Annotated in this window: 56 protein-coding genes and 3 tRNA genes (1 of these 59 only partly in view); 32 read left to right on the top strand and 27 right to left on the bottom strand. The window is 33.6% G+C overall.

Annotation, left to right across the window (positions count from 1 at the left end):
* On the top strand, window positions 1-292 hold the 3' end of the coding sequence (locus DMB71_RS15585; RefSeq protein ID WP_111367634.1) for a hypothetical protein. It extends 425 nt beyond the left edge of the window; only the last 292 of its 717 coding nucleotides appear in the window; its start codon lies beyond the left edge, outside the window; its stop codon occupies window positions 290-292.
* A 10-nt stretch (window positions 293-302) separates the two neighbouring features.
* The gene (locus DMB71_RS15580) at window positions 303-1,022 is read left to right on the top strand and encodes a hypothetical protein (RefSeq protein ID WP_111367632.1); all 720 of its coding nucleotides are present in this window, start codon (window positions 303-305) and stop codon (window positions 1,020-1,022) included.
* 35 nt (window positions 1,023-1,057) lie between these two features.
* Here DMB71_RS15580 and DMB71_RS15575 read toward each other — a convergent pair whose 3' ends face one another.
* Window positions 1,058-1,534, bottom strand: a complete 477-nt coding sequence (locus tag DMB71_RS15575) for a TspO/MBR family protein (RefSeq protein ID WP_111367630.1) — start codon at window positions 1,532-1,534, stop codon at window positions 1,058-1,060.
* Window positions 1,535-1,644: 110 nt separating this feature from the next.
* Here DMB71_RS15575 and DMB71_RS15570 point away from each other — a divergent pair, with 110 nt between their 5' ends.
* The 7 genes from DMB71_RS15570 to DMB71_RS15540 all read left to right on the top strand — a co-directional run bounded on the left by DMB71_RS15570 (window position 1,645) and on the right by DMB71_RS15540 (window position 7,043).
* Window positions 1,645-2,727 carry a diphosphomevalonate/mevalonate 3,5-bisphosphate decarboxylase family protein gene (locus DMB71_RS15570; RefSeq protein WP_111368048.1) on the top strand — a complete coding sequence of 361 codons (1,083 nt, stop codon included), beginning with the start codon at window positions 1,645-1,647 and terminating at the stop codon, window positions 2,725-2,727.
* A gap of 31 nt (window positions 2,728-2,758) precedes the next feature.
* Window positions 2,759-2,977 (top strand): hypothetical protein, encoded by a 219-nt coding sequence (locus DMB71_RS15565; RefSeq protein WP_111367628.1) that lies wholly within the window; start codon window positions 2,759-2,761, stop codon window positions 2,975-2,977.
* Entirely contained in the window at window positions 2,977-3,282 is a 306-nt protein-coding gene (locus DMB71_RS15560) for a type II toxin-antitoxin system RelE/ParE family toxin (RefSeq protein WP_111367626.1), read from the top strand. Before DMB71_RS15565 ends, DMB71_RS15560 begins: the two co-directional genes overlap by 1 nt.
* A gap of 3 nt (window positions 3,283-3,285) precedes the next feature.
* The gene (locus tag DMB71_RS15555) at window positions 3,286-4,224 is read left to right on the top strand and encodes a mevalonate kinase family protein (protein ID WP_111367624.1); all 939 of its coding nucleotides are present in this window, start codon (window positions 3,286-3,288) and stop codon (window positions 4,222-4,224) included.
* A 74-nt stretch (window positions 4,225-4,298) separates the two neighbouring features.
* Window positions 4,299-4,889, top strand: a complete 591-nt coding sequence (locus DMB71_RS15550) for a DUF502 domain-containing protein (protein ID WP_111367622.1) — start codon at window positions 4,299-4,301, stop codon at window positions 4,887-4,889.
* Window positions 4,890-4,949: 60 nt separating this feature from the next.
* Window positions 4,950-5,906 (top strand): geranylgeranylglycerol-phosphate geranylgeranyltransferase, encoded by a 957-nt coding sequence (locus DMB71_RS15545; protein WP_111367620.1) that lies wholly within the window; start codon window positions 4,950-4,952, stop codon window positions 5,904-5,906.
* 228 nt (window positions 5,907-6,134) lie between these two features.
* Entirely contained in the window at window positions 6,135-7,043 is a 909-nt protein-coding gene (locus DMB71_RS15540) for a pseudouridine synthase (RefSeq protein WP_111367618.1), read from the top strand.
* A gap of 64 nt (window positions 7,044-7,107) precedes the next feature.
* Here the strand turns inward: DMB71_RS15540 and DMB71_RS15535 are convergent, their stop codons facing one another.
* Complete coding sequence (locus DMB71_RS15535) at window positions 7,108-7,710, bottom strand: DUF937 domain-containing protein (RefSeq protein WP_008466405.1); 603 nt, start codon at window positions 7,708-7,710, stop codon at window positions 7,108-7,110.
* Between the two features lie 284 nt (window positions 7,711-7,994).
* Window positions 7,995-8,495 (bottom strand): DUF456 domain-containing protein, encoded by a 501-nt coding sequence (locus DMB71_RS15530; protein WP_111367616.1) that lies wholly within the window; start codon window positions 8,493-8,495, stop codon window positions 7,995-7,997.
* Window positions 8,496-8,649: 154 nt separating this feature from the next.
* Between DMB71_RS15530 and DMB71_RS15525 the strand changes: the two genes are divergently transcribed.
* Entirely contained in the window at window positions 8,650-9,135 is a 486-nt protein-coding gene (locus tag DMB71_RS15525) for a hypothetical protein (protein WP_111367614.1), read from the top strand.
* A gap of 94 nt (window positions 9,136-9,229) precedes the next feature.
* Here the strand turns inward: DMB71_RS15525 and DMB71_RS15520 are convergent, their stop codons facing one another.
* Window positions 9,230-10,333 (bottom strand): glycosyltransferase family 2 protein, encoded by a 1,104-nt coding sequence (locus DMB71_RS15520; protein WP_111367612.1) that lies wholly within the window; start codon window positions 10,331-10,333, stop codon window positions 9,230-9,232.
* Entirely contained in the window at window positions 10,330-11,274 is a 945-nt protein-coding gene (locus tag DMB71_RS15515; protein WP_111367610.1) for a lysylphosphatidylglycerol synthase transmembrane domain-containing protein, read from the bottom strand. The genes DMB71_RS15520 and DMB71_RS15515 overlap by 4 nt, the downstream gene beginning before the upstream one ends.
* A gap of 83 nt (window positions 11,275-11,357) precedes the next feature.
* Here DMB71_RS15515 and ruvC point away from each other — a divergent pair, with 83 nt between their 5' ends.
* The 8 genes from ruvC to DMB71_RS15475 all read left to right on the top strand — a co-directional run bounded on the left by ruvC (window position 11,358) and on the right by DMB71_RS15475 (window position 17,021).
* Complete coding sequence (ruvC, locus tag DMB71_RS15510) at window positions 11,358-11,912, top strand: crossover junction endodeoxyribonuclease RuvC (protein WP_008466394.1); 555 nt, start codon at window positions 11,358-11,360, stop codon at window positions 11,910-11,912.
* 63 nt (window positions 11,913-11,975) lie between these two features.
* Complete coding sequence (gene hemW / locus DMB71_RS15505; protein WP_111367608.1) at window positions 11,976-13,115, top strand: radical SAM family heme chaperone HemW; 1,140 nt, start codon at window positions 11,976-11,978, stop codon at window positions 13,113-13,115.
* Window positions 13,116-13,129: 14 nt separating this feature from the next.
* The gene (locus DMB71_RS15500) at window positions 13,130-14,095 is read left to right on the top strand and encodes a D-2-hydroxyacid dehydrogenase family protein (protein WP_111367606.1); all 966 of its coding nucleotides are present in this window, start codon (window positions 13,130-13,132) and stop codon (window positions 14,093-14,095) included.
* A gap of 27 nt (window positions 14,096-14,122) precedes the next feature.
* The gene (locus DMB71_RS15495; protein ID WP_111367604.1) at window positions 14,123-14,905 is read left to right on the top strand and encodes a cyclase family protein; all 783 of its coding nucleotides are present in this window, start codon (window positions 14,123-14,125) and stop codon (window positions 14,903-14,905) included.
* A 202-nt stretch (window positions 14,906-15,107) separates the two neighbouring features.
* Window positions 15,108-15,506, top strand: a complete 399-nt coding sequence (locus DMB71_RS15490; RefSeq protein ID WP_111367602.1) for a GNAT family N-acetyltransferase — start codon at window positions 15,108-15,110, stop codon at window positions 15,504-15,506.
* Entirely contained in the window at window positions 15,507-15,857 is a 351-nt protein-coding gene (locus DMB71_RS15485) for a DUF4260 domain-containing protein (RefSeq protein WP_111367600.1), read from the top strand.
* A 6-nt stretch (window positions 15,858-15,863) separates the two neighbouring features.
* A complete protein-coding gene (locus tag DMB71_RS15480) occupies window positions 15,864-16,235 on the top strand; it encodes an MmcQ/YjbR family DNA-binding protein (RefSeq protein ID WP_111367598.1) in 372 nt (123 codons plus the stop codon).
* Window positions 16,236-16,307: 72 nt separating this feature from the next.
* Window positions 16,308-17,021 carry a PH domain-containing protein gene (locus DMB71_RS15475; RefSeq protein WP_111367596.1) on the top strand — a complete coding sequence of 238 codons (714 nt, stop codon included), beginning with the start codon at window positions 16,308-16,310 and terminating at the stop codon, window positions 17,019-17,021.
* Window positions 17,022-17,164: 143 nt separating this feature from the next.
* Here the strand turns inward: DMB71_RS15475 and DMB71_RS15470 are convergent, their stop codons facing one another.
* Entirely contained in the window at window positions 17,165-18,265 is a 1,101-nt protein-coding gene (locus tag DMB71_RS15470; protein ID WP_111367594.1) for a DUF4407 domain-containing protein, read from the bottom strand.
* A 239-nt stretch (window positions 18,266-18,504) separates the two neighbouring features.
* On the opposite strand from DMB71_RS15470, the gene DMB71_RS15465 reads away from it, so the two are divergent.
* Both DMB71_RS15465 and DMB71_RS15460 read left to right on the top strand, forming a co-directional pair.
* Window positions 18,505-21,315 carry a TonB-dependent receptor gene (locus DMB71_RS15465; RefSeq protein ID WP_111367592.1) on the top strand — a complete coding sequence of 937 codons (2,811 nt, stop codon included), beginning with the start codon at window positions 18,505-18,507 and terminating at the stop codon, window positions 21,313-21,315.
* Between the two features lie 75 nt (window positions 21,316-21,390).
* Window positions 21,391-22,449 carry a phytase gene (locus DMB71_RS15460; protein WP_111367590.1) on the top strand — a complete coding sequence of 353 codons (1,059 nt, stop codon included), beginning with the start codon at window positions 21,391-21,393 and terminating at the stop codon, window positions 22,447-22,449.
* A gap of 101 nt (window positions 22,450-22,550) precedes the next feature.
* Here DMB71_RS15460 and DMB71_RS15455 read toward each other — a convergent pair whose 3' ends face one another.
* From DMB71_RS15455 to DMB71_RS15445, 3 genes are read right to left on the bottom strand one after another with little or no spacing between them, the layout of a single operon-like run.
* Window positions 22,551-25,211 carry a TonB-dependent receptor gene (locus DMB71_RS15455; RefSeq protein ID WP_239452989.1) on the bottom strand — a complete coding sequence of 887 codons (2,661 nt, stop codon included), beginning with the start codon at window positions 25,209-25,211 and terminating at the stop codon, window positions 22,551-22,553.
* A 53-nt stretch (window positions 25,212-25,264) separates the two neighbouring features.
* On the bottom strand, window positions 25,265-26,002 hold the full coding sequence (locus DMB71_RS15450; RefSeq protein ID WP_111367586.1) for a GLPGLI family protein: 738 nt from the start codon (window positions 26,000-26,002) through the stop codon (window positions 25,265-25,267).
* Between the two features lie 56 nt (window positions 26,003-26,058).
* Window positions 26,059-26,280 (bottom strand): hypothetical protein, encoded by a 222-nt coding sequence (locus DMB71_RS15445; protein WP_111367584.1) that lies wholly within the window; start codon window positions 26,278-26,280, stop codon window positions 26,059-26,061.
* A gap of 130 nt (window positions 26,281-26,410) precedes the next feature.
* Between DMB71_RS15445 and DMB71_RS15440 the strand changes: the two genes are divergently transcribed.
* Window positions 26,411-26,716 (top strand): helix-turn-helix domain-containing protein, encoded by a 306-nt coding sequence (locus tag DMB71_RS15440; RefSeq protein ID WP_111367582.1) that lies wholly within the window; start codon window positions 26,411-26,413, stop codon window positions 26,714-26,716.
* A 57-nt stretch (window positions 26,717-26,773) separates the two neighbouring features.
* Here DMB71_RS15440 and pckA read toward each other — a convergent pair whose 3' ends face one another.
* Both pckA and DMB71_RS15430 read right to left on the bottom strand, forming a co-directional pair.
* Window positions 26,774-28,378 (bottom strand): phosphoenolpyruvate carboxykinase (ATP), encoded by a 1,605-nt coding sequence (pckA, locus tag DMB71_RS15435; protein WP_111367580.1) that lies wholly within the window; start codon window positions 28,376-28,378, stop codon window positions 26,774-26,776.
* A gap of 300 nt (window positions 28,379-28,678) precedes the next feature.
* Window positions 28,679-29,065 (bottom strand): DUF423 domain-containing protein, encoded by a 387-nt coding sequence (locus tag DMB71_RS15430; RefSeq protein WP_111367578.1) that lies wholly within the window; start codon window positions 29,063-29,065, stop codon window positions 28,679-28,681.
* A 186-nt stretch (window positions 29,066-29,251) separates the two neighbouring features.
* Here DMB71_RS15430 and DMB71_RS15425 point away from each other — a divergent pair, with 186 nt between their 5' ends.
* Window positions 29,252-30,616, top strand: a complete 1,365-nt coding sequence (locus tag DMB71_RS15425) for a saccharopine dehydrogenase family protein (RefSeq protein ID WP_111367576.1) — start codon at window positions 29,252-29,254, stop codon at window positions 30,614-30,616.
* 106 nt (window positions 30,617-30,722) lie between these two features.
* Here DMB71_RS15425 and DMB71_RS15420 read toward each other — a convergent pair whose 3' ends face one another.
* A complete protein-coding gene (locus DMB71_RS15420; RefSeq protein WP_111367574.1) occupies window positions 30,723-31,685 on the bottom strand; it encodes a DUF6624 domain-containing protein in 963 nt (320 codons plus the stop codon).
* 257 nt (window positions 31,686-31,942) lie between these two features.
* The gene (locus DMB71_RS15415; protein WP_008466344.1) at window positions 31,943-33,331 is read right to left on the bottom strand and encodes a dipeptidase; all 1,389 of its coding nucleotides are present in this window, start codon (window positions 33,329-33,331) and stop codon (window positions 31,943-31,945) included.
* Between the two features lie 110 nt (window positions 33,332-33,441).
* Here DMB71_RS15415 and DMB71_RS15410 point away from each other — a divergent pair.
* Window positions 33,442-33,523, top strand: a tRNA-Leu gene (locus tag DMB71_RS15410).
* A 46-nt stretch (window positions 33,524-33,569) separates the two neighbouring features.
* On the opposite strand, the gene DMB71_RS15405 is transcribed toward DMB71_RS15410, so the two are convergent.
* On the bottom strand, window positions 33,570-34,025 hold the full coding sequence (locus DMB71_RS15405; RefSeq protein ID WP_111367572.1) for a hypothetical protein: 456 nt from the start codon (window positions 34,023-34,025) through the stop codon (window positions 33,570-33,572).
* Between the two features lie 439 nt (window positions 34,026-34,464).
* Between DMB71_RS15405 and DMB71_RS15400 the strand changes: the two genes are divergently transcribed.
* Entirely contained in the window at window positions 34,465-35,310 is an 846-nt protein-coding gene (locus tag DMB71_RS15400) for a class I SAM-dependent methyltransferase (RefSeq protein ID WP_111367570.1), read from the top strand.
* Window positions 35,311-35,452: 142 nt separating this feature from the next.
* On the opposite strand, the gene DMB71_RS15395 is transcribed toward DMB71_RS15400, so the two are convergent.
* The 11 genes from DMB71_RS15395 to trxA form a co-directional block, all read right to left on the bottom strand.
* The gene (locus DMB71_RS15395; protein WP_111367568.1) at window positions 35,453-35,686 is read right to left on the bottom strand and encodes a hypothetical protein; all 234 of its coding nucleotides are present in this window, start codon (window positions 35,684-35,686) and stop codon (window positions 35,453-35,455) included.
* Between the two features lie 372 nt (window positions 35,687-36,058).
* The gene (locus DMB71_RS15390) at window positions 36,059-36,718 is read right to left on the bottom strand and encodes an HAD family hydrolase (protein WP_111367566.1); all 660 of its coding nucleotides are present in this window, start codon (window positions 36,716-36,718) and stop codon (window positions 36,059-36,061) included.
* Window positions 36,719-37,020: 302 nt separating this feature from the next.
* Window positions 37,021-38,604 carry an MFS transporter gene (locus DMB71_RS15385; RefSeq protein ID WP_111367564.1) on the bottom strand — a complete coding sequence of 528 codons (1,584 nt, stop codon included), beginning with the start codon at window positions 38,602-38,604 and terminating at the stop codon, window positions 37,021-37,023.
* Between the two features lies 1 nt (window position 38,605).
* Window positions 38,606-39,655, bottom strand: coding sequence for an HlyD family secretion protein (locus DMB71_RS15380; RefSeq protein ID WP_111367562.1), 1,050 nt, complete (start codon window positions 39,653-39,655; stop codon window positions 38,606-38,608).
* 119 nt (window positions 39,656-39,774) lie between these two features.
* Window positions 39,775-41,067 carry a TolC family protein gene (locus DMB71_RS15375; protein ID WP_239452988.1) on the bottom strand — a complete coding sequence of 431 codons (1,293 nt, stop codon included), beginning with the start codon at window positions 41,065-41,067 and terminating at the stop codon, window positions 39,775-39,777.
* Window positions 41,068-41,401: 334 nt separating this feature from the next.
* Window positions 41,402-42,223, bottom strand: coding sequence for a helix-turn-helix transcriptional regulator (locus tag DMB71_RS15370; protein WP_111367558.1), 822 nt, complete (start codon window positions 42,221-42,223; stop codon window positions 41,402-41,404).
* Between the two features lie 216 nt (window positions 42,224-42,439).
* Window positions 42,440-42,513, bottom strand: a tRNA-Asp gene (locus DMB71_RS15365).
* Window positions 42,514-43,245: 732 nt separating this feature from the next.
* Window positions 43,246-43,319 (bottom strand) — tRNA-Asp (locus DMB71_RS15360).
* Between the two features lie 86 nt (window positions 43,320-43,405).
* Entirely contained in the window at window positions 43,406-44,332 is a 927-nt protein-coding gene (locus tag DMB71_RS15355; protein ID WP_111367556.1) for a DUF58 domain-containing protein, read from the bottom strand.
* On the bottom strand, window positions 44,329-46,902 hold the full coding sequence (locus DMB71_RS15350; protein ID WP_111367554.1) for a M1 family metallopeptidase: 2,574 nt from the start codon (window positions 46,900-46,902) through the stop codon (window positions 44,329-44,331). The genes DMB71_RS15355 and DMB71_RS15350 overlap by 4 nt, the downstream gene beginning before the upstream one ends.
* A 148-nt stretch (window positions 46,903-47,050) precedes the next feature.
* On the bottom strand, window positions 47,051-47,368 hold the full coding sequence (gene trxA / locus DMB71_RS15345; RefSeq protein ID WP_008466289.1) for a thioredoxin: 318 nt from the start codon (window positions 47,366-47,368) through the stop codon (window positions 47,051-47,053).
* Between the two features lie 230 nt (window positions 47,369-47,598).
* Between trxA and DMB71_RS15340 the strand changes: the two genes are divergently transcribed.
* The 5 genes from DMB71_RS15340 to DMB71_RS15320 all read left to right on the top strand — a co-directional run bounded on the left by DMB71_RS15340 (window position 47,599) and on the right by DMB71_RS15320 (window position 53,456).
* A complete protein-coding gene (locus DMB71_RS15340; protein WP_111367552.1) occupies window positions 47,599-50,070 on the top strand; it encodes an AsmA family protein in 2,472 nt (823 codons plus the stop codon).
* 97 nt (window positions 50,071-50,167) lie between these two features.
* Window positions 50,168-50,560, top strand: a complete 393-nt coding sequence (locus DMB71_RS15335; protein ID WP_111367550.1) for a hypothetical protein — start codon at window positions 50,168-50,170, stop codon at window positions 50,558-50,560.
* A gap of 53 nt (window positions 50,561-50,613) precedes the next feature.
* On the top strand, window positions 50,614-51,843 hold the full coding sequence (gene dcm, locus DMB71_RS15330) for a DNA cytosine methyltransferase (RefSeq protein ID WP_111367548.1): 1,230 nt from the start codon (window positions 50,614-50,616) through the stop codon (window positions 51,841-51,843).
* A 2-nt stretch (window positions 51,844-51,845) separates the two neighbouring features.
* A complete protein-coding gene (locus DMB71_RS15325) occupies window positions 51,846-53,159 on the top strand; it encodes a phospholipase D-like domain-containing protein (protein ID WP_111367546.1) in 1,314 nt (437 codons plus the stop codon).
* A 21-nt stretch (window positions 53,160-53,180) separates the two neighbouring features.
* Window positions 53,181-53,456 (top strand): hypothetical protein, encoded by a 276-nt coding sequence (locus tag DMB71_RS15320; RefSeq protein ID WP_111367544.1) that lies wholly within the window; start codon window positions 53,181-53,183, stop codon window positions 53,454-53,456.
* 35 nt (window positions 53,457-53,491) lie between these two features.
* Here the strand turns inward: DMB71_RS15320 and DMB71_RS15315 are convergent, their stop codons facing one another.
* Window positions 53,492-53,725, bottom strand: coding sequence for a hypothetical protein (locus DMB71_RS15315; RefSeq protein WP_111367542.1), 234 nt, complete (start codon window positions 53,723-53,725; stop codon window positions 53,492-53,494).
* Window positions 53,726-54,069: 344 nt separating this feature from the next.
* Between DMB71_RS15315 and DMB71_RS15310 the strand changes: the two genes are divergently transcribed.
* Complete coding sequence (locus DMB71_RS15310; RefSeq protein ID WP_111367540.1) at window positions 54,070-54,384, top strand: HPF/RaiA family ribosome-associated protein; 315 nt, start codon at window positions 54,070-54,072, stop codon at window positions 54,382-54,384.
* A 154-nt stretch (window positions 54,385-54,538) separates the two neighbouring features.
* On the opposite strand, the gene DMB71_RS15305 is transcribed toward DMB71_RS15310, so the two are convergent.
* Complete coding sequence (locus DMB71_RS15305; RefSeq protein WP_111367538.1) at window positions 54,539-55,201, bottom strand: hypothetical protein; 663 nt, start codon at window positions 55,199-55,201, stop codon at window positions 54,539-54,541.
* A gap of 235 nt (window positions 55,202-55,436) precedes the next feature.
* Between DMB71_RS15305 and DMB71_RS15300 the strand changes: the two genes are divergently transcribed.
* The gene (locus DMB71_RS15300) at window positions 55,437-55,925 is read left to right on the top strand and encodes a nuclear transport factor 2 family protein (RefSeq protein ID WP_111367536.1); all 489 of its coding nucleotides are present in this window, start codon (window positions 55,437-55,439) and stop codon (window positions 55,923-55,925) included.
* Between the two features lie 263 nt (window positions 55,926-56,188).
* Window positions 56,189-57,571: an ammonium transporter gene (locus DMB71_RS15295; RefSeq protein WP_111367534.1), complete on the top strand. Its 1,383-nt coding sequence runs from the start codon at window positions 56,189-56,191 to the stop codon at window positions 57,569-57,571.
* The last annotated feature ends 100 nt before the right edge of the window (window positions 57,572-57,671 follow it).

Here is a 57,671-nt window from a genome sequence, read left to right as displayed (position 1 = left end):
TGGAATGGATTTAGTCGCTATTTTCAATTTGTTTAGAGGAAAAAGAAAAAAAGAGCAATTTAAGTTCAAGGAATTGGATTTCAAAAAATTAGCCGAAGCGACTGTTCCATTAAATTTCTTTACAAATGACTTGAAAATAAAGCCCGAAGAAAAAGAACTGTTTTTACAATTTTGTGATGCTGATCCACAAGCTAAAATTCTTGTACAGCAGAAAAATTTACTTTATACAATGGATTTTCTACATACTAAAAACAAAGAGTTTCAAAAACTAAATTCAGAAGTTAAAAACTAAAATCTATTAGATGAAAGTAAAATTATTTACTACAATTTCTTTTCTTACTTATCAGTTTAGCATTTCCCAAACCGACAAATTACTTCATGGAAAAGTTGTTTCTCAAAATTTAATTTTAAAAAATGTCGAAGTCATCAATAAAACTGCCAAAACCAGCACTACGACAAATGCTTCGGGAGAATTTACTATTGTGGTAAAGGCTCAAGATAGCTTATTATTTTTCGCTAAAAATTATTTTTTTACCCGTCTAAAAATTTCTGCCGATAATCTTAAAACGAATAATCTTGTAGTAAACATGATCCCAGAAGCGGAAGAGCTGGACAATGTAGTTGTTACTCAAATGAAGAGCATTAAACTTGTTGATGATGCTGATAATAGAGAAGCTATCGCTGAAATTAAAAAACAACAGAGCTACAACGACCTAAATCAGCGATATCTAAATATTAATGATGGAAGAATTAAAAACGGTATAAACTTTAAACGTGCTATTTTTGATGGTCCCGAGAAAAAAATCGAACTTCGTGACGACCGTTTTAAAAAACTGGCAACGGCTTATTGTCCACCAGATTTTTTCATCAAAAATTTAAAAATTAAACCCGAAGAAAAAGAAATCTTTTTAGATTTTTGTAATGCTGATTCAAAATCTAAAACACTTTTAGAGCAACCAAATGTGCTTTCTATTATGGATTTTTTATACGCCAAAAATGAAGAATTTAAGAATCTGAAGTAGCTCAACTTGAAACAAAGAAAAACTTGAAACAAAACTTATTTATTCAACCACCAAATACTAGCATTCAAAACAGTTGCAAATCCAACCCAAGCTAAATATGGAATCAATAAATGGCCCGCAGTTTTATTGATTTTGATGAATTTTAAATACGTTTCGTAAATCATTAGCCATAAAAGTACAATTTCGATTAAAGCTAACATCGGATTTTTTAATCCGAAGAACAAATAAGACCAAATTGAGTTTAAAATCAATTGAATAATGAAGAAAAGTAATGCTTTTTTTACTTCTTCTGTCTCCACTTTAATTTTGTCCCAAACCAATCCAGCGGCAATTGCCATTAGAATATAAATCACAGTCCAAACTGGCATAAAAACCCAATTTGGCGGATTAAAAACTGGTTTTTCCAGCATTACATACCAAGTTTCAATGCTTGGTTTTGTAACCACTCCCGCAGAATACCCTACTGTTAAACAAATTAATAAAGCTATAGCGATTTTTACGAACTTATTCATGAATTCAAATTTTGAATTCAAAAATAGTCAAAAGAAAAGTTTAAACCATTATGGATAAAAAATTATCCCTTTATGGCGAAAAAACTATCTTTGCCAAAATTTTGAAATTCATGTTAACAGCAGCTGATTTTATACCAAAACCATATACTTCAACAATCGAAAACGGAAACTTTGAATGGAGCGCTCCAAGCAACATTGCCTTAGTGAAATACTGGGGGAAAAAAGACAACCAGATTCCAGCAAATCCTTCGGTAAGTTTTACTTTGAATAATTGTAAAACGATCACCAAACTTGCCTTCTCTGAAAAAGAGAATCAAGGAAGTTTTTCTTTTGATTTACTTTTTGAAGGAAAACCGAAAGAAGATTTCAAACCAAAGATTCAAAAGTTTTTAGAAAGAGTTGAGGTTTATCTGCCGTTTTTAAAGGATTATCATTTTACGATTGATACTAAGAATACTTTTCCACATAGTTCAGGAATTGCTTCTTCGGCTTCTGGAATGGCTGCGCTGGCAATGAATTTTATGAGTTTAGAGAAACTTTTAAATCCAGAAATGACAGATGAATATTTCTATCAAAAAGCTTCATTTCTAGCACGTTTAGGTTCAGGAAGTGCTTGCCGAAGCGTAAAAGGAAATGTGGTAGTTTGGGGAAATCAGGCAAATATTGAAGGAAGCACTGACTTGTTTGGAGTGGAATTTCCATATACAATTCATGAAAATTTCAAGAATTACCAAGATACTATTTTATTGGTTGATAAAGGCGAAAAACAAGTTTCAAGCACAGTTGGGCACGATTTAATGCACAACCATCCGTATGCAGAAAGACGTTTTGCTCAAGCACATGAAAATCTGGATAAATTAATCTCCATTTTTGAAAGCGGAGATTTAGAAGAATTCATCAAAGTGGTAGAAAGTGAAGCACTGACTTTACATGCTATGATGATGACATCTATGCCTTATTTTATTTTAATGAAACCAAATACGTTGCAAATCATAAATGCAATTTGGAAATTCAGAAATGAAACCCAGATTCCAGTATGTTTTACGCTTGATGCTGGTGCGAATGTACATGTATTATATCCTGAAAACGTTAGCGAAAAAGTACTTCAATTTATTCAGGACGAATTAGTTGTATTTTGTCAGAATAGTCAATACATTTGCGACAAAATTGGAAGCGGTGCAATTGCATTATAATTTTGCGTATCTTTAGTTAAATTTTTTGGTTATGGACATTCAATTAGAAAAACGTGAGGCGATGGAGATGTTGAAAGAGACTAATGATCCTACACTTATTATGGCGATTGCAAAATTGCTTAGAAAAAATAAAAAAGACTGGTGGGATGATTTAACTGATCAACAAAAAGAAGATATAGCTCAAAGTGAATTAGAATTCGAAAGAGGAGAATTTACGAGCTACGAGGATGTTATGAAAAAATACAGATAGTGGATCTTAAAGTAAGTTTTTCAAAAACAGCTGAGAAAAATTTAGATTCAGATTTAAAGTTCATTGAAGCAAGATGGTCAGAAAAATCAAAAAAGATGTTTATTATCAAATTTGAAAAAGCAATTTCAATAATGGTGATGAATCCTGAGATTTTTCCAAAATCATCGATAAACAAGAAATATCGAAAATGTGTTATAACAAAACAATCAAGATTATTGTATAGTTTTAGCGCAAATGAAATCAGAATTCATAATGTTTTCGACACCAGACAAAACCCAAATAAAATTAAGAAAGACATAAAATAAATCATGAAAGGACCACTATTTTACTCAAAAATATTACTCTTTGGAGAATACGGAATTATCCGCGACTCTAAAGGACTTTCTATTCCTTATAATTTTTATAATGGCGCTTTGAAAAAAAGCGAAGAACCTACTGAAGAAGCAATTGCATCTAACAGAAGTTTGAGAAGTTTTGCTTCTTATCTTGAAGTTCTGCATACACAGCAGCCAGAATTGGTTACTTTCGATTTAGAAACTTTAAAAAATGACGTTGAGACTGGAATGTATTTCGATTCTAGTATTCCGCAAGGATACGGTGTTGGAAGCAGCGGTGCGCTTGTTGCGGCTATTTATGACAAATACGCTACAAACAAAATCACTGTTCTGGAGAATCTGACTCGTGAAAAATTATTACACCTAAAAAATATATTTTCTCAAATGGAAAGCTTTTTCCACGGAAAAAGTTCTGGTCTAGACCCTCTAAACAGCTATTTGAGTATTCCAATCCTGATTAATTCAAAAGACAATATTGAAGCAACTGGAATTCCGACTCAAAGTTTTGACGGAAAAGGTGCTGTATTTTTGTTAGACTCAGGAATTGTTGGAGAAACAGCTCCAATGGTCAGCATTTTCATGGAAAACCTAAAAGACAAAGGTTTCCGTGCCATGCTTAAAAATCAGTTTGTAAAATATACAGATGCCTGCGTAGAAAATTTTCTGCATGGCGATATGAAGTCTTTGTTCACCAATACCAAAAAGCTTTCTAAAGTTGTTTTAAATCATTTTAAACCAATGATTCCAGAACAATTTCATGGAATTTGGCAACACGGAATTGACTCTAATGATTATTACCTGAAGCTTTGCGGTTCTGGAGGCGGCGGTTACATTCTTGGTTTTACTGAAGATCTAGAACGTGCCAAAGCAGCTTTAAAAGATTATAAGCTAGAAGTCGTTTACCAATTCTAAATATAAATCCCATAAAAACAGATAATTATTTGAATACGCTTTCCTAATATTTAATCCTAAAAAAGTTACTGAATATGAAAAGTATTTTAAAAATTATCAAAGCAACTTTTTTAGGAGGACTTGTATTTTTAGTTCCATTAGTCGTTTTACTGATTGTTCTAGAAAAAGGATATGCCATTATTCAAAAAGCTACACTTCCGCTTGTAAGTAACTTACCAAATATTAGTGTTTTAGGACTTGCAATTCAAGAGTTTATCGGGATATTAATCATAATTCTAATATGTCTGGTGGCAGGATTATTAGCAAAAACTGCCAATGCAAAAAAACTCGTTGAGAAATTAGAAGATGGCATTTTGAGCTTTGTTCCAGGGTATTCATTTATGAAAAACATGAATGAAAACATATTGGGCTTAGAATCTAAAGACGATTTAAAAGTAATTTTAGTTCCTACTGACGCAGGTTTGCAATTTGCTTTTTTAATTGAGCAAGTCAACGATAATAAATTTACAGTCTTCATACCAGATGCTCCAAATCCGTGGGGCGGATCTGTGGTTTTTGTCGATAAAAAAGATATTACAGAAATCGATATTACGCAAAAACAAGCTTTGGCTTGTATTAGAAAACTAGGCTACGGTTCTAAAGAATTGTTAAAAAACAAACTCTAAATTTTTGAATTAAAAAATATCTTTTAACTTCCCTCATCTAATCCAACAAACAAAAACTTTATGTTAAGCAGACAGCAAAAACTTTTAATAATGAAAATTGTTAGTCTGTTCTCTGTGGTTAGAGGTTATAACATTCCAATTATTGTTTTAGCTCAGTACTTATCAGCAATTTTTATATTGGCACCAGAAATTAGAGCACTAGATATCTTACTTGATTTTCATTTGTTTTTAATTGTTTTTGCTTCGGCTATTACAATTGCTTCGGGATATATTATCAATAATTTTTACGACAGTCAGAAGGATTTAATTAATCGTCCGAATAAATCGATGTTGGATCGTTTGGTTAGTCAGAAAACCAAATTGAATGTTTATTTCAGTTTAAATTTCCTGGCTGTTCTAATGGCTTTTATTGTTTCTTGGAGAGCTTTCTTGTTCTTTTCGGGTTATATTTTTATGATTTGGTTTTATTCGCATAAAATTAAAAAGTATCCGATTATTGGGAATTTAATGTCTGCTTTCCTTGCTGTGACGCCGTTTTTTGCCATTTTACTGTATTTCTATAATAAGATTTCGTTTGAAGAACTTGAGAATCATATGAGCCATTTTGTTGTGATTTCTGCGCATGCCGTTTTCTTGTTTCTGCTTTTATTGATTCGCGAAATGATAAAAGATCTTGAAAACCTGAAAGGTGATTTAGTAACCGATTATAGAACAATTCCTGTTTTGTATGGCGAAAAAATTTCAAAACAAATTATTACTGCTTTAACTTTCTTAACCATTGTACCAGTTTATGTTTTGGTCAACATACACGATGTGGGCTATATGGACATCTATTTTTATGTATGTTTTGGCGTACTGCTTTTTTTCTTGATTTATTTATGGCAATCCAATTCTAAAGAGCAATTTTTAAGACTCCATAATGTTTTAAAATTCCTGATTGTTTCTGGTGTTTTCTGCATTGTACTGATTAATCCTAGCGTTTTATGGCACGGAAAGGAATTGATTTCTAATTATTAAACTTTTTTTATTCCACGGAGATACGCAAAGAATTTCGCAGAGATACGCAGAGATTTTTTTGCGAGACTTTGCGTCCAACTTTGTGAATGTTTGCGAAATAGCCTAAACTTTAAAAAATCCAATTGTATTGCTCCTGAACATCTTAAAATAAAGTGCTATTAATCTAAGAACATTCAACTTAGGATTTATTAGCAGGAAAAAACTATCTTTGCACAAATTAATGATTCTATGAACAATAAGGAAGGCAATAATAGAAGAGGCGGATCGAGACCAAACAGCTCAAGATCAAACTCTAACAAGCCAAAACCTGCTTTACCAAAACGCGCGCAGGGACCGAAAAAAGTAAAACCTGAAGTTAAAGCAGCTCAAGAAGCAGCAGCCGAAAAATTCAGAAAACAAAACCAGCCGGCAAAGAGACAAAAGGCTTCAGATGAAATTCGTCTGAATAAATACATCTCCAATTCTGGCGTTTGTTCTCGTCGTGATGCCGATATCTACATCCAATCTGGAAACGTTAAAGTTAACGGTAATGTAGTTACTGAAATGGGTTATTTGGTAAAACTGAATGATGTTGTAAACTTTGACGGTGTTACACTGACTCCAGAAAAGAAAGAATATATTTTATTGAATAAACCTAAAAACTTTACAACTGCCTTTGATGAAGGTCAGGAATATCGTAACGTTCTAGAACTTGTTCGTGGTGCTACAAATGCAAAAATTGCTGCTGTAGGAAGAATGGACAAGAATACAACTGGTTTATTGTTGTTTACTAACGACACCGATATGATTCGCAAATTTACGTTGCCGAATCAGAAATCGTCTAAGATTTATCAGGTTTCTTTAGACAAAAACTTAAAATTTGAAGATTTAGAAAAAATCAGCAAAGGTCTTGTTCTTGATGGACACCGCGTTTTTGTTGAAGAAGTAAGCTATATTGATAATGAACCAAAAAGCGAAGTTGGTCTTAAACTGCGTACGGCTAACGTAAAAGTGGTGCGTTCTATTTTTGAATCTTTCGAATATAATGTTTTAAGAATTGACCGTGTTTCGTTTGCTGGACTGACCAAAAAGAATCTTCCTCGCGGAAATTGGCGCTTTTTGACCAATCAAGAAATCATCAATTTGAAAAACGTGTAAGCGTTTTTCAAATTTAAGTCATAACTAAATCCTGTTTTCTTCTTGAAAATGGGATTTTTTATTTTTAAAAACTAAAGAAATTATGTCCAAAAAGGGTAAAAATAGATCTTCCGATAGATTGGTTTTTGTCTTCTACTGTTTCGTAATTTGAAAAACCTAGGATGATTTTGATTCCGGGAGGAATGCTGTTTAAAATATCTCTTTTTTGATCTTCTAAAAGGAGTTTTAAACTTTCTATTAATTGAAGATTATATCTTAAGTAAGACATTACAAGTAATGCCGAAAAGTTAAGTATTTCTCTGGCTGTTTCGCTTTTAATGCCAACTTCGTTAGAAACCATTTCAGAAATTCTGCCTTTTTTGTTAGAGAACAATTCTTTCAGCAAAACATTTCCTTCTAAACGGTAACAGTCGTCGACTGATAAAATTCTGCCTGCATTAAAATCTACTTCTTGGTAAAAAGTGGAATCTTCTTGGATTAGTGAAACAATTTCGGAGTAAAAATCAGATTCTTCGGCTTTGTTGTAGAGTCCCATCAAAATTGTGCCGATCGAGACGTCTATTCCCTTGATTAAAAGTGCATCATTCTCAAAATAAAACTTGTTTAACTTGGAGACAACATTAGAAGAAATAAAGCGTCTAAGTTCAATTTGTAGGTTTGGGGTCATACTCATAACTTAAAAAATGATTATTTATACTTATTTAAAATAACCGATAAAGTGAGGCTTTTCATCGATTATCGTGATAAAAATATAAAATATTTTAACATTTCCAAAAATTAAGTTAAAAATTTAGGTAGTCGATTTTCAAGCATTTAGCCCTAAAAAATTCGAAAATGAGGAAATATAAAGCTTGGCGTAATGTATAAGATACAAAAATTATTTTTAAAATTTTAAGAGTTTTTTTTAAAAAATCAAAAATATAAGAAAAAGCTTAAAGTCAAAATTACCATTTAGAAAATAAGCTGTCTATTTTGCCAAAGGACAGTCAGAAAAATCCCGAGATAAATTACTGAAAAAAAGAAGTTCACAAAACTCGACGCCAAGAATCCTAGAACAGAACCCGTAGCTGCTTTTATAGCTCGTTTGTGATTTTGAGAGTCGTATAATAATTCGCCAACAAGTGCGCCCACAAACGGGCCAATAATAATTCCAAACGGAATTGGCGCCAGAATCCCAATAATCAAACCAATATTGGTTCCCCAGACTCCATAAGAACTTCCTCCAAACTTTTGGGTTCCTTTAGACGGAATTATATAATCTAAAATTGTGATTATCACCATCAATACAAATGTGATTCCTAAAATCCAATAATTGTTTTCTACCGCCTTTGTCAGATACAATAACAACAACCCTACCCAGCAGCTTGATAATCCTGGAAGAACAGGAAGAAAACTCCCGAAAACACCAACGATTACACATATAAATCCGAGTAGTACTAAAAGTAAATCCATATCATTTTGTAAATTTGTTTTTACAAATTACTACTTTATTTTTTTCTTTACAAACCCTAAAATATGTATCTTTAAAGTATGAAGATTCGTAAGCATCAGAAAGCTTCACAAAAAAATAATCCGTATTTTTGTTCATTCATTCAATTTTAAAACTTTGAGGCAGTTTTTCCCTTTTTTTATTTGTATTCTTTTTAGTTCTTGTCAATATTTTGAGAAGCAGGTTCCGTCTGAAAAAGAATTACTTCAAAAAGAGTTAAAATCTATCAACTGGAAAGAAGTTGATGAATATCCTTCTGTTCCTAATTGCGAAAAAATTGCCGATAAAAAGCTTCGTCAGCAATGTTTTTTTGAAGTAATGTCAAACCTTATCCAAGAAAAACTAAACGTAGATACTTTATCGATATTATATCCAGAATTGGATACTATCGAAGTGAAAGTTACTGTCTTTCCAAATTCGACTATGAAGTTCGAACCTCAGTTTCCTAAAGATTCTGTAGCTTACGACACCATAAAAATTGACAGTATTCTGCATGCTCGTCTAGTCGATTTCCCAAAAGTAAATCCAGCTATAAAAAGAGGTATTCCGGTAAAAACACAATTTATTCTGCCTGTTATTATAAAAGCAAAAGACGAAAAATAATTTACACCATATAAGTAATGTAAGTTCATTTAAAATTAGGATGTGTTTACCGATTCTCTTAACTTAAATTTCTTATATAACTTAAATGGTCAATTTATTTTGCAAAGCGTCGATCTTTCCATTCATAAGAACCAAAAAGACTGTACAACGCAACTGTCGAGCTAAAAAACGGATACAGCAAACTACTCAGTAAAAGGCTTTTTATTCTAGTTTTAGTCAAAAATTGATTGGTTACAGAAAGCAAACCAAAATCGATTATAAATTTTAAAAAGGCAAATAAAACTAGAATCGGATAACTTAGAACTCCAAAAAAAAATAAGAAAAAGCAAATAACCAAAGTTATATTTCCAAAGAAAACGATAAGTCCTAAAAACTTTCCAAAAGTGCTTTTGTACGAACTTGTTTTTGCTGCCCAGCGCACTCTTTGATGAAACAATGCTTTCCAATTTTCGGTTGGTTTTGTTGTAACAATTGCTTCTTTTGCTTTTAGATAACTAACTTCGTTGGGAAACTTTTCGATTGCTTTTTGCAGCAAAAAAACGTCGTCTCCGCTGGCTATTTCATCATTCCCTTCAAAGCCATTTAAACCTTCAAAAAGTGATTTGGTGTAAGCAAAATTAGCTCCGTTGCACATAAAACCTTTATTCAAACCAAAACTTCCAATTGTTGCCCCTTGCAAACTCGTTAAATCTAATTGCTGGAAATGATCTAAAAAAGAGTTTTCACATTGATAAGTTACAACGCCTGCTAGCATTGAAACTTTATTTTGCTGAATATAATTATCAAATGTCAAAAGCCAATTTTCAGGAACAATACAATCGGCATCTGTTGTGATAACCCAATCTGTTTTTACGTGTTGCATTGATGTTGTAATGGCATCTTTTTTAGGAGAATTTGAAATCCTGATATTGTCAATTATCGAAATTTGGAATTTGGAATTTAAAAATTGGAATTTCTCATTAGAACTATCATCTACCAAAATTACTTCAAATAAATCTGTTGGATAATTGAGATTTGAAATGCTGTTTAATAGATTTGGCAGATTTTCCTCTTCATTTCTAAAAGGAACAATTATCGTAAAACTGGTCTTTGGCTTTAAATCTGACTTTTTGTGTTTTTTTACTTTGAAAAAACCATAAATCAGCAAAGAAATGCTTAAAATGTAAATGGTTAATATTGCGAACAATCCAAAAATCATTCTACTGTTTTGGTTTTAAAATTCAGTACAAAATAACTTCCTAAAACTACTGGCAAGACAACATTCAAAAACCACATTAAAGTGCTGATGAAAATTACAATCCATTCGTTTACACCCAAAATTCCGAAGAAATATATCGCAACGCTTCCTTTTACAGCAAAATCTAAAAACTGAAAAGTTGGTAAAGACGAAGCCAAAAAGTAAACCGAAGTTATCGCTGCCATTAAAGTTAAATAAGGAAGATCGACATCAAAACCTAAAAATAAAAAATAATATTGATGCGAAAAAACCAAATAACGACAGATTCCCAAAAAGATATTTTTCTGATGAACCGATTTCGGAATTTCGTTGATTTTATGAATCAGTTTTTCAATCGAATAGCCTTTTACTTTTATTTTTTTTATTGAAAATAACAGAATCAAAATCAACATAAATCCGCCAAAAAGAATCAGGACTGTTTTGGTTGTAATTACATTGAATTCAGCGTTAAAATACAACAATCCGAAAATCCCAAAAATAATGGTTAGAATCATCTGGATTCCGTTGCAGATTAAGTTTAAGAAAACCACTCTTTTGGCTTCAGATTTCGGGTAATACAATGCTTTTCCAGCATACTCTCCTACTCCATTTGGCGTAAAAATTCCAGCGGTTAATGCTGCTAAAACCTGTTTTGTAGATTCGTAAACAGAGATTTTATGAATAACTTGTACAAGATTCTGCCACTTTAAAATCTCAAAATAACGATTCAAAACACTCAAAAGCAGAATAAACGAAATCCCTAAAACCGACTGGTTTTTCTTAAACAAAACAATAAACTTCTGCCAGTCTAATTTGTCGTTGTTAGCCAGCTGATTGTAAATAAAATAAAATGCACCGCCAACAATTAAAAGTTTGGCCAGAAGAACTAGGAATTGCTTAGCTTTGTGAGGAATTGAAATCATGCCGCAAAAGTAATCAAATGTGGCAATTAGAAAATTAGAAAATGAGTCAATTTTCTAAATCTGAAACTTGAAACAAAAATCTCTTGACACAAGAACGCATCATATTAGGTATTGACCCTGGAACCACGATTATGGGTTTTGGATTGATTAAAGTAATCAATAAGAAAATGGAATTTCTGCAATTAAACGAATTACAGCTTTCCAAGTACGACAATCATTACCAAAAACTAAGAATCATTTTCGAGCGAACTATCGAATTAATCGAAACGCATTGTCCAGATGAAATCGCGATTGAAGCGCCTTTCTTTGGCAAAAACGTGCAATCGATGCTGAAATTAGGTCGCGCACAAGGTGTTGCCATGGCTGCAGGACTTTCAAGAGGCATTCCGATTACGGAATACGAACCTAAAAAAATAAAAATGGCTATTACCGGAAACGGAAATGCCAGTAAAGAACAAGTTGCCAAAATGCTGCAACAGCTTTTAGGCTTAAAAGAATTACCAAAAAATCTCGATTCTACAGACGGTTTAGCAGCTGCAGTTTGTCATCACTTCAATTCAGGAAAAGTTGTCGCTGGAAAAAGCTATTCCGGTTGGGATGCTTTTGTGAAACAAAACGAAGATCGTATTAAGAAATAGTTCTCAGTCGCAGTCGCAGTTTACAGCTGAGACTGAGACTGAAAACCGAGACTGAAAACTAAAATGAGCGGTATCTACATTCATATTCCTTTTTGCAAGCAGGCTTGCCATTACTGCGACTTTCATTTCTCAACTTCGATGAAAAAGAAAGACGAAATGGTTTTGGCATTAGCCAAAGAAATTGGCATGCGTAAACCCTTCGACTCCGCTCAGGGTGATAATATCATAGAAACCATCTATTTTGGCGGTGGAACTCCTTCTGTATTGTCAAATGAAGAAATCAACTTTTTAATTTCAGAAGTTTATAAGAATTATAAAGTTGTAGAAAATCCAGAAATTACGCTTGAGGCAAATCCAGATGATTTGTCTGCGGAACGAATTTTTGAATTATCCAAAAGTTCTATAAACCGTTTAAGCATCGGAATTCAGTCTTTTTATGAAGAGGATTTGAAAATGATGAATCGTGCCCATAATTCGGTGGAAGCCAAAAAATGTTTGGAAGAAGCGACCATATATTTTGATAATATTTCGCTTGATTTGATTTATGGAATTCCAGGAATGAGTGACGAAATGTGGAGACAGAATATTCAAACGGCTTTGGATTTTGGTATTCCGCATATTTCAAGTTATGCATTAACGGTTGAACCGAAAACAGCTTTAAGCAAATTAATTCAAACAGGAAAAATTGCTGAACCTCAAGATGAAGTCGCTTCCAACCATTTTATGATTCTGGTTGAGATGCTTCAAAAAAACGGTTTTATTCATTATGAATTATCGAATTTCGGAAAAGAAAATTATTTCTCTAAAAACAATTCGGCTTATTGGTTAGGTAAAAAATATTTCGGAATTGGTCCTTCGGCGCATAGTTATGATGGTGAAAAAAGAGGCTGGAATATTGCAAATAATTCATTGTATTTAAAAGCAATTCAAAACGATGAACTTCCTATTGAAACCGAAATACTAACCATTTCAGATCGTTATAATGAATATATTATGACAGGATTGAGAACCATTTGGGGCGTTTCTTTAGAAAGAATTGAAAAGGAATTCGGATCAGAATATCTCAATTATTTACTGGAAGAATCTCAAAAGTTCTTAAACGACGATTTGCTTTCGATCGAAAATAAAATTCTAAAACCAACTCCTAAAGGAAAATTTTTAACGGATGGAATTGCAAGTGACCTATTTTACTTAGATTTGTAGTAAAAAACTTTCTTATGAAAATTACGATTCTGGATGATTATCAAAATGCTGTTGAAAAACTTGAATCATTTAAAATTTTAAAAGGATTAGGTGTCACAATCCTAAACTATACCGAAAAAAATACTTCTAAATTAGCTGACTTACTACAAGATTCCGAAATTTTGGTCTTAATTAGGGAAAGAACAGAAATTACAGATGAACTTCTTTCAAAACTTCCGAAATTAAAATTAATTAGCCAAACAGGTAAAAAATCAAATCATCTTGACATAAATGCCTGCACAAAACATAAAGTCGCTGTGGCAGAAGGAATTGGATCTCCTGTCGCTCCATCAGAACTTACTTGGGCGCTAATTCTAAATACGATTCGTCAGATTCCGCAAGCCATTCAAGGCATGCAAGATGGAAAATGGCAAGTTAATATCGGGTCAACAATTCGTGGCAAGAAAATAGGAATTTGGGGGTATGGAAAAATTGGACAGCAAATTGCAAAATATGCACAAGTATTTGGAGCAAATGTTTTGGTTTGGGGAAGTGAATCTTCCAGAAATCAGGCAGTTTTAGATGGATTTGAAAAAGCAGAATCAAAAGAGCAATTTTTCTCAACAAGCGATATCATAACTTTACATCTCAGATTAAACGAAAGCACTTTCGGAATTGTAAAAGAAACCGATTTAAGTTTAATGAAATCTGATGCAATTTTAATCAATACAGCTCGTGCAGAATTAATAGAAGAAGGAGCGCTACTTAAATCCTTAAAAAATGGCAGACCCGGATTTGCAGGCTTAGATGTTTATCAAGAAGAGCCCATTTATGATACAAATTATGAATTATTGAAAATGCCAAATGTCGTTTGTACACCGCATATTGGTTATGTTGAAAAGAACAGCTATGAGCTTTATTTCGAGAAAGCATTCGAAAATGTTATAAATTATATCAATAGAAATCCAACAAACATTGCAAATCCAGAAGCATTGTTATAATTTTATTCGATATAAATTCAGCATTTAATGATCGCTAAAATCAACAACTTCGAAATCGACTTATCAAAACCTATTGATATCTCCATTCCATTAACCAATACTGAAGAAAACCCGATTGCCTGGTACATCGAAAAACCGGTTATTGAACCTGTAGTTTTTGGCGATTGGATTGGTAAAGTTTCGGAAGGAAAATCATCTACCAATTTCAATAATATTTTCTTCAATCCACATGGGCATGGAACGCATACGGAATGTTTAGGTCATATTACGAATGATTTTTACAGTATCAATCAATCTTTAAAGCAGTTTTTCTTTTTTGCTAAATTGATTACTATTGAACCTGAAAAAATTGGGGAAGATTTTGTGATTACTAAAGAGCAAGTTCAAAAAGCATTGAGCGCTTCTCCCGATAGCTATCGGGATCGACTCAGCATGACAAACGAATCATTAATAATTCGGACTCTTCCAAATCAACTAGATAAAAAGTCAAGAAAATACTCTAATACAAATCCGCCATATTTGTCTGAAGAGGCTGCTATTTTCATCCGCGAAAGCGAAATTCAGCATTTACTGATTGATCTTCCAAGTGTTGACAAAGAACATGACGAAGGAAAATTATTGGCTCACAAAGCATTTTGGAATGTAAAAGACACGCATAATTTAAATTCTGACGCAAGATTTAATGCCACAATTACAGAAATGATTTACGTTTCAGACGAAATTGAAGATGGTGATTATATACTAAATCTTCAAATCGCTTCATTCGAAAACGACGCAAGTCCGAGCAAACCAATTTTATATAAAATTTAAAAGGTTGCCACTAATTGCACCAATTTACACGAATTAATTTTTTGCCACAGATTATAAGGATTAAAATGATTTTAATCTGTGTTAATCTTTTTATCCCGATAGCTATCGGGAGTGGCAGAATAAAAATAGAAATTAGCGTAAATTCGTGTAATTGCTTCGCCTGTTCGCTATCGCTCGGGTCGTGGCAAAAAAACAACAAACTATGATTAGTGTCTCAACAGATAAAACCAAACTCGACGTTCCGTTTATACAGAACTTTTTAAAAGACATTTATTGGGCTGCGGGTCGAACTATAGAAGAAGTACAGCGCACGATTGATGCTTCGGTTTGTTTCGGAATTTATTTGGATGACAAACAAATTGGTTTTGCCCGCGTGATAACCGATTATGTGGTTTTTGCATATTTAATGGATGTTTTTATTGATGAAGCGCATCGCGGAAAAGGCTATTCATCCATTTTAATTGATGCAATGATGAAGGAACCAGAATTGCAAGAGGTAAAAATCTGGCGATTGGCAACAACCGATGCTCACTTTTTATATGAAAAATTCGGATTTACAAAACTGAATCATCCTGAAAAGATGATGGAAAAAATAGTCTAAATGAAAACAGTTCTAAAACTAGAAGAAGCGGCTTTATTTATTCTTGGAATATTTCTCTTTAACCGTTTAAATTACGAATGGTGGTGGTTTCTAGTTTTAATTTTAGCACCCGATTTATCAATGATTGGATATGTTTTTGGAAATAAAATTGGCGCTTTGGCTTATAATATCTTTCATCATAAAGGAATCGCACTTTTAATTTATGCAATCGGATGTTATTTAAGTATTGAAATTATTCAATTAACAGGAATTATTTTATTTTCGCATTCGGCAATGGATCGTGTTTTTAGTTACGGATTGAAATACGAAAAAGGTTTTAAGTATACACATTTGGGTGAAATTGGTAAATAATCAGTTATGAATTTAGAAACGTTTTACGAATATTGTCTGTCTAAAAAAGGTGTCAGCGAGCATTTTCCTTTTGATGAAGACACTCTGGTTTTTAAGGTTGGCGGCAAAATGTTTGCCTTGTCTTCTTTATCGCAATGGGAAAAAAACGAGCAGTCTGTCAATTTAAAATGCGATCCAGACCGCGCGCAGGAACTTAGAGCCGAATATGACGAAATTCAACCTGGATATCACATGAGCAAAGTGCATTGGAATACAATAGCCTTGAACGGAAATTTACCCTTAAAATTTGTCAAGGAATTGATAGATCATTCATATGAATTGGTTTTCAAAAGTTTGACAAAGAAAATTCAAAATGAAATAAGCGAATTAGAAAATTAGGCATTACATTTGCAGGGTAAGTTCAAAACTTAAAAACCCGAATCAGTTTGCAAATTAGCAATTTATAGCATCATGAAAGAACAATTTAAAAAATTTCTGAACGAAGAACAAGATCCAAAAGCGATTGAAAAAATCACTTCGAAACTTAACGATTTATTGATGAAAGGCGAAGAAGTTGGATATATCGCAGTACAAAAAAAGCCTGCAATTACAGTTTTTCCAGATAGTATTGTATTAACAAACAAACGTATCATTATTTGTAAACCTAAGAACTTAGGTCTTTCTATGGATTTTACCGATTATACTTGGGATGATATTGCGAGTACTTTTGTAAAAGAAAATATTTTAGGTTCTGAATTTTCATTTGGCACTAAAACTGACATAGCAGTTTCTATTGACTATATTCCGAAAATTCAGGCTAGAAAAATTTATACTTATGCCAAAGAACAATTGGATTTATTAAAAAATCCAGTTCAAACAGCAACGCCAATTCAAGAAACTGCTGAACCTGTTTTTGAAGAAGAAGCAGAGGAAGAAATTGAAGAAGTTGAAACGGAAGAAGTAACAAGTTTTGCAGAAATTTTACCTGCTGCTCCAGCTGTTACGGAAACTTACGAACCGCTTCCGACTCAGCCAGCTCAGCCAACCGGAGAACGTAAATTAAGTGATTTATCTAAAGAAGAGCTTTTTGATAAATTACAGAACTACAAAAAACTTCTCGATAATGGTTTGATCATGCAGGGAGAATATGATGCTTATAAAAAAGAGATACTAAGCTACATGTAGTAGCTTAACCGCAAAGGTCGCTAAGACTTTTACGCAAGGTTCGCAAAGAAAAACCCATCAGCATAACTGATGGGTTTTATTTTTTATAAAAAACTTTGCGAACCTTTTGCGAAAAAACCTTGTGTTCTTTGCGGTTAAATAATTTACAAAGTTGCCTTCTGCTTTTCTACAAATTTATGCGACTGCAGTTCGAGTAATTCTTTTGCATTCTTTCGCTGTAAATCGAATAAGCCTTTGTCTTCGGCAATATCTGCATAAACTCTGTCATGCATTTCGGCACTTGTTTTCACTAATAAATCACGTTGGTATTTGTTTTGTGCCAAAGTTGCTTTCATCGCAGTTTCAGCTTCTTCTTGTTTGAAATCAAACTCCCCTTTTGGCGCTAATAATTTTGCAATAATAGGTGATGTTTCGATCGCTAGAAACAAAAGCATGATAAAAAATGACGGAAGCCAAGGCAGTTTATTTAAAGCATTGATACGCGCCATTAATCCGTCAAAACCTTCGATGATGGGTTGGGTTTGCGAAACTTTTTTGTCTAAATCGGCTTGAAGCTGTACGCCTGCTTTTTCTTTTTCGGCAATTTTAGCTTCGTTTGTCTTTTTTAAAGTTTCAAATTCTTTAAGAGCAGCATCGTGCTTTTCTCGTTTTTCTTTATAAACCGGACCTTTTCCTAGTTTTTTAGTTCCAGCAGTTCCTTCGGCTTCAGTAATATAAACCGAATACAAATCGTTTACTTCTTTTTCTTTCTTTACAATATCAGCTTTTAAAGCTGCAATCTCAGCTTTATTTTTATCTAAATCTGTTTTGAAATAAGTTCCGATTTGTTTTTTATTGGCCAATTCCATTTCGTTTTTCTCTTTCAATAAAACGGTATTGATTTCTTTTTCGAAGATTTTAATTTCTAAAGGTTTCGAAATTACAATAGCAATAATAATAGCCAATGCAATACGCGGAGTTGCCTGCAGAAATTCGTCCAGAAAACGATCTCTTTTCTTAATCGTAGAAACGATAAATCGATCCAAATTAAAAATCAGTAAACTCCATACAAATCCAAAAATCAAAGCGGGATAAATAGAATCGAAAACGGTAAAAAGTGCATAAGCACTGGCTAAGAAAGCCATAACTGCTGTGAAGAATACGGTAGCGCCAATACCAACATATTTGGTTTGTTCGCCTTCTGAACAGTCTTTCAAGAGGTCTCGGTCGACTCCTGAACATAGGATAAAAAATTGTTTTAACATGATTGATGATTTTTGATTATGATGATACGGCAAATTTAGCGCCAAAATTTTAATTATCAGATAAATAGTTGATTTGTTTTTACTTGGCTCTATAAAATTCCTTTTTTTATTAAATGTTATTTTAACATTAATCTATTTCTAATGTTGACTAGGAATCATAACACTATGTTAATTTTTTTTGAAGGGTTTAGTAAAATTGAGGTTTTAGCTTCGCAACCGAATCAAACTAAACACACACAATGAAAAAATTTTATCTATTAACCGCATTCTTTTTATTCGCCTTTACAGGTTTTGCTCAGAAAGCCATTATATCTGGAAAGATATTAGACGCAGATGACAAACTGCCTCTTCCTGGAGCTATGGTTCAAATTGTAGGCGAAAAAAAATACACCGTTTCTGACTATAACGGTCGTTTTGAATTATTAAATATTAATGAAGGAACTTATAAAGTTGAAGTAAAGTATATTGGATATACTACTTTAACTCAAGAAATAAAAGTTGAGCAAGGAAGAAACAATGTGATTGACTTTGCTCTTAAAGCTTCTGAAAACGAACTGAAAGAAGTTGTGGTCGGAGACATTTTAAAAGGTCAGGCAAAAGCTTTGAATCAGCAAAAAAACAATAAAAATATCGGAAACGTAATCTCTTCTGATCAAATGGGACGTTTTCCAGATGCTAACGTGGGAGATGCTTTAAAACGTGTTCCAGGTATTACCATGCAGAATGATCAAGGTGAAGCTCGTAACATTATTATTAGAGGTTTGGCTCCTTCTTTGAACTCTGTGACTTTAAATGGTGATCGTATTCCGTCTGCTGAAGGAGATAACAGAAACGTTCAAATGGACTTAATTCCGTCTGATATGATTTCTACAATCGAAGTAAACAAAACGCTTACATCAGATATGGATGCTGATGCAATTGGAGGTTCTGTAAACTTAATTACAAGAGCAACTCCAAACGGAGAAAGAATCTCTGCAACTCTTGCAGGAGGATATTTGCCAATTCGTGACCACGCTTCTTACACTGCTGGTTTCGTTTATGGTAATCGTTTTATCGACAATAAATTAGGAGTGGTTTTCAGCGGATCTTATAACAATGTAGATTACGGTTCTGATAATATCGAAAACGAATGGGTAAAAGATGATTTTGGAAATGAATATTTACAAGCCTCTGAAATTAGAAAATATGATGTTCAGCGTATTCGCCGAAGCGGATCTGTTGCTTTAGATTATAAATTCAATGACAACAATACCATTTTTGCCAATGCAATTTACAACTGGAGAGATGACAGAGAAAACCGTTTTAGAACTACTTACGATGATATTGAACCACTTTATAATGGTGAAGAAATTGTTGGTTTTGAAGGTCGTGTAAAACGTCAGACAAAAGGAGGTTTAGACAATAATAGAAATAAAAACCGAAGATTAGAAGATCAAAGAGTTCAGAATTATTCTATTCGCGGAGAGCATTTAATCAATTCGACATTAGATTTAGATTGGTCTGCTAATTATGCAAAAGCAAGAGAATATCGTCCAGGTGAACGTTACATTGAATACCGTCAGAAAGGTTTAGAAATGTTTGAAGATTTATCAGACATTAGATTTCCTTTAATAACAACAGTTGGCGAGTCAGTTGACAAGTTTAAATTTGATTCGATTACTGAAAACACAGATGAAACAAGCGAAAGCGAATTTGGAGCCAAAGTAAACATCCGTTTCCCATTCTCTGTAATTGCTGGAGAAAAAGGAAGATTAAGAACGGGTCTTAGACTTCGCTTAAAAGAAAAAGAAAGAAACAATATGTTTTATTCTTATGAGCCAATTAATGATGATATGGAACTATTATCTCAAGTTCCAACAAGCTATTTTGAAGGAAAAGATTTTAATCCAGGAAGTAAATACGTGCCGGGAACTTTTGCTTCTACAGCTTTCTTAGGAAGTTTAGATTTGAACAATCCTGCTTTATTTGATAAAGAAGCAGATCCAGCAGAATATTTAGCGGTAAACTATAACGCTAAAGAAAGAATTACTGCTGCTTATGTAAGATGGGATCAGGATTTTAACGATAAACTTTCTATGGTTTTAGGTTTCCGTGTTGAAAATACTCATATCGATTATACAGGAAACCGTGTATTAGACGAGGAAGAATTAGAAAGCAAAATCAACAACACCAACTCTTACACTAATTTATTGCCAAGTATTTCATTACAATACAATGCGACAAAAGATTTAGTTTTAAGAGCGGCTGCTACAACAGCTTTAGCAAGACCAAACTATTATGCACTGGCTCCTTATGTAAACAATATTGCTGCCGATAAAGAAATTACAGCTGGAAATCCAGATCTTAAAGCTACATATTCATACAATTATGATTTCATGGCTGAGAATTATTTCAAATCTGTTGGTTTAATTTCTGGAGGTGTTTTCTACAAAAGATTAAATGATTTCATTTACAACTACAGCGATAATCAATATACTGATGCGAAATTTGCTGCAGATTTCCCTAATCAAGCAAACCCAATTCCAGCGGGAGAAAACTGGTCATTTTTACAATCAAGAAATGGAGAAAATGTAGATGTTTATGGTTTTGAAGTTGCTTTTCAGCGTCAGTTAGATTTCCTTCCTGGTAAATTCTTAAAAGGATTTGGTATCTATTTGAACTATACTTACACAAAATCTAAAGCAAGCGGAATTGCTGACGAAGACGGAAACGAAAGAAACGACATTAGCCTTCCAGGGACAACGCCTCACATGTTTAACGGATCTTTATCTTGGGAAAACAAACGTTTCTCTGCTAGAATCTCAACGAACTTTACCTCTGATTATTTAGATGAATTAGGTTCTGAGTCTTATAAAGACAGTTATTATGACAAGCAGTTTTTCTTAGATGCCAATGCTTCTTATAAAATCACGAAACAATTACGTGTTTTTGCTGAAGCAAATAACTTAACTAATCAGCCGTTGCGCTATTACCAAGGAGTTGCTGCACATACAAAACAAGCAGAATATTACCAGCCACGTTACAATTTCGGATTGAAATTAGACTTGTAATCTGCACTTTTTTAAAATTCTTAAATTAGACAGAGTTTAATGCTCTGTCTAATTGCATTAAAATATATAATACAAATGAAAAATAAATTTTTAGTTGCTTTTTTACTTTTAAGCTTATCATTTACAGCTTGTAAAGACGATAAATTAGCGCCAATTCAGCCAAATGCCGTAAAACCAACAGCGGTTACAGAAGCTCTGCCTCATGATACAGACGATCCTTCAATCTGGATTAATCCAACTGATGCTTCAAAAAGCATTATTGTTGGAACAGATAAAGATACAAACGGAGGTTTATATGCTTTTGATTTGAATGGAAAAATCCTTAAAAAATCAATTCCTTTAAAACGCCCAAACAATGTTGATATCGCTTACGGATTAATCATTGACGGAAAAAAAGTAGATGTTGCCGTTACGACAGAGCGTGAAGAAAATAAAATTAGAATTTTTAGCTTACCTAATTTAGAACCAATTGATAATGGCGGAATTCCTGTTTTTGAAGGAGAAGCACAGCGTGATCCAATGGGAGTTGCTTTATACACTCGTAAAACTGACGGAAAGATTTTTGCTATTGTGGGAAGAAAAACTGGGCCTACTGGAAGTTATTTATGGCAATATGAGCTTTCTGGAAACGGAAAATTTGCTATAGCAAAAGTCGTTCGCAAATTCGGAACGTATAGCGGTAAAAAAGAAATCGAAGCTATTGCAGTAGACAACGAATTAGCTTTTGTTTATTATTGCGATGAGCAGTCTGGAATAAGAAAATACAAAGCAGATCCGGCTTTAAATGATAATAAAGAATTGGCTTTCTTTGGTCAAAAAGATTTCAAGGCAGATCACGAAGGAATCGCGATCTACAAAAAAACAGATTCTACAGGATATATTTTAGTATCCAACCAGCAAGCAAATTCATTTATGGTTTATCCAAGAGAAGGTGCAAACGGAAATCCGAACAATCATCCTTTATTGGCAGAAGTTCCGACTTCGACAATTGAATGTGATGGTGCAGATGCTACTAGTGTAAATCTAGGACCAAAATTCAAAAATGGACTTTTCGTAGCGATGAGTAACGGAATGACTTTCCATTATTATGCTTGGGATTTAATTCAAAAACGAATAGACGAAGGCAAAAAATAAAAGTTTCAAGGTTTTCAGTCGCAGTCCCGTGTTCAGTGTCTATTTTTTTTACTGCGATTGGAAACCAACTAAAAAAAGCTGTTCAGTTATGAACAGCTTTTTTATAATTTATAATTCATAGAAAACATTAAAACTCTTGGTAAAACATATGTTGATTGTTGACTTATGATGTAATCTGAAAATGAATAACTATTCTTTCTTCGAACATCGAATAAGTTATTAGCAATCAATTCAAATCCAAAAGGGCTATTTTTTCTTTGATACCTCAAGGATGTATTTGTTATTTCATAAAAATTATTTCTGCCATTAGAATTGCTGTTTTTAAGATTTTGATAGTTTAATTTATATGTCCAAAATTTAAAAACTGTGATCTCAAAATCTCCACTAAAAATGTCTGATTTATAATCTGAATTTGTTAATCCATTAAATTGATTAAATCTTTCATATTTAAAATTAAAATTTGGCCATTCTTTATATATTGTCTTAAAAGAGAAAGCCAGATTTTGAGCGTTTCTCTCATTTAGTGTTATTATATTATTTAGCTTTTGATAATAACTTAGCCAAGTTAAATTAGCATTCAGTTTCAGTTCAAATCGATATATTTTCTTAGCTATACTACCATTTAAAAGTGCTGATGTTTCTGGATTATTTCCTAAAAATGGAGAATTATACTGATTAATATCGTCAACAATTACTTCGTTTCTTATAATCTCAGTTCGCTTAGTATAGCTTGAAAAAACATTCAACCAAAGTCCTTTATAGATGTTCATCTTGTTATAAAACACATTGAAAGAATGAAATTTCCCATTTTCAAGCAATGCATTTCCTTTATACACTAAATTATATTTTTGAAGAGTAAAACCATCCGAAAGTGATGACACTTCGGGGAAATTTGTTTCAAGTTTGTAATTAAATGTTATTTTTTCTGATTGATTGAATTCAAATTCACTATTCCATTGTGGCAGTGCTATTTTACGCAAAAAACTATAATTCCCATCCAATTGTTCTGTTTTTGAATTGTACCAATGATAATATAGCCCTGCTTTGTTTGTCCATTTTCCTATTTTAAATTTATACTCTAAACCACCATAAACATCTACAAATTGATATCTCGTTCTATTTCCAAATCCTGCACTAATAAAATCATTAATAGTATTATCGCTTAACAGTTGTTTTTCCGAAGTTTCAAAATTTGAATTTTCAAATGTATTTCCAATATTTAGATATAGGTGATTATGGCTATTGATTATCCAATAATGTTTAAAAACAGCATCAACAGTGTTTGCTTTTAGTTGTTTTAATTGCTCAATATTATATATTGTATCTTTCTCAAACGGAAGTACTCCCACTAAAAAAGGTTTATTGGTCAACCATTGATTTTGAGATTTAGTGTCTTCATATGATTGATTAATTGCTAGTGTCTGAATGTGAGAGGTACTATAATTTTTATGCCATTCTAAATATTGCTTAAAAGATTTATTATCTGTATCACTAATTGTCTTGAAAACATTTGAATTTGTAATTGTTGAAGAATTTAAAATACCTTTTAAATTATTTGTCCCCAGTTGAAATTGCACATTATATAGCCATTTTTGGTTCTTATTTGGCGTATAATCCAATTTTAAATTGGTGATATTTAAATTATTTATGTTGTTATTAATTTCTGCCTTATTTTCAAAAGTGTGATCATTGTTCTCTAAATATTCATTTTGAATAACGTTTTTAGTTTCTGTTAAAACCTTTGAAAAAACTGAAAATACCGAAATATTAAACTTTGAAGAAAAATTGTAACTAACATTTAGAGCTTCAAACTGTGATTTATTTTCAACCACATCAACATTGTCTTTTGTAAGTGCATACAACAAGTCATTTGAGACTTTTTTTTTCATTATATAATTACTTGTTCCGCCCGTAAATCTTCTCAAATCACTATAGGTGAAAGTGCTTTTTCCGATATTATTAAGGTCACCTATAAAGCTTATATTCAATTTTGGAGTATAATAAAACAAACCCGAATGCAGCAGATACGATTTATCAACCCCTATCCCCAAACCTGCCTCAATATCGCCAAAAACAAACTTCTTTTTTTCTTCTTTCAGCTTTACATTCATCGCTAAATCTTCACTGTCCGATACCTTTTTCATGAAGCCAACCTCGTTAAAATTATCGATGACTTCAATTTTATCAAGAGCGTCCGCCGGAATATTTTCAACTGCCAATTTAGATCCACCACCAAAAAAAGCTTTTCCTTCAACCAACATCTGGGTAACTCTTTTTCCCTGAACCGTTACAATCCCATTTTTATCAACTTCAACTCCTGGAAGTTTTTCTAGAATTTCTTTCATTTTGCGTTCATTTCCGTTCGCAAAACTTTTTACATTAAAAGTAATGGTGTCTTTCTTAATTTCTATGGGTTTATATTCACGCTTTATGACAATCTCTTTTAATTTTTCACCACTTGAATGCAATTTAAAATTATATAAAGTCATGTCCGAATTAGAATTCAGAACTAGGAGCTCATCCTTAAAACCAATATATGAGGCAACGATTTCATAATCGATATTTTTATCGAGCTCTAAGAGATATCGTCCTTTATTATCAGTTATAGCAAATTTTAAGCTGGCTTTGTCCTGTAAAGGTTTGGCTATTATATTAGCGGACTCTAATAAAACACCGGCCTCAGAAGATATTGTTCCTCTTAAAGTTTTTATTTGAGAGAAACAAATTAAAGGAAGTAAAAAGAAAAGGGTAACTTTAAGCATTAGCATTACCTCTTGTGAAGGTGTTAAATATTATTTTTAAAATAAACAAAAACCTAAAACTTATCATCAGGCTTTTTAAAACCATTTACAGAATTTCTATTTTTAAATGCAGTCATTACCATTTCATCAAATTCTGATTGATTGATTATGGGATAGTCTTTAGGATTACCCATTATTGGAGGCTTCGCTAAATTCAAATCGATTTTTTTAACGCCATACACGACGTTTCGCACTTGTAATTCTAATATCAAACCAGGCAAATTACCATATCCATTTGGTCCAAATGAAACAGGAATCTTTGGGCAGTACCATGCAATAACTGGAAAGGCAAAACTTCCTTTGCCATTATTTACTCTTTTAGTTGAAGTTGCTTTGTAACATAGAAATCCTTCAATTTCTTTAGTTTCATTTTCTAGCACCCAATCTTTTATAGCATCTGTCTTTAAAACATAATTACCAAAACCGAAAACAGCGCAAAGCGAAAAATCTTTATATTGATAAACCTCATTCATATAGCCAGCAGATACTTTAGCCATAAAAAGATCAGAATTGTCAACTGTCAAACCTTCATTAAAGGAAAAAACGGCTCTCTCTTTATCAAAATTTAATGTAAAGCTTAAGTACTTAGCATTTTCAACTGTCTCTCTATATATATTTTTGAATGCCCCATTTTCTTTTAGTCCTTCAAGCATTTCGATACTTGTACCATATTCAATTTTACCATTTTCTATTTGAGCAGAAGCAGTAAAGATTATGAAAAAAAACAAAATGGAAATTAATCTACTTATCATAATTTATACAATTTTATTATGGGCTTTCATTGCAGAAAGCCCATTATTATTCAGGATTATGCTCCCATGCATCTACCCCATGCTGCTGCACCAAAAAAATAAGATTCATAATAACCACATCCATTAGACATACAGTCATCAAATGCTGCTTCCTGATCTTGTCTACAGTCTGCAAAAACAATTTTAACTTGAATCTTTTTAACATCTAATTGATTATTAGCAACACAAATAGCGCTAAACCCAACAACAGCAAAAACTGTAAATAAAAATTTTTTCATAATCTTAATTTGTAATATTAATACTATTTTTTATATATTACAAAGATATTTTTATAGTCTTTTTCTTTCTATATCGATATAGAATAATACTTATTCACTTTTTAACTAATTATCATCAAAACCAGTAATTATGTCTGTGGGATTCAAAATCAAAAAATTAAGAGAAGAGAATAATTTGTCACAAAGTAAATTGGCAGATTACCTAGAAATAACTCAAAGTGAACTATCTAAGATTGAAAATAGTAGAGCAAAAAAAATTGATATTTATTTTATGATTAAAGTCTGTATATTTTTTAATAAGGATTTAGACTTTTTCAGCACAAAAAAAATATCAAACAAAGATGCTGTTAATTTCAATATTGAAAGATCGTCCGCTATAATATTAAACGAATTAAAAAAAATAATTATTGAGTATAAAAGAAAAAATAAAACTTGAAACAAAAAAAGCTGTTCATTTCTGAACAGCTTTTTTATTTGAATTAAATAATTCCTTTTATTCTGTAATTGGTGCTCCTGCTAAGATTTCAGCATTTGCAAACTCTTCAAATTTGGCAAAATTAGCTTTGAATTTATGAGCTAATTCTAATGCCTTTTTATCATATAAATCTTTGTCTTCCCAAGTATTTCTAGGATTTAAAATTTCCACTGGAACATTTGGACAATCTTGAGGAATTTCAATTCCAAATACTTCATGATTTTTAAACGCTACATCGTTTAATTCTCCTTTTAATGCAGCAGTAATCATAGCGCGAGTATATTTAAGCTTCATACGGCTTCCTGTTCCGTAAGCACCGCCAGTCCATCCTGTGTTAATTAACCAAACTTTTACGCCCGCATCTTTCATTTTCTTGCTCAACATTTCAGCATAACGCGTTGGGTGCAAAGGCATAAATGGCGCTCCAAAACAAGCAGAGAAATTAGGCTGAGGCTCTGTCACACCAGCTTCTGTACCAGCAACTTTTGCTGTATATCCAGAAATAAAGTGATACGCTGCCTGACCTGGAGTCAATCTTGAGATTGGAGGCAAGATTCCGAAAGAATCTGCCGTTAAGAAAAATATATTTTTAGGATTGTGTCCAATCAAACCTGGCTGTACATTATCAATATGTGTAATTGGGTAACTTACACGAGTATTTTGTGTGATAGAAACATCATCAAAATCAACTACGTTTGTTCCTGCTTTGAAAACCACATTTTCTAAAAGCGCTCCTTTTTTGATTGCTCTAAAAATGTCTGGTTCATTTTCTTCAGTTAAATTGATAACTTTTGCATAGCATCCGCCTTCAAAATTGAAAACAGTGTTTTCATTTGTCCAGCCGTGCTCATCGTCTCCAATTAATTTACGCTCTGGATCTGCAGATAAAGTTGTTTTTCCTGTACCAGACAATCCGAAGAAGATTGCTGTGTCTCCTGCTTCACCAACATTGGCACTGCAGTGCATTGGAAGTGTATTTTTGAAAACTGGAAGAATAAAGTTTAACGCAGAGAAAATTCCTTTTTTCATTTCTCCTGTATAACCTGTTCCGCCAATTAAAGCAATTTTTTTAGTAAAATCTAAAATAGCAAAATTAGACTGGCGTGTTCCATCTACAGCAGGATCTGCCATAAAACTTGGCGCACAAACTACGGTCCATTCTGGAGTAAAATTAGCTAATTCTGAAGCTTCTGGACGTAAGAACATATTGTAGCAAAACAAGTTTGACCAAGCAGTTTCTGTTACAACACGAACATTCAATCTATAATTTGGGTCAGAACACACATAAGAATCACGAACAAAAACTTCTTTGTTTGATAAAAATGCTGTTACCTTATTATAAAGCTTTTCAAAAGCTTGAGGCTCAAATGGGATATTTACATTTCCCCACCAAACTTGATCCTTAGTAATATCATCTTTTACGATAAAACGATCTTGTGGAGAACGACCTGTAAATTCACCTGTATTAATTGCTAACGCTCCAGTAGAATTCTCAACACCTTGACCTGACTGCAAAGTAATCGCGTGTAATTCATCTGCAGATAGTTGATAACGAACTTTTGCATTTTCAATTCCTAACTCTTTTAACGAAATCGATTGCGCCAAAACTGTATTAGTGTCCATAAATTTTTAAGTTGTGTGTGATTTTTTGTTAAAGCAAAATTACAGATTAATTTTTATTTCTTTTAAAATAATTAAATTTCACTTCGATTTCTATCAAAAAAGAAAAATTTCACTTTTAAAATTACAAAAAGAAAAAAATAATCGCTCCTAATTTATTTATTTACAACCTTATGCGCGAATTTGTTATATTATTTTTGTTTGACAATATAAAATACAAAAAAGTCACACAAATAAAGTTATATGTTATTTATGTGACAAAATTAAAGATTAATTCTTAGACAGAATTTTTTTTTCGGTATTTTATGATTTTCTCTTCAAAATCGTAAAGAATAATAGCATCCAAGCGATAATTAATAAGAAACCACCCAAAGGTGTTGCGAATACGATAATTTTAGATTCGAACAAAGTATAGTCTTTTGTTGCCAATAAATAGATTGAACCGCTGAAAAGCAAAACACCTGCAACTACCAAATTATAGATCGTTTTCAAGGTTTTTTCTGCAATATCTTTTTGGGTAGATAAAAAAAGAAGAAAAAGAGCGTGATACATTTGGTAACGAACACCAACTTCAAAAGTATTTAATTGATCAACCGAAAGATATTTTTTCAATAAGTGAGCACCAAAAGCACCCAAAATAATAGCCAGCATACCAATAAAAGCTCCAGTTAGAATGATTCTTCTTTTCATAATATATCTCTTTTGAAATTTCAACAAAAATACTTCAAACGAACTGAAAAATCGCCTTTGTTTCTAGATTATTTAGAACAAAATCAAATTATTTTTTGGGTTTTGCGAAAAAAATAATTTAATTTTCTTTAATTTGAATTGTTATATTTATAACATTTAAATATATTTGTGTTAAATATTTAAGACATGAGAAACATTTTAATATTTGGAGCAGGAAGATCTGCATCTTCTTTGATTCGATATTTACTATCAAAATCTAATGAAGAAAAGCTGCATTTAACTGTAGCCGACCTTTCATTAAATCTTGCGAAAGCAAAAACTCAAGATCACCCAAATGCCACTCCACTTGCCTTAGATATTTTTAATTCTGAAGAAAGAAAAAAAGCTATTGCAAATGCTTCAATAGTAATTTCTATGCTTCCTGCACATCTTCATATTGAGATTGCAAAAGATTGCATCGAATTTAAAAAACATCTTGTTACTGCATCATATATTAGTGATGCTATGCAGGCTTTGAACGAAGAAGCCATTCAAAACAATCTGATTTTTATGAACGAAATTGGTCTTGATCCAGGAATTGATCATATGAGCGCCATGAAAGTCATTGACGAAATCAGATCGAAAGGCGGTAAAATGCTTTTGTTTGAGTCTTTTTGCGGCGGACTTGTAGCTCCCGAATCTGACAATAATTTATGGAATTACAAATTTACTTGGGCGCCAAGAAATGTAGTTTTGGCGGGACAAGGTGGTGCAGCGAAGTTTATTCAGGAAGGAACTTATAAATACATTCCATATAGCGCTTTGTTTCGCAGAACTGAATTTCTAGAAGTAGAGGGTTACGGAAAATTTGAAGCGTATTCTAATCGTGATTCTCTTAAATACAGATCAATTTATGGTTTAGATGATATTCTTACTTTATATAGAGGTACAATCAGAAGAGTGGGTTATTCTCGCGCTTGGAACATGTTTGTTCAGCTTGGAATGACTGATGATAGCTATATTTTAGAGGGGTCAGAAAATATGAGTTATCGTCAGTTTATTAATTCTTTTCTTCCGTATCATCCAACAGATTCTGTTGAAATTAAAACTCGATTGATCTTAAAAATTGATCAGGACGATATTATGTGGGACAAGCTTTTGGAACTGGATTTATTTAACCCAAACAAAAAAGTAAATCTGCCAAACGCTACTCCAGCGCAAATCTTAGAAAAAATCTTGACCGACAGTTGGGCTCTTGAACCTGAAGATAAAGATATGATCGTGATGTATCATAAATTTGGTTATGAATTGAATGGAGAAAAGAAGCAAATCGATTCTAAAATGGTTTGTATTGGCGAAGACCAGACTTATACAGCCATGGCAAAAACAGTCGGACTTCCGGTTGCGATTGCCACTTTGTTAATCTTAAACGGAAAAATCACAACTCCAGGAGTTCAGCTTCCTATTAAAAAAGAAGTTTACGAACCGATCCTGAAAGAGTTAGAAGAATATGGGGTCATTTTTAATGAACAAAATGTACCTTATTTTGGATACAACCCAGACTTGTTCTAGTCTAGGTCTGCATGTTTATTTTAGAATTTTTTTTTAATTAGTTTTTAATTTTATCCGCTTCTCCCATCAAGAAGCGGATTTTTTTTCTTCTGGGTTTAAAATAGTGTCATTGCTTAATATTTTCAAGTTTTTCCATTTCAGGTAATTCTTTCTTGTACTCCTCCAAATTCCATACGATATTCAATTTTGCTGCATATTCAGCTATGGTTCCCAGTCCAACCTCGGCACGTCTTTTATCGACATTGTCGGGATCTATCATTGGAGATATATACATTTTATTTGTCTTTTTGTTCTTTGCTGCCTGGCTACCGTAAATTTGTTTTCTTCCTTCTCTCAAAGCTACTCGATCTTCCAAATATGCTAGATTTCCTGGATTTGCATTACCGTTTTTGACCGCATCTCTCATCATCGGCAAATACTTTTGCTGATATTCTAAATCGGCGTGCTGAATAACCAAAAACAACGTCTTATTTCCCTGTTCACCCACCACATTTTTTCCTAACCAACCTCTTTCATCAAGTATTTTCATCACCTTAATCAGATGAATGCTGTCTTTTCTATTCATAATTTTACCAATGCTATCGATTTTCCTCTTATCAGGATTTGGAACTTTATAAACATTCATAAATTCTCCACGAATTTCTTGGTCTTCGGTATAAATCAGCGCCAATTCTTTTTCTAACGCCTTATCGTAATTTGCTCCAATAATCTCCAATTTCTTTTGTAATTTCTCAATTGTCTTTTTCCACTCTTTTTCTGAATGAAGACGTTTCAAATCACGATCAATTTGAATATGTGAAATGTTTTCATATCCTTTATCAATGGATAAATTCAGCCATTTGAATGCTTTTTTGTTTTCTTCTGCCATTGACGCAGAACAGCCCGCATTGTAGAAATCCATAAATGATTTTTGCTCGATTTTAAAAGCTTTACTATAATAAGTGACAGACAATTTATAGTTCTTTGCCGTATAAGAAGAATCTGCTTTTCGAACCCATTCCTTATAATTTTGAGCATTTAAAAAACCGAAATTCAGAGATATTAAAATAAAAACAATAGTTTTTTTCATAAAGTAAGATTAAGGTTTTTCAAATTTATTTGCTTTACAACTATATTCTATAAATGTAGAATTAAATTTTAAAGCTTTTTTCTTATTTGCAATTATTTTCTAACCGCAAAAAACATAAGGATTTTAATCAAAGCTTTGCCTATAAACGCAAAGTTCGCAAAGCTTTGTGAAAAAAACTTTGCGAACTTTTATAAATCTTACTTTAAAAATCTTAGCGAACTTTGCGTAAACCTTTGTGCTCTTTGCGGTTAAAAAACTTATTTAGAAAGCTCCACAAAATACTTGTAAAACAACGGAATAGTCTCAATACCTTTCAAGTAATTAAAGATTCCGAAATGCTCATTTGGCGAGTGAATTGCATCGCTGTCTAAACCAAATCCCATTAAGATTGTTTTGCTTTTTAATTCTTTTTCAAACAAAGCCACAATTGGAATACTTCCTCCAGAACGAACCGGAATTGCAGGAACTCCAAACGTTTCTGTATACGCTTTGTTTGCTGCCTGATAACCAATACTGTCAATTGGAGTTACATAACCTTGACCACCGTGGTGAGGCGTTACTTTTACCGTAACTCCAGCTGGAGCAAGGCTTGTAAAATGTTTTGTAAAAAGTTCTGTAATCTCTTCCCAATCTTGATTTGGAACCAAACGCATTGAGATTTTAGCGAAAGCTTTACTCGCAATAACCGTTTTAGCGCCTTCTCCAGTATAACCGCCCCAGATTCCGTTTACGTCTAATGTCGGACGGATTGAGTTTCTTTCGTTCGTTACATACCCTTTTTCGCCGTAAACATCAGCAATGTTTAAAGCATTTTTATATTTTTCTAGGCTGAAAGGCGCTTTTGCCATTTCTGCTCTTTCTTCTGCAGATAATTCTTCTACTTTATCGTAGAAACCTGGAATTGTAATATGATTGTTTTCATCGTGAAGCGAAGCAATCATTTTTGCCAGAATATTAATTGGATTCGCCACAGCTCCACCATATAAACCTGAATGCAAATCGCGGTTCGGACCTGTAACTTCTACTTCAACATAACTTAAACCTCTTAAACCTGTCGTGATAGACGGCTGTTGGTTAGAAATCATTCCTGTATCTGAAATTAAGATTACGTCGTTTTTCAGTTTTTCCTGATTGCGTTCTACGAACCAAGCCAAACTTGCCGAACCTACTTCTTCTTCGCCTTCGATCATGAATTTTACGTTACAAGGCAACGTATTGCTTTGCACCATTAATTCAAGCGCTTTTACGTGCATGTACATCTGACCTTTGTCGTCACAAGCTCCACGAGCGAAGATTGCGCCTTCTGGGTGAATATCTGTAGTTTTAATAACCGGTTCAAAAGGTGGCGAAGTCCATAATTCTAATGGATCTGGCGGTTGTACGTCGTAGTGGCCGTAAACTAAAACCGTTGGAAGATTTGGATCTATAATTTTCTCTCCGTAGATAATTGGGTAACCTGGAGTGTCGCAAGTTTCGACATAATCACACCCTGCTTTTGATAAACTTTCTTTTACAGCCTCTGCTGTGTCAATAACATCTTGAGAATATGCAGTGTCGGCAGAAACCGACGGAATCTTTAATAATTCGATCAATTCATTGATAAACCGATCTTTATGTTGTTGAACGTAGGACTTAATATTTTCCATTTAAATTATTTTTATAGAAAACCAAAAGTACAAAAAAGAGAATTAAAAAAAATTTTCAAAAAATGCTTTGATAATTCAAAAGTATGCCTATCTTTGCACCCACAATTACCGCGGATATGGCGAAATTGGTAGACGTGCCAGACTTAGGATCTGGTGCCGCAAGGCGTGTAGGTTCGAGTCCTATTATCCGCACAAAAAAAGCTTCTGAAGATTTTTCAGAAGCTTTTTTGTTTTTATTCTACTTATGCACACCTTCTATAGTAAATAACTTTTCTAAATTTTTCAAGGTAAGTGTGCCTCCAATATGCTCTACTGTTCCATTTTGTATTGTTGCGAACTGAATACTTTTAACTCCCATCATTTTATCATAACGAATTGTTACCATATCACCCTTCCAATTTTTATAATCAAAGCTCTCTCCTTTTTTAAATTCATCACTATTCATTGTCCTAGACACTTCATTATAAATTTCCAGAATCTCTGCCTTTTTAAACATAAAATTCCATTTTACATCACTTTTAGAAGTTATATCTGGCATATCTAAAACATAGATTTCACCATATTTACTCATTTTCGTAGTACCCATATTTACAGAAATGACTTCATCTGGCTTACTTTCTTCAGAACGTCTCATTATTTGTGCATTAAGATTAAAACCTGAAATCAAAATAACCGCCAATAATAATTTTTTCATTTTTTTTCTTTTTAAATTAATAATGATCAAATGTAATTTGGCATGAACTGACTATTTTACGGAAAATCGTAAAATGAGAAATTATTTTATCAATTACTCATACACATTATTTTAAGAAACATAACCATTATATTGTCATTTCGACGTAAGGAGAAATCTCCATGAGAAGCTCCGCAAAGATTGGCTTTCCGTTAAGTAGTTACTTGCGAAGATTTCTCCTTTCGTCGAAATAACAAACTGGGCGGAAATAAAAAACATTCAAAACACTACAAACCAACAAATTATCACCAAAATCTAACTCAACAAAAAGATTTCTTCCGTATCTTTACTAATCCAAAAAATCTGCCAATAAACCCTTCTCTCTGCCTATTGCAGAACAAATTCCCCAAATTTTGTTTCGGTTATAAAATTCGATTTCAACCACTTAACAATAAACAAAATGGAATCACAACTACAAGAAATTCGAGAACAGCAGAAAGCCTCTTGGAATAAATTTTCTCCAGGCTGGAAAAAATGGGATCATGAAATTCTGGATTTTATGAAGCCTTTTGCTGATGAAATCATTCGTTCGATAAACCCAAAAGGATCTGACGTAATTTTAGATGTCGCGGCTGGAACTGGCGAACCAGGCTTGAGCATTGCCACGATGCTTTCTGACGGAAAAGTCATTATTACCGATCTCGCTGACGATATGCTTACCATCGCGCGCGAAAATGCTTTTAGAAAAGGAATCACAAATGTTGAATTTCAAGCGTGCGATGTCACCGAACTTCCTTTTTACGACAATACTTTCGATGCGATAAGCTGCCGAATGGGTTTTATGTTTTTTCCAGATATGCTTTTGGCAGCAAAAGAAATGTATCGGGTTCTGAAACCTAGTGGCAAAATCGCAACCGCAGTCTGGAGCGGACCTGAGAAAAATTTCTGGGTCACCGCTGTTGGCGGAACAATTAACAGAAACATGCAACTCACTCCTCCGCCTCCCGAAGCTCCAGGAATGTTTCGATGTTCGAAAAGCGGTTTAATTGCTGATATTTTCCAACAAGCTGGATTTAAAAATACTTCCGAAAAAGAACTGACTGGCAAATTAAATTGCGGTACTGCAGAAACTTATTGGAATCTAATCACAGAAATTGCCGCGCCTTTTGTTGCCGCGCTCAGCAATGCCGACGTTGAAATGAGAGAAAAAATCAAACAAGAAGTTTTTGTTCAAGTAAATGAAAAATTCCCTGACGGAAATGTCAATATTGACGGAAATGCTCTTGTGATTTCTGGAGAGAAATGATCACAAATCCGTCTAGTTTTGTCATTCCGAGGAACGAGGAATCACACGCGTATATCTACAAAGATTGGCGATTTTCTTTATGGAGTTTCTCGTGTGATTTCTCCTTACGTCAAAATGACAAACTTCGTAGTTGTTTTCTTTTTTATTCAACCTCCAGATAAGGATCGAGAACTTCTGCCAGTTTATTCAACCAAAAAAAATTATCATCCATATTAGGTAATTCTGTTTCATCAGTTTTACAAGTTCGCATAGAGTATAATGAAAGAAGATAATTTACCTTTCGGATTGTTTTAGCCATATCTTTTGGATCAATAATTTCGGTAAAAAAAACTTTTAATCTAGTTTCAACTTCTTCTGAGAAATAATTTGTGCTCATAATTTTAGATTTAAATATTGCAAAAATCATTTGAACCTAATTTCAATTGAACCCATATATGCGTTCAACTCTAATTATTTTTTTCATATGGAAATCAATTTTCGGCTAAAGCCTTTTCCCTTTCAAACATAAAAAAACCTCCAGCTAAAGCAGGAGGCAATTGATTATTTTTTAAAGTCTGTTTGTCATTTCGAGGAACGAGAAATCACACTCGTATATCGACAAAGGCTAGCACATTCCTTTATGGAGTTTCTAGTGTGATTTCTCGTTCCTCGAAATGACAAATATTACACAAAAAAACCTTTGTCAAAGTTTAAAACTTTGACAAAGGTGTCGTATCGTTTGGAATTTGGAATTTTAAAAAATTGGAATTTATTTCCCTAATAATTCTAAAATCTTATCGACATTAATCTCACTATAATCATTAATATAAAAATCGCATGGCGGAAGCTGTTCTTTTGTATGCGTGCTCAAAACGCCTACTACTTTCATTCCGGCATTTAATCCTGCTGTAATACCCGAAAAAGAATCTTCAAAAACCACACAATCAGATGGAGAAACTCCAACTCTTTCTGCCGATTTCAAATATACTTCAGGATTTGGTTTATGAAAAGTAACGTCTTCTGATGACATCATCGAATCCATTTTGTCACCTAGTTTCAAGAAATTGGCAATTAAATCCAGATTCGCACGCGGCGCCGATGTGGCAACTGCGGTTTTGAAACCACGAGATTTTAATTCGTTTAAAAAATCCATATAATGTGGAATCGTTTCGACTTTGTCTTTGTAAATCTCGCGAAACATTCCTTCTTTTTCATCTTCCAGTTTTATCAATTCTTCTCCCGCAATCGGACGTTTGAAGAAATGCGTCATGATATAACTATTGTGTTTTCCGTACATATGTTCTTCAAATTCTTCTTTCGTGTACGGAATATTATATTTATCGAAAAACTTTTCAAAAGCGATTACATGATGCGGATTGGTGTGCGAAATCACACCGTCCATATCAAAAATTACACATTGCTGGCTCATAATTTTGTTTGTTGTTTTTAACGGTTGCAAGATACTTAATTCTGTAGAGTTGGACCGAGGTTTCTCGCAGAGTTTTTATTTTAAAGCCACAGATTAAAAAGATTTAAAGGATTTGTCTCTCGCAGATTTGGCAGATTATGCGGATTATTTATTTTCTTATTTAAAAAATCTAATCTGCTCAATCTGCGAGAGTAAAAAAATCTCTGCGCCTTTGCAAGAATAATAGACAAAGATTGGCAAAAACTTTAAACTTTAAACCTGACTCGAGAGCTATGCTCGAACAGGCGAAGCAAACAAAATCTTTACCCAATCCAAATCTTACTTTTCATCAAAGTCATAGTCTGTCTCAAATGCTGGTTGCAAGCAATAAGAATAATCAAAACTAATAAACCATAACCTACAATGGTATAAATCTCCATATCGGCTAATAAAGTCGATTGTTTTGCCACCGTTCCGAAGATTTTTTTCATAGCTAAAACATTGGCATTATCTGCCGAATATCCTTTGGCAATAAAACTCTGCGTGGTGCTGGCGATGTTTTGCTGTGCTTCGGGATTTTCGCCCGTTACAAACTGACTAAGTTTCAAAAAGTGTTTTTTATTTAAAAATACGGTTGCATTCTGCATCACGCAAAAGCCAATCGTGCTTCCCCAGAAACGTCCCGAAACCCCAACAATTCCAGAAGAAACCGCCATATTTGCAGGAACCGAAGATGTGGTAAATAAAATCAACGGAACAAATAACAATCCAACTCCGATACCCTGCAAAAAGTACGGAACAATAATATCTGATAAAGCCACATCGGGCACAAAAAGAAACGTAAACCAAAAGTGATACAACGCAATCAGCGAAAAACCAATCAGAAAAATAATTTTGGTCGAAAGCGATTTCATCAAGAAAAAAGCCGCCAAAACCAATCCAATAATATTTCCGAGTCCGTTAATGTATTGCACTCCAGCAACTCGCGACGGATCCCAATTCCAAATTGAATACATAGCCGAATGGCAAAGACTCAGCGTTGCTCTGCTGATATAAAACAGGAAGAACAATAAAAATCCAATTCGAAGATTGGCGTATTTAAAAACTTCAAAATCAAAAGTCGGCCTTTTGACCAAAAGCTCTTTGAAGATGAACAAACCTCCTGTAACAAGTGCCATAATAAGCATTAAAACCATTTGAGAAGATTCGAACCAATATTTTTTCTCGGCATACACAAAAAAGTAGGCACCGCAAAGAATAGCTGTTAAAACCAAAAAATAGCTCATCCAGTCGATTTGATACAACGGGATTTTCCTTGTTGTTCGGTGCCCACGAAAAGTAACCAAGATTAAAAAGACATTTAAAACCTGCAGTCCGCCCGAAACATACAGCATGTATTTCCAATCGTAATGATCCAGAAACCAAACCGCAATATTCATAATAAAAGGCGTAGACAACAGTAGTGAACCATAGTAAAAGGAAAAACCAATTATAATGGCATTTTTAGAATCAAACTGCTCAATAAGCAATTGTCTGATGGTAATGGCAGGAAGCGCCATTAAGATTCCTTCGGCAACTCTCAGCAATAGAAAAACCGCAAAATTATCGACATAACCCGACGTCACAATCGTAACTCCAATTAAGGAATAAACTCCTATAAGGTAATTTTTGGCAGGAAAAAAACTCGAAAATCGGCTTTCTATAAGAATTGTAGCCAGCAGAGTTCCATACGTAACGCACATCGCGTACTGCAAATCTTCGGGCTCAATGTCCAGAAAACTTGCCGCATATGTTACGTTTGACGTATAAACTCCCAATAAAATCATGGAATGCAAGAGACAAACAAACAAAATCGTAATGATTGCCCATTTTGGAACCCATGATTTAAAAATACTTTTATCTTCCATTTTAGTGTGCTGCGATCACAGTAATATTCATTCCCGCTCTTAAAAAGTCGGCTTGTTTATCGTTGTCTTTCAACTGAATTCTAACTGGAATTCTTTGTTCAATTTTTACGAAGTTACCCGTTGCATTGTCTGGAGGAAGCAATGAAAATCTTGCCCCGCTCGCTGGCGATAAAGAAGCTATTGTGCCAACAAAAGTTTTATCGCTCAACGCATCGGCTTTTATTTCAACATCTTGTCCAACGGTTAAATATTGCAGTTGCGTTTCTTTAAAATTGGCTGTAATCCATTTTTCTTTACTTACAATTGACAATAAAGACTGACCTTCTTTTACCAATTGTCCCGGCTGTAAAGTTCGTTTTCCAACCCAGCCGTCATAAGGCGCTGTAATTATGGTGTACGAAAGAAATAAAGCAGCATTATCGGCAACAGCTTGTTTGGATGCAATATTGGTTTGCGTTGTCGGAACGCTTGCTTCGGCAACAGAAGTGCTTAAAGCTGAAGTATGAATTCTATTTTTCATTTCCTGAAAATGCGCCTGCGCCGATTCGTAATCTGCTTTTACTTTCTCTAATTGCTGAGAAGTTGCCGCTTCTTCACTTACTAAGGCTTTGTATCTTTCGTATTCTAATTTAGTTTTCCAAAGATTCGATTTTGCCGCGTCTAATTGCGCTTCATTAATGGCTGTCGCACTTGCAGTATTTATAGCATTTTTTTGAGCTACAACGCTGTTTTGCTGCGCGTTTTGAACATCAGCAAGAGCCACATTCAATTTTGATTGATACTCTCTATTATCAATTACAACCAAAGTATCGCCTTTATGCACAAACTGATTTTCGTTAAAACGAACTTCCTGCACATAACCCGTAATTCTCGACATAATTGGCGTTACATATTGCTCAACCTGAGCATCATTGGTTTCTTCGTGATTTCTGTTGAATACATAAAACCAAATTCCTAAAATAACACCGCTTATCACAAGCGTACACGCAATAATTGTTATTAGTATATGAAACGTTTTATTTCTTCTAGTTTCATTTTTTATCTTAACCATATCTTCTTAATCTCTTTAACTTAGTTCTTTTCTAAAAATTCTTTCTTCTTTAATCTTTCTCTTATCAAGTCTTGCCTCTTGCCTCTTTCTTCTAAGGCTTTAGCCTAATCCCTCACCATCTAGCTCTGCGGCATTATCCCCGCCGTATGAAGCAGTTCGTAATGTTTTAAAACCGCATCCAATCGGGTAGAAATTTTGTTGTATTTTGCTTGAAGCAAAGCATTATCAGCATCGACCATTTCGGTAATCAAAACCAATTGATTTAAATATTTCAGCTTTACAATTCGATAATTTTCATTAGCTAGATCTAAAGCTTTATCAACCACCACAAACTTTTCAAGAATTTCCTGATATTGTGTGTGCTCTTTATATAGCTTATCCTGAATTTCTTCTTTTACAATTTCATTTTGCATTTCCTGCCATTTGATTTTGGTATGGGCTTGCTCCATTTTCGTTTTGTTTTTATACAAAGACGAAAGGTCAAAAGTCGCTTCAATTCCGACTTGCCCTAAAGTGTACAGATACGGATTTGGCGGAAAGAATTTATAGTTTGGATAATAAAAACCGTAATTCCCAAAGAAATGAACACTTGGCAGATAATTTCCTTTAACCAGTTTCAGTTCCGTTTTGCTGATGTTTAATTCTTGGCTTGCAATACGCATTTCTTCGTTCTGCAAAGCTTTAGTCATATAAAAATCATACGGATCTAGACCGTCCATTTCGTCAAGACTTGATGTTGTATCAATGGCAATTTCTTCGTTTTCCGGAATCTGGATCAGCGTTTTCAGATCGTGAAGTGCGATTTTAATGTTTTTGGAGTTAGTTAACGCATTCAATTCGCGATCTGAAAGCTGTAATTCGGCACGAATAACTTCGTTTTTCGTAACCGTTCCATGTTTTTGAAGCGATTGCACTTCTTTCAGTCGGCTTTTTTCTTCTTTGATGTTTTCTTCGAATATTTTCTGAAGTTCCATCATTTTATAAATTGCCAAATAATTAGCTACAACTTTAAGCTCGATATCATTTTCAGCCTTTTCGGTTTTTATTTTAGCTATTTCGCTTTCCTGATTGGCAATTTTAATGGCATTATTGATCTTATTTCCTGCATAAATCGGCATTTTAAAAGTCGAATTGACCTCATAAATTTCAGGAATTGCCGGTGTAACTTCTTTGTCTTTTAAAAACCCGCTTCCTTTAAATTCGGTAATATTCGTAATTCGAGAATACATGCCGTTTAGCTGTACGTCTGGCAGTCGGAGTTCTTTTCTTTCTTTAATGTTTTGCTCTGAGAGCGTGACCTCCAATTGAGATCTAAGGATTTTTTTGTTGTTTTCTTTAGCCAGCTTCAAAGCTTCTTGTAATGAAACCGAATGAACTTCCTGCGCTTGTAAGCCATTGAATGCTAATATCATTAAGATTAACAGCAGGATTCTGGGAAAACAGTCGTCTGTAGAATTTGTTGTTTTAAGGAACATGAATACATTAATATTTGATGCTGCAAAGTTCCTTCATTTTTATCATGACTGATAATTCTAAAAAGCCAAGAACATATTCATTTCGGACAAATGTTAAAACCGTGTTTTCCGAAAACGTTATATTAAAACACTGAAAAACAATTTATTACAAAATAGATTTAGATTGTGATTATTTTTTGATTTCTCTCGCAGATTTGGCAGATTGTGCAGATTTTTATTTCAATACATTAATAATCTGCTTGATTTGCTAAATCTGCGGGAGAAAATTAAATTATTTTCGTTCCAAAATCTCTTCACCGTTTAAGTAATCGGAAGGTCTTTGGCCTAAAATCTTGAAAAAAGTATTACTGAAAGTCGGAACACTATTGTAACCAACTTCTTCGGCTACCTCTTTTACCGAAAGCTTTCTTTCTAATAAAAGTTCGATTGCCTTTAAAATTCTACGAATAGTATAATATTGAATAAACGACATGCCAAGGTCTTTTTGAAACAAACGATACAAAGAGCGTTCGCTGAAACCAAATTCATGAGCGACATCAGCAAACAAAATAGTCTCTCCGAGGTTATTTTCAATATGTCGAAGAATTTTTCCTAATCGTTTATCTTTAGACTGAGGAAGCTCTAAAGGTAAATTGGTATGACATATTTGAGGAAGAATTGCCTTTATAGCTTTTGCAATAACAAAACTCGGAGTTCCTTTTTTAAGATCTCCGTTCCATTGATTGGTAAACATCATCATTTGAAGCAATAAATTGTTTACCGGATAAATGCCTTCACTTTTGTAAAAATCATCTTCATCCTTTTCAACCGGAAAATATAAATTTCGCATCATTACATGCTCCGACTTCGGCTCGATGCTATGCTCTATTCCGGCGGGGATCCAGATAAAGTGTCTTGCAGGCAAAAAGTATGATTTGGTTTCAGTTGTCACAAAAACTACATCTCCCTCTGCATATAACATTTGCGCCTTGTTGTGTTTATGTGTTGGAACAAGCAATTCTCCCATTATATCATGATGACAGTAAATGCTTTTTTTATCGGCATCTACTTTATTGAGATAATATTTATCTATTTTAAAAGTTCCTGGTTCCATATTATAAAGATAGAGGAATTTTAACCGCAAAGCACGAAAAGATTTTTTCTTAAGATTACGCTTATAAACGCAAAGTTCGCAAAGCTATACGAATAAAACTTTGCGAACTTTACGTATCCCGATAGCTATCGGGATTGCGCTCTTTGCGGTTAAATTTCATAAGCTGTATAAAAACAAAAAAGCTTCTCGTTAAGAGAAGCTTTTTACAAACTTAGGCGGTCTGGACGGGACTCGAACCCGCGACCCCATGCGTGACAGGCATGTATTCTAACCAACTGAACTACCAAACCCTGCGTTATTGCGAGTGCAAAAATACAACAGATTTCTGTTTCTGCAAGCGTTTTTTAAAATAAAATTTTGAAAAACTTTTAATGGGTTAAATTCCAATATTTTAAAAATTCAAATTTTAATCAAAAAGTAGGAACTTTCCTTTACTTAAGCGCTCTTCTCTATCGAAATAGCGAAAAGCACAAAGTTTTTTAATCTTTCGACCTTTGTCAAAGTTTGAAACTTTGACAAAGGTTTTTCAGGCAGCATCATTTATCTCGTTTTCAAACACAGCCCCTAGTTTCAACCACGGAAACGTATTGCTACACATTATGTCCCCGTGGTTGAAACTAGGGGTTATATTTTAAATATATAAATGAAAAATCTTTGTAGAGCTACTTGCGGAGATTCTTCGTTCCTCAGAATGACAAACTGTTCGTTAAAATCAGAATCAAGCAAAAAAAAATCGCAAAGCTTTCTCAATCGTAAGCTTTGCGACTTTGCATTCTTTAAAAAGTATCTTTGTGAACTTTGCGTAAATCTTAGCGCTCTTTGCGGTAAAATTTCACCGACTTAAGCAAAACCAAAAGTGTCTTAAATCAAAAAAGCCATCCACAAAAGTGGAAAGCTTTTCATTGGTCTAACTACTAAACCAGCTACGAGTTACAAAGTCGTAGCAAAACAACACAACTAATCTTAGATACCGTTTTTGGGCAAAAAAGCCTTTCTTAACAGAAAGGCTTTTCCCAATATTGCGGTCTGGACGGGACTCGAACCCGCGACCCCATGCGTGACAGGCATGTATTCTAACCAACTGAACTACCAAACCTCTGCGTTATTGCGGTTGCAAAGATATAACAGAATTTCATTTCTGCAAGCGTTTTTATAAAAAAAATGAAATTATTTTTTAAAACATTATCCAAAGTTTTGTTTTTCAACTAAATATGTGGTCAATATTTTTTCAAAATTATCGCCTACATTTACCGGAACGTACTTAATTTGGTTCTTTGCGCAGGTTAAAGCCAAATTTTTAAAATAAGCTTCTACCCTTTTTTCATATTGCTCTTTTACGTTATCAGCAAAAATAGAAACCTCTTCTCCCGATTCTAAGTCGATAAACTTTCTTGGCGTGTTATCAAAATCAAACTTCAGTTCGGTTTCATTATCAACGACATGAAACAAAACCACTTTATGTTTATTGTGTTTTAAATGCTGTAATGCATTGAATAATTTCTCATCATCTTCGGTCTGAAACATATCGGTAAACAAAATAATCATCGAACGCCGATGCATTTTCTCAGCAATCTGATGCAAATAGGTAATCGTATCGGTCGTTTTTTTGACTTTTGGTTGAACCAATAATTCTTCCAATTTATTTAAAAGCATTCTGTGATGACGATCGCTTCCTTTTTCTGGAGCGTAATATTCGTATTTATCTGAGAAAACGCTCAAACCAACGGCATCGCGCTGTTTCTTCAAAATATTCATTAAAACTGCCGAAGCCAAAACCGCAAATCCAATCTTCTTTTCGTAAAAAGGCTGATTTGATTTGAGTTCAGGATAATGCATTGATGATGAATTATCAACGATCAAATGACAGCGCAAATTGGTTTCTTCCTCAAAACGTTTCGTGTACAAACGATCGGTTTTGGCAAACAATTTCCAGTCAATATGTTTAGTGCTTTCTCCTGCATTATAAACTTTATGTTCGGCAAATTCGGCCGAAAATCCATGAAACGGACTCTTGTGCATTCCCGATATAAAACCTTCCACAACCTGATTTGCCAGCATTTCGAGGTGCTGAAAACTGGAGACTTTTTCTATTTCCGATTCAATTTTCATTCGGTTTCTTTTTTAATATTTTGTGCCTTATAAAGCAAATCTGTTGCCTGAAACAATTTGCGTTTCAAGATCGGACTAAAATTAGGATTTTCTTTTAAGAATCGCTGTACTTCATCAAAAGCAAATTTCGACGAATATTTCCCAATCGTATTATCCAACCAATCTTTCGGAAAGAAAATATCTCCCGTTCGCTGAATTTCGTCAACCAAATCTAATGAAAATCTAATATATTTCTGCGCGCTTTCTTGACGAAGCGGATGATGAATATTTGCCAAACCAACCGAAACCCATGATTCTTTTTCGCGATTTGCATCGTCTTTCAAAGATTCCATAAAAGCATTTCGAACCGATTCGTCTTTAGATAATGACGGAAGCAAGAATTCAAAACGCTTTTGTTTATCAGGATTCGTAAACGATGTTCTGGTTTTCTCCAAGATTTCATCTGCTAGTGGATGTTTAAAAATCGCTAGATTCATTGCTATATTCGTGTAATCGTCTTCGTTCAGTTTCAAATTGGGAATCGAAATTTCCCTGTTCCAAACCTTATATAATTTGCCTAACGCCAAGTCTGAATAAGCAACAGAGCTAAACAAACCAAATAAGGTTTTTTTAATATTAGAAGACAAGTCTGCTGGCAAACGTGTAAACAAAGTATAAACCAGCATTTTTTGACTGACTTTCTGTTGCTTTTCTGTAAAAAATCTCCAGTATATAGCATTTATATTGTTTGTTATAATTCGTAAAACCAACTCATTTTCTTCTAATTGAATTCCTCTGAAATAACATCTAAATGCATCATCAGGCGAAATGTTTCCAATAAGCATATTTTCATAAAGATTACTGTAAGCCGAAGCTCTTGCCATTTCATCTTTTAAAGAGGTAATATAATTTAAATTAATCCCGCCAAGCGGAAAAACTCCGTATCCAAAACCATTATAATTGTAAACAACAGCAAGCGGTTTTTCAAGTCCGATAGCTTCTTTTACAACGGCATTTTTGTCATTAATATTGACTGATAAAACTTTTACCTCTTTAGCATAAACTAAACCAATCTGAAAAACCTGAGCCCAGATATTTCCTGATTTATCTTCTGCCTTTTGCGTAATTTCAAACTTCCTGATTCTATTTTTAGAATCGTATTCTATATTATCTTTAAAAATGGCTCTTCCGGATTTGTTTACCCAAACCTCGCTCCATTTTTTCATATCTAGCGGAGTTTCAGCATCGAGAAGTTCTACGAGATTATTCCAATCGGCATTGTCGTTGGCGTATTTCTGAATGTATTTTTGAATTCCTTTCTGAAAAGCTTCCTTTCCCATTGAAGCTTCTAACTGACGCATCATAATTGGCGCTTTGTTGTAAATAATGGCTCCGTACAACGAACCCGCATCTTTTAAATTTGCCAAATGTTGTTTGATAGGATGTGTTCCTAAAGATCTATCTTCCGCGTAAGCGCTTGGATAATGCGCGCTAAAAAACTGTAGATTATGATTGACTTTTGGAAAAATTGGATTCATGATTTTATCGGCCATGAAGTTGGCAAAAACCTCTTTCATCCAAACATCGTCAAACCATTTCATGGTTACCAAATCACCAAACCACATGTGTGAGGTTTCGTGAGCAATAAGTTTGGCGCGGTTTAACTTTTCGGTATCAGTTGCACTGTTGTCCAAAAACAAAGTAGATTCTCTGTACTGAATTGCGCCAACATGTTCCATTCCGCCATATTGAAAAACAGGAATCGAAGCAAAATCTAGTTTCTGAAACGGAAATTTATAATTGGTATATTTTTCTAAAAAGTCTAACGATTGCTGATGTAAATTGAAAATAGTATCAGCGCTTACGCGAAATTTCTCCGGACTATTTTCACGATACAGCATCGTCATTTCTAAACCTAGTTTTTGTGTCGCGCTTTTGAATTTTCCAGCTACAAAAGAAAATAAATATGTGCTCATTTTGTCCGATTCTCCAAAAGTGTAAGACGCAAAATCTCCTTTTTCAAGTTTCTCTACCACATCGGCTCCAGCCAAAACCGACCAATCTTTTGGCACAGAAAGTCTGAGTTTGTAAGTCGCTTTTATATCGGGTTGGTCAAAACAAGGAAATAAAGTGCTTGCGCGATCTGGAACTAACAAAGTGTATAGAAAATCGTCGTTTCGGTTTAAAGATAGATTGCCTGCAATGAATGAAATCGAAATGGTATTTTTTCCTGAAATTAAATTCCCGTTAGGAATTACAATATGCCCTTTTTCATGAGTAATACCAATCGTTTTTCCATTTGCCGAAACCAATTTTATGTTTTGCGTTTTCTCTTTAAAATCTAAATATAACGGCTCGCTCAAATCTGCTAAATTCAAATTTAAGACCAAAATGGAGTTAATGCTTTCTGCCTTTTGATTAGGAATACTAAAATCCAAAATGTACTGAACATTAGAAATCTGCTGTTTTCTAAACTGAGCCAATTGCTCTGAAACACCATTTTCTAAAGTAATATTTCCTTTTGTTTTAGATTGCGAAAATCCAATTGTAATCGTGATAAAGAAGGCAATAAAAGAGTAGGAAATTTTCATTTTTAGAGGAATATAAGATTCGTAAAAATAAAAATTCCGCCACGAATTCACGAATTATTTAAAGCAAAAATTCCTGATTCGTGACAGAAGTAAAATAAAAAAGGCTTGACTTTCGTCAAACCTTCTTTATATAAATTGCAATCTAAGATTACAATAAAGCGTCTAAACTATCTGCGTAGGCTTGTTTCGGAGCTACTCCTACTTGTTTTCCTACTACTTCACCATTTTGAAACACCAAAACGGTTGGTATGTTACGCACACCATATTTTGCAGCAAATTCTTGGTTAGCATCTACATCTACTTTACCAACAACTACTTTACCAGCGTACTCTTCGCTTAATTGGTCAATGATTGGACCAACCATTCTACAAGGACCACACCATGCTGCCCAAAAATCTACCATTACTGGTTTATCTGATTTTAAAACTACTTCATCAAAAGTAGCATCTGTTATTGCTAATGCCATAATATATTAAGATTAAATTAGGTTTGAAATATTAACTTTCAAACTACAGTACAAATTTAAAAATTTAAAATAAATCAAACACCATTACTAAATTAGTTTTCATTATAAATGTATTGTCAATAATTATAAACTGTATAACGCTAAATTTACAATTTATTTACCTGAAAATCAAACCAATAAACTTTTTAGCATTTTTTTAGTATCTTTAGTTATCCAAAAATACGATTAACATGAAAGAAACTTTATCCAAAACAAAATCCTTTCTGCAATCTGATTCTTTTAAAAAATATGCCAAACGCTTTGGATATTTTATTTTGGGCATAATCGCGATTCTTCTGCTTGCCTGCGGAGGTTTATCGATATATTTTAATCGAAATAAAGCTGAAATTATTGCCAAAGTCAATACCAAAATCAATGAGAATATAAATGGCAAATTTCATATTGGTGATTTTCATTATAAGTTTCTAACGGGTTTCCCAAACTTTACATTGGCGCTGAATGATGTCGAAATAAAAGACAATCAATGGCAAAGCCACAAACATACTTTGCTGAGAGCAAAAGAAATCGAAGCACGTTTGAATATTTTGAGTTTATTGAAACACGAAATCAACATTCATAAAATCTTGATCAACGACGCTGATATTTATATCTACAAAGCCAAAAACGGTTATTCTAATGCCAATATTTTTAAACCCAAAAAGAAGAAACCGCAAACCGATAAAGAAAAACCCGAAACGACAATTGACGAAGTAAACCTCAACAAAGTGCACGTAATTATTGACAATCATTTGGGGCATAAATTGTTTGATTTTGATGTGGCGAGTTTAGATTCAAAAGTAAATTATGAAGATGACAGCTGGCAGACCAATTTGTTTTTGAAGACCAAAATTAACAGCCTCGCTTTTAATACCGTTCATGGAAGTTTTGCCAAAGAAAAAGTTCTTGAAGGCTATTTTGATATTTCGTATGCCGAAGCCAATCAGAAAATAGATATTAAAACCAAAGGACTTAAAATTGGTTCTGACGTTTTTGATATTATCGCTTTCTTTAATATCGGAAAAAACAATTCGCTTTTCGGAATCAATATCGGAACAGATATTTTATGGCGGAATGCTTCCAATTTATTATCGGCAAACATTAGTTCGAAACTCAACCAATTTGATATCAAAAAACCGATTAAGGTAAACTGCGATATAAAAGGCGATCTGAATGTTGAAGGCGATCCGAAAATTGTGGTGCAGGCCGACATTCGCGATAACGAACTGACTATTCCTGATGGTTTGTTTACCAATTGCAGTTTTAAAGGAATTTTTACGAACACTTTTAAACCCGAAAAGGAATCCAGCGATCCAAACTCCGCCATTATTCTCACCCATTTTAAAGCCGAATACGAAAGCATTCCGCTAAAAATTGCACAAGCCGTAATTAACAATCTCGAAAAACCAATTGCGACAGGAGTTGTAAATGCCGATTTTGACATTTCGAAACTCAACGGAATGACGAACGAAAAAATTCTTCATTTTGAAAGCGGTCATGCCAAAGCCAATTTGAAATTTCAGTTTGATATTGTCGATTTGTACATCAATAAACCCAAATTTACAGGCGATGTTGATATTGCTGATGCTACATTCGATTATCTTCCGAAAAAGATTCATGCCGAAAAAACGGCGGTGCAATTGTCTTTTACGCAAGAAGCGCTTTACATTAAAAAAATAGCTTACAAACACAAAAAGAACATCATTCGCATTGACGGAAAAATTGATAATTTCTTAAATCTCTATTACGATGCACCCGAAAAAATGGTGGTAAACTGGAATATTTATTGTCCAAATATTGATGTAAAACAGTTTATAGGCGTTTTAGAAAATTCTCCTAAACAAAAAGTGGCGGAGAAAAAACCAGTAAAAAAGAATGTCAATTTTACAAATCAATTAAGATCGGTAATCGAAAAATGTACGGCTGTCATTAATCTCAAAGCCGATAAAATAACATATGGCGCGCTTACGGCAACCAATACTCAGGCTACATTGCAAATGCTCAATTCTAAAATACTGCTCAAAAACGGAACATTAAACACCTCTGGCGGAAGTATAAACTTTAGCGGTTCTGTTGAACCAAGCGGAAATCGCTATGTTTTTACTTCAAACGCACAGGTAAACCGAGTTGATATTGCGAGTTTTTTAAGATCTTTCAACAACTTTGGAATCAAATCTTTCAGTCCAAAAAACATTCGCGGCCGATTAACTAGTAATGCTAATGTTACAGGTTTAATGAGCAGCACGGGCGATTTGATCATGAATTCTATGAAAGGAAAACTCGATTTTAATGTCAACCAAGGTGCCTTACTTAATTTTGAACCGATTATGAAAGTCGGCAAATTTGCATTTCCGTTTCGCGATGTAGAAAATATTACTTTCAGCGATTTGTCTGGTTCCCTTAATCTGCGTGGCGAACAAGTCGATGTCAATAAACTTACCATCAGTTCGAGCGTTCTTAATCTTGATGCAGAAGGCGTGTATTCTTTCGGCCGAGGCACCAATCTCGCGCTTACAGTTCCGCTAAGAAATTCTAAAAACGACGCCAAACTCGCCACCAAAGAAGAACGAAAAGCCGTTCGCGAACGCGGTATTGTCCTGCATTTGATTGCTTATGATAATGAGGGAAAAATGAAGGTTAAGTGGGGGAAGAAGGATAAGGGGTGATTTTTTATAAGAATCAGGTATAAATACGCTTTTATAGTTTCGCATTTATCAATATTCTTGTCGAGAAACAAAAAAATAATCCTAAAAAATAAAAAAAATGCCACATACTGGAAATCAATACATTGTACCCTTAAAAAAAACTCATCTAGGATGGGGGACTCATCGCAAAACATATTCAAGAGCAAGGATTGGGAATGAAGGTTACGTTCCAATTCCTTTAAAATATGCAATGTCTTTTAACATTACTAATATCAATAATAAAAGACAAAGTAATATTTATAAATTCAGTACAAGTGATGGTTTTTTTAAGGACCAAGAGTTAAAAGCCTCTGGATTTTCAAAAAAAGGAAGCATTTATGCTAAAAATTTACATGGCAATAGAAATCTTAAACTTTTAGGAGCTTGGTTTACACATACTCAAACAAAAATTGGCGACCTTATTAAAGTTGAATTTGTATCTCCAACAGAAATTCTTTTGACTAAAATATAATTCTAATTTCTAATTATTATTCATAAATTGCACCTTTAATTTTAGAGAAAATAATGAAGGTAGCAGAACAAAAAATTAGCAACGAGTTAGAGTATAAAAATCTCAAAATTAAAGAATTAGAAGAAGAAGACAACAAAGATGCCGTTATAACACATTATTTCCATACTAATTATAAAGAAATAAAAAATCACTATAAAGAGGAGGCTTTAAAGTATCTCGATAATGTTGTAGAGTATAAAAATAAAGAAGAAAGCATAAATTATGTTTCTGATTCTGCAATACAACAATTATTATATGAGGTCACAAATGTTCCCTTCAAAACTCCTGAAAACTCTACTTTCAAATTTATAGATTTATTTGCAGGAATTGGTGGTTTTAGAATTGCTCTACAGAACATCGGTGGCGAATGCGTATACACAAGTGAGTTTAATAAAGACTCCCAGAAAACATATTTTGCAAATTTTGGTCAGATACCATTCGGTGATATAACTAAGAAAAGTATAAAAAACTATATACCCGATGATTTCCAAATTTTATGTGCAGGATTTCCTTGTCAAGCTTTTTCTATTGCTGGAAACAGAAAAGGATTTCAAGACACAAGAGGCACTTTATTTTTCGATGTAGAGAAAATTATTGAAGCAAAAAGACCAAAAGTAGTTTTTCTTGAAAATGTAAAAAATCTAGTATCACACGATAAAGGAAATACGTTTAAAGTAATTTTAGAAATATTAGAAGAAAAACTTGGCTATAAAGCTTACACTAAAGTTTTAAATTCTTCTACCCACGCTAATGTTCCGCAAAATAGAGAGCGTATTTTTATTGTAGCATTTGACAAAGAGCAAGTACCAAATCATGGAGATTTTAAATTTCCTGAGCCTATTCCTTTAACCAAAACAATTCATGACATTTTAGAAAAAGGAAAACAGGCAGACAATCTTTATTACAAAAAAGATCACCAATATTATCCTGAATTAGAAAAAACAATAACTTCAAAAGATACAATATATCAATGGAGAAGAGTTTATGTTAGAGAAAACAAAAACCAAGTTTGTCCAACTTTAACTGCTAATATGGGAACAGGAGGACATAATGTTCCCTTAATTCTTGATGATTATGGCATTAGAAAATTAACTCCGAAAGAATGTTTTGCGTTTCAAGGATATCCAATGGATAAGTATATTTTACCAAATATTGCTAATAGTAAATTATATATGCAAGCTGGAAATTCAGTAACAACGACATTAATTGAGAGAATTAGTCAAGAAATTTTAAATGTCTTATAAACATGAGTGTTTGGGAACAATTTTCTAGCGACCAAAGAGGTGAGTATATAAAGTTTTTACAAGTTTATGGAGCATTATCAAACCTCTTTCGCCAAAAGCAAGGAGATTTAATTCCATACCTTGATTCTAAATTTCAAGAAACTGTATTTACAAAAATTTTTAATAGCCAAAATGTTGATATTGGAAATACACCACATGATGTACTTTCAGTATTTGGTGATGAACGTATCGGAATCGGTTTAAAAACTTGGATGGGAAGCAAACCATCTTTTCAAAAAGTTATGCAACTTAAGCGTTATCAAAATGATATTAATGAATATCGTGGTGATTTATATTCATTAGCATATAAAATTTCTGAGATTAAAAATCAAAGAATGCAAAGTGATTATGAACGTTTAGGGCTATCTGAAGACAAAAACATTTATCACTACATAACACGTGATAAAGGCATTTTCACTATTAATGAATGTGCATATCCTTTAATTGATGTAAATAAAATTAAAGATTTTAGCGCAACATCGTCCGCTTTATCTTGGTCTGATGGAAATAAAGATTATAGATATACATTTGCTGATTCTCAAATATGGCAAAAATTTGACTCTGACAAATACAATACTTTAACACTCAATAAATTTGATGTAAAAATTATTGAGGATCCTTTTTCATTTTTACTGAAAGCATACTTTGACCTTGTTGAAACAACAAAAGTTGCAGAACAAGATATAATTGAAGTTTACTTACCTCTATATTCTTATCAATCTAAAGAAGTAGAAGAAAAATCTGGACTAAATGCATGGAATGCTGCACCTAAAAGTAAAGGAAGTAGTACCCCAAGACCTTTAAATGAAATTTATGTTCCTATTCCTAGAGAATTTCATAAAAAGCATCCTGATTTTTTTACATCTAACATATTTGAATTTGAAAAAATTAAAGATGATTATAAAGGTCCTTCAGATGAAAAACCTGAAGTGCGTTTTTCTTTAAAACTACCAAATGGAAAAACAATTCCTGCTTTAGTTACTCAAGACAACATGAAAGGTTTACAATCTGGAAGCAACACTTTAAAAGATGAAAACGGAAAAAGATTTGGGCAATCTGCGTTAGGCCAATGGCTACTTGTAGATGTTTTAGGACTCAAAGAAAGAGAACCTGTAACTCGTGAATGGTTAGAAAAGAAAGGAACAGATTCTGTTCGTTTATGGCGAAATAAAAATGATTATACCGTAATTAATATTGACTTCGCTCCTATTGGCTCTTTTGAATTGTTTATGAAAGATGAGCCTGTTCCGATGGATGAAGATAACTTTATGGGATAAAAATGCAATAATCTAAAAAAAATGGAATATCTAGAAAAGAAAGAAAAAGATCAATTTAACTACTGGGCTTTTATAGAGAAATATTATCCCGAATATTCCAGCTGTAATAATGTTTTACTAAGTGATATTTTAACTAGAAAACTTGAAGGAGAAGAAATTTGCATTGAAGATGAAGAGTATATCAAAGATTGGGATATTAGAAATGAGCTTTTAGAGGTTGATAAAGAATTACTATGCAAAGCTTTCGAAAACTATTTTAATACGATTTACCCAGAAAAAACAACCCAGAATAACTAAAAAAAGCCACTTTCCCAGTGGCTTTTTCTCATTTCTTACTCAATCCCCAAATAAGGATCAAGAATTTCTGCTAATTCATTTAGCCAAAAGAAACCATCTTCAATATTTACGGTTTCAGTTTTCATAAATCCATCTTCTCGTATTGCATTTAACGCAATTAGGAAATTGACTTGCCTAATGGTTTTTGCCATACTTTTGGAATCGATTGAATTGTTGAAGAATTCTGTCAACCTCAATTCGGTTTCTTTGGAAAGGGCGTTGGTACTCATAATCTTGAATTTTAGGAATAAAAAAACCCATGTGGCTTAGCTGTCCTGCGCATTCAAGAACGCGCTACGGTTGTTTCCAATAACGTCAGCATACCACATGGGCAAGAATTTTTTTGTGTTCATAATCTTGAATTTTAGGAACTCCAAATATATGAAAAACAAAAATAAATTGTAAGTTTTTTCTTTATTTAAAAAATAAAATACTCTGAGTATATTTTTTCCAAATCGAAGTTACAAAATTGAAAAATAAATCATTTTAAAATTTCATAATATTTCCTTAACCCACTTGTCTTTTGCATCAAAAATCGGTAAGTTTGAGAATGAATCATTAAATTTTATTTGTTATGAAAGTACAAATCAACACCGACAAAAACATTGAAGGAAGTGCAAGATTAGAAAGCTATTTTTCTGGAGAAGTAGAAAAAAGCTTAGACCGTTTTCAAGATAAAATTACTCGCGTAGAAATTCATTTTGGAGATGAAAATGGAGAAAAATTCAGCTTGCATGACAAAAAATGTGTGATAGAAGTTCGTCCTGTAAAACTACAGCCAATTACGGTTACAGAACATGCAGAAACACTTGAAAAAGCTTTCAGCGGTGCATTGGCCAAAGCTAAAAAAACATTGACTACGACTTTCGAAAAAATAAAAGAACATTAATTTTTTTAAACCATATAAGTGATATAAGTTCATTTTAAGTTTACTGAAAAACTTTATATCACAAAAAAAGCGAAGTACTAAAGTGCTTCGCTTTTTTTGTGGGTTATAATAAGTGAGAATCTTAAATTCTCTTATATCACTTATATGGTTTATTTTATTTCGGTAAAGGAGCTCCAACGGCAATATCGCAACGGTGGCCTGGTTTTCCGTGTGGCGGATTCATTCCGTCTGCTACTGCTGCCTCATTCCCTTCTGTGCTTAACAAAGCAGGAACTGGATTTGATGCTGGCGGAGTAACGCTAAAGTTTTGCGTAACTGTTCCGCTTTGAGCCGTATTTGTCGTTGTTGCAGTTGTTGTCGCTTTAGGCGAATTTAAAGGCGCTCCGACAGGAATATCACATCTATGTCCTGGTTGTCCGTGTGGCGGATTCATTCCTTTTGCCACTTTTACTGGCGTAGCAGTTGTAGTCGTAACCATTTTCTGTTGCTGACTCGGATTTACTTGCACCGTTTGTCCTTGAGTTGCCTGCACTTGCTGTGTCGGCGCAGAATTTAAAGGAGCTCCAACCGCAATATCGCAACGGTGTCCCGGCTGTCCGTGAGCAGGATTGATTCCTTTAGTATCGCTTAAAACTGTATTTGGGTTCGCTGCAGGGTTTTGCACCACTGGCGCAGCTGGTTTAGTTGTATCTTTTGCAAGTCCTAACCTTACTAATTCGGAAGTTGCTGTACTTTCCTGAGGCTCTAATTCCTTTTTACAGGAAATAAATAATAAGGAAGTTATGGCTAGTGAACTGATAAGTATTTTTGGATTCATGACTGGGGTATTTTTATTGAGAATCAAATATAGTGGTTTTTTGAGAGATTAAATGACATGAACAATGTTAATGATAATTTAATGAGGTACAAAGGTACTGAGTTGCAAAGGCACATAGTCATTAGGCATCTTAAAATAAACTTTGCGACTTTGCGAGATTCAAAAAACAGCATTGCGAGAAACCTCACTTTCATCGTCAAAAAAATTATACCTTTAAACTCAAATAACATATCTCATGAAAAAAACAATTCTACTTCTTTTATTCGTTACTTCTTTTGCAAATGCACAAACCGACAAAAACAAAATCAATCAAACCTTAGACGCGTGGCATAAAGCTGCAGGCGAAGTAAAATACGATGCTTACTTTAATGTATTGGCAGACGACGCAATCTATATCGGAACCGATGCAACTGAAAATTGGACTAAAAAAGAGTTCGCTGTTTGGGCAAAACCTTTTTTCGACAAAGGAACTACATGGAATTTTAAAGCATTAGAACGCCACATCTTTTTTGACAAAAGCGGAAAAATTGCTTGGTTTGACGAATTGCTAGATACACAAATGAAAATCTGTCGCGGTTCTGGAGTTTTGGTTAAAGTGGGCAACGAATGGAAAATTCAGCATTATGTTCTGTCAATGACAATTCCGAATGACGAAGTTGATGCTGTAACCAAGATAAAAGCGCCAATTGAAGATGCTTTGATTGCAAAACTTCAGAAAAAATAAAACATTTTACTGTTTTCTTATTATAAACATAACTTTTTGAGCATATTAGAAGCGCTGTTAGCAGATTAATTTTAATTAATTCGGCAAAAACAGCGCTTTTTTGTAACTTTAGAATAAGATACTGTCAAAAAAAAGAACCGTATTTTATAAAATTCATCAAAATAAAACCCATACCTCTATTTTAACAGCCTTAAAAACAAGAATCTTTATTTTTTTCTAACTTTGACCCTAAAAAAAATAGGGTTAAACAAAGTATTTTAAAAATGAAAATAGAAAAACGCTGGATTATCTCCTTTATCATGATAAGCGTCGTATGTACGATAGGGGCATTTTGGCCAACAGTTACAGAAAATAATTATGTTTTATCAGAATTTGGAACTATAGATCATATTGTTCCTGCCGATGTTGCCTGGATGCTTACTTCGAGCTGTCTGGTTTTAATCATGACTCCAGGATTGTCTTTCTTTTATGGCGGAATGGTAGGCAAGAAAAACGTTATCTCGACCATGCTTCAAAGTTTTATCTGTCTAGGTGTAGTTACGCTTTTATGGGTTGTAGTAGCTTTTAGTTTGGCTTTTGGAGAACCGGTTGGTTTTGGCTCTGGAGACCATTTTTACAGCTTTTTTGGTAATCCGACCACTTTTGCTTTTATGGATTATGTTGGCGTTCTGCCTCATAAACAATTGGCAAGCACGATTCCGTTTATGCTTTTTGCTTTGTTTCAAATGAAATTTGCTATCATTTGTCCTGCAATTATCACAGGTTCGTTTGCAGAACGTGTTCGTTTTATTTCTTATTTAGTTTTTATTAGTTTATTTACCATTTTTATATATGCTCCTTTATGTCACGCCGTTTGGTACCCAACGGGCGTTTTAGGAAGCTATTTTGGCGTTAAAGATTTTGCAGGAGGAACTGTGGTTCATATGAGTTCTGGTTTTGCAGCTTTGGCGGGAGTTATTGTTTTAGGAAAAAGAAAAAATAGCCAGCATATTCCAACCAATATTCCGTTTGTACTATTAGGAACAGGAATGCTTTGGTTCGGTTGGTTCGGATTCAACGCTGGATCTGCTCTTGCTGCCAACGGAACTGCTGCAATGGCTTTTGCTACAACTACAACATCGTCTGCCGCAGCAATGCTAACTTGGATTTTCTTTGATAGAATGAACGGAAGAAAAGTTTCTGCTCTTGGAGCTTGTATTGGTGCCGTAGTTGGTCTTGTTGCCATTACGCCTGCCGCAGGATTTGTTTCGGTGCCAGAAAGTATGTTCTTTGGTTTCATTACGGCGTTGGTTTCTAATACAGCTGTAAATTGTAAATACTCTAAAAAATTCGACGATACGCTTGACGTGTTTGCTTGTCACGGTGTTGGTGGAATAATGGGAATGATTCTAACTGCCATTTTCGCTCACGGTGAAGATGCAAGTTTACTTCACGGCGGATGGAATGTTTTCGGACATCACATGATGGCATTGGTTCTAGTTTCGATTTTTACTTTCTTCGGAGCTTATTTCTTGTTTAAAGTAACCAATTTCATTATTCCACTGAGAGTTTCAGAAGAATCAGAACACATCGGATTGGATTTGTCTCAACATGATGAATCTCTTGATCCAAAATTAAAACCAATTACAGAACCTCATTACGGTTAATATTATTTTTTCCGCCACGAATTCACGAATTATTTTTAAAATAAAATTCGTGAATTCGTGGCGGAAAACTTTTTAAACCTAATTACGCTATTTTCATTCG

Source organism: Flavobacterium tistrianum (assembly GCF_003254545.1).
In the GTDB taxonomy this organism is placed as follows: domain Bacteria; phylum Bacteroidota; class Bacteroidia; order Flavobacteriales; family Flavobacteriaceae; genus Flavobacterium; species Flavobacterium tistrianum.
The sequence above is the reverse complement of the archived record's forward strand: the minus strand, read 5'-3'. Positions and strand labels throughout refer to the sequence as shown.

Excerpts from the sequence above, each read along its gene's own strand:
- DMB71_RS15580 (WP_111367632.1), top strand. The coding sequence starts at position 303 with ATGAAAGTAAAATTATTTACTACAATTTCTTTTCTTACTTATCAGTTT.
- DMB71_RS15575 (WP_111367630.1), bottom strand. The coding sequence starts at position 1,534 with ATGAATAAGTTCGTAAAAATCGCTATAGCTTTATTAATTTGTTTAACA.
- DMB71_RS15570 (WP_111368048.1), top strand. The coding sequence starts at position 1,645 with ATGTTAACAGCAGCTGATTTTATACCAAAACCATATACTTCAACAATC.
- DMB71_RS15565 (WP_111367628.1), top strand. The coding sequence starts at position 2,759 with ATGGACATTCAATTAGAAAAACGTGAGGCGATGGAGATGTTGAAAGAG.
- DMB71_RS15555 (WP_111367624.1), top strand. The coding sequence starts at position 3,286 with ATGAAAGGACCACTATTTTACTCAAAAATATTACTCTTTGGAGAATAC.
- DMB71_RS15550 (WP_111367622.1), top strand. The coding sequence starts at position 4,299 with ATGAAAAGTATTTTAAAAATTATCAAAGCAACTTTTTTAGGAGGACTT.
- DMB71_RS15545 (WP_111367620.1), top strand. The coding sequence starts at position 4,950 with ATGTTAAGCAGACAGCAAAAACTTTTAATAATGAAAATTGTTAGTCTG.
- DMB71_RS15540 (WP_111367618.1), top strand. The coding sequence starts at position 6,135 with ATGAACAATAAGGAAGGCAATAATAGAAGAGGCGGATCGAGACCAAAC.
- DMB71_RS15535 (WP_008466405.1), bottom strand. The coding sequence starts at position 7,710 with ATGACCCCAAACCTACAAATTGAACTTAGACGCTTTATTTCTTCTAAT.
- DMB71_RS15530 (WP_111367616.1), bottom strand. The coding sequence starts at position 8,495 with ATGGATTTACTTTTAGTACTACTCGGATTTATATGTGTAATCGTTGGT.
- DMB71_RS15520 (WP_111367612.1), bottom strand. The coding sequence starts at position 10,333 with ATGATTTTTGGATTGTTCGCAATATTAACCATTTACATTTTAAGCATT.
- DMB71_RS15515 (WP_111367610.1), bottom strand. The coding sequence starts at position 11,274 with ATGATTTCAATTCCTCACAAAGCTAAGCAATTCCTAGTTCTTCTGGCC.
- hemW (WP_111367608.1), top strand. The coding sequence starts at position 11,976 with ATGAGCGGTATCTACATTCATATTCCTTTTTGCAAGCAGGCTTGCCAT.
- DMB71_RS15500 (WP_111367606.1), top strand. The coding sequence starts at position 13,130 with ATGAAAATTACGATTCTGGATGATTATCAAAATGCTGTTGAAAAACTT.
- DMB71_RS15495 (WP_111367604.1), top strand. The coding sequence starts at position 14,123 with ATGATCGCTAAAATCAACAACTTCGAAATCGACTTATCAAAACCTATT.
- DMB71_RS15490 (WP_111367602.1), top strand. The coding sequence starts at position 15,108 with ATGATTAGTGTCTCAACAGATAAAACCAAACTCGACGTTCCGTTTATA.
- DMB71_RS15485 (WP_111367600.1), top strand. The coding sequence starts at position 15,507 with ATGAAAACAGTTCTAAAACTAGAAGAAGCGGCTTTATTTATTCTTGGA.
- DMB71_RS15480 (WP_111367598.1), top strand. The coding sequence starts at position 15,864 with ATGAATTTAGAAACGTTTTACGAATATTGTCTGTCTAAAAAAGGTGTC.
- DMB71_RS15475 (WP_111367596.1), top strand. The coding sequence starts at position 16,308 with ATGAAAGAACAATTTAAAAAATTTCTGAACGAAGAACAAGATCCAAAA.
- DMB71_RS15470 (WP_111367594.1), bottom strand. The coding sequence starts at position 18,265 with ATGTTAAAACAATTTTTTATCCTATGTTCAGGAGTCGACCGAGACCTC.
- DMB71_RS15465 (WP_111367592.1), top strand. The coding sequence starts at position 18,505 with ATGAAAAAATTTTATCTATTAACCGCATTCTTTTTATTCGCCTTTACA.
- DMB71_RS15460 (WP_111367590.1), top strand. The coding sequence starts at position 21,391 with ATGAAAAATAAATTTTTAGTTGCTTTTTTACTTTTAAGCTTATCATTT.
- DMB71_RS15455 (WP_239452989.1), bottom strand. The coding sequence starts at position 25,211 with ATGCTTAAAGTTACCCTTTTCTTTTTACTTCCTTTAATTTGTTTCTCT.
- DMB71_RS15450 (WP_111367586.1), bottom strand. The coding sequence starts at position 26,002 with ATGATAAGTAGATTAATTTCCATTTTGTTTTTTTTCATAATCTTTACT.
- DMB71_RS15445 (WP_111367584.1), bottom strand. The coding sequence starts at position 26,280 with ATGAAAAAATTTTTATTTACAGTTTTTGCTGTTGTTGGGTTTAGCGCT.
- DMB71_RS15440 (WP_111367582.1), top strand. The coding sequence starts at position 26,411 with ATGTCTGTGGGATTCAAAATCAAAAAATTAAGAGAAGAGAATAATTTG.
- pckA (WP_111367580.1), bottom strand. The coding sequence starts at position 28,378 with ATGGACACTAATACAGTTTTGGCGCAATCGATTTCGTTAAAAGAGTTA.
- DMB71_RS15430 (WP_111367578.1), bottom strand. The coding sequence starts at position 29,065 with ATGAAAAGAAGAATCATTCTAACTGGAGCTTTTATTGGTATGCTGGCT.
- DMB71_RS15425 (WP_111367576.1), top strand. The coding sequence starts at position 29,252 with ATGAGAAACATTTTAATATTTGGAGCAGGAAGATCTGCATCTTCTTTG.
- DMB71_RS15420 (WP_111367574.1), bottom strand. The coding sequence starts at position 31,685 with ATGAAAAAAACTATTGTTTTTATTTTAATATCTCTGAATTTCGGTTTT.
- DMB71_RS15415 (WP_008466344.1), bottom strand. The coding sequence starts at position 33,331 with ATGGAAAATATTAAGTCCTACGTTCAACAACATAAAGATCGGTTTATC.
- DMB71_RS15405 (WP_111367572.1), bottom strand. The coding sequence starts at position 34,025 with ATGAAAAAATTATTATTGGCGGTTATTTTGATTTCAGGTTTTAATCTT.
- DMB71_RS15400 (WP_111367570.1), top strand. The coding sequence starts at position 34,465 with ATGGAATCACAACTACAAGAAATTCGAGAACAGCAGAAAGCCTCTTGG.
- DMB71_RS15395 (WP_111367568.1), bottom strand. The coding sequence starts at position 35,686 with ATGAGCACAAATTATTTCTCAGAAGAAGTTGAAACTAGATTAAAAGTT.
- DMB71_RS15390 (WP_111367566.1), bottom strand. The coding sequence starts at position 36,718 with ATGAGCCAGCAATGTGTAATTTTTGATATGGACGGTGTGATTTCGCAC.
- DMB71_RS15385 (WP_111367564.1), bottom strand. The coding sequence starts at position 38,604 with ATGGAAGATAAAAGTATTTTTAAATCATGGGTTCCAAAATGGGCAATC.
- DMB71_RS15380 (WP_111367562.1), bottom strand. The coding sequence starts at position 39,655 with ATGGTTAAGATAAAAAATGAAACTAGAAGAAATAAAACGTTTCATATA.
- DMB71_RS15375 (WP_239452988.1), bottom strand. The coding sequence starts at position 41,067 with ATGATATTAGCATTCAATGGCTTACAAGCGCAGGAAGTTCATTCGGTT.
- DMB71_RS15370 (WP_111367558.1), bottom strand. The coding sequence starts at position 42,223 with ATGGAACCAGGAACTTTTAAAATAGATAAATATTATCTCAATAAAGTA.
- DMB71_RS15355 (WP_111367556.1), bottom strand. The coding sequence starts at position 44,332 with ATGAAAATTGAATCGGAAATAGAAAAAGTCTCCAGTTTTCAGCACCTC.
- DMB71_RS15350 (WP_111367554.1), bottom strand. The coding sequence starts at position 46,902 with ATGAAAATTTCCTACTCTTTTATTGCCTTCTTTATCACGATTACAATT.
- trxA (WP_008466289.1), bottom strand. The coding sequence starts at position 47,368 with ATGGCATTAGCAATAACAGATGCTACTTTTGATGAAGTAGTTTTAAAA.
- DMB71_RS15340 (WP_111367552.1), top strand. The coding sequence starts at position 47,599 with ATGAAAGAAACTTTATCCAAAACAAAATCCTTTCTGCAATCTGATTCT.
- DMB71_RS15335 (WP_111367550.1), top strand. The coding sequence starts at position 50,168 with ATGCCACATACTGGAAATCAATACATTGTACCCTTAAAAAAAACTCAT.
- dcm (WP_111367548.1), top strand. The coding sequence starts at position 50,614 with ATGAAGGTAGCAGAACAAAAAATTAGCAACGAGTTAGAGTATAAAAAT.
- DMB71_RS15325 (WP_111367546.1), top strand. The coding sequence starts at position 51,846 with ATGAGTGTTTGGGAACAATTTTCTAGCGACCAAAGAGGTGAGTATATA.
- DMB71_RS15320 (WP_111367544.1), top strand. The coding sequence starts at position 53,181 with ATGGAATATCTAGAAAAGAAAGAAAAAGATCAATTTAACTACTGGGCT.
- DMB71_RS15315 (WP_111367542.1), bottom strand. The coding sequence starts at position 53,725 with ATGAGTACCAACGCCCTTTCCAAAGAAACCGAATTGAGGTTGACAGAA.
- DMB71_RS15310 (WP_111367540.1), top strand. The coding sequence starts at position 54,070 with ATGAAAGTACAAATCAACACCGACAAAAACATTGAAGGAAGTGCAAGA.
- DMB71_RS15305 (WP_111367538.1), bottom strand. The coding sequence starts at position 55,201 with ATGAATCCAAAAATACTTATCAGTTCACTAGCCATAACTTCCTTATTA.
- DMB71_RS15300 (WP_111367536.1), top strand. The coding sequence starts at position 55,437 with ATGAAAAAAACAATTCTACTTCTTTTATTCGTTACTTCTTTTGCAAAT.
- DMB71_RS15295 (WP_111367534.1), top strand. The coding sequence starts at position 56,189 with ATGAAAATAGAAAAACGCTGGATTATCTCCTTTATCATGATAAGCGTC.